Below are 57,671 nucleotides of genomic sequence, written 5' to 3' on the forward strand. Positions count from 1 at the left end.
CGTGGCCGCCGATCCGGGTGCGCACGGTGCGGTCGTCCAGGATCTCGACCTCGCTGCCGCCCGGTTTGTGCAGCGACTGGGCCGCGTTGAGCAGGACGTTGGCCTTGGTGGTGGCCGGGAAGGTGTAGCGCTGGACGCCGGTGCGGGCGGTCGCGGTCAGCTCGGCGCGGATGCCGGAGTCGAGGGCGACGCGGTAGTAGCCGGGGCCGGCCTCCTCGTCGGCATGGCTGAACCCGGCGGCGTAGCGGGCGTGGTCGGTGGAGGTCACGTCGCCGGTGGTGGGCAGGACGGGCAGGTCGCCGCCGATCGGGCAGCCGACGCCGGAGAGATGGACCAGCGAGAAGCCCCGGATGCGGCTCTGCCCGTAGTCGTAGCCGGTGCGGTGGCCGGTGTCCGGGGAGAGCTGGACCATGCCGAAGGGCACGGTGGCGCCGGGGAAGGTGTTGCCCTCGTTCCGGCTTCCGATGAAGGGGTTGACCAGGTCGGCGAGGTGGCCGTCGGCCCGCGCCGCGGCCCCGGCGGTGGCGCCTGCGGTGGCCCCTGCGGGAGCGCCCGCGGCGGAACTCGCGGCGGGGCTCTCGGTGGGGTTCGCGACCAGCGCGGACGCTGCCAGCACTCCGGCCAGGCACAGCCGGGTACGCCGGGTCCGTCTCATGGATGGCCTCTCGGGGTTCGACGTCGTTGCCTGCATCGTGCGGGTCGGACGACGTGAACCCGGGCATCCCGGGCGGAATGTGTCGGCGCGTCGCGGAACTGGCCGTGCGTGGAGCGGGGGTCAGGACACCAGTTGCCCCTTCCCCAACGCGATGACCCCGCCCTTCGAGACGGTGTACAGCTCGGCGTCCCGCTCCGGGTTGACCCCGATGGTCGCGCCCGGCGGAACCTCCACGTTCTTGTCCAGTACGGCGCCCCGCACCACCGCGCCCCGGCCCACGCGCACGTTGTCGTGCAGCACCGAGCCCTGGACGACCGCGCCCGGGTCGATCCGCACCCCCGGCGAGAGCACCGAGCGGGTGACCTGGCCCCGGATCAGGCAGCCCGCGCTGATGATGGACTCGCTCGCGATGCCGCCCGCGTTGAAGCGGGCCGGGGAGAGCTGGCCCGAGTGGGTGTAGATGGGCCACTGGCGGTTGTAGAGGTTGAACGCCGGACGCTCGGCGATCAGGTCCATATGGGCGTCGTAGTAGGCGTCGAGCGTGCCCACGTCGCGCCAGTAGCCCTGGTCGCGGCTGGTCTCGCCGGGCACGTGGTTGTCGCCGAAGTCGTAGAGCTGGGCCTCGCCCCGGCCGGTGAGCTGGGGCAGGATCGAGCCGCCCATGTCGTGCACGGACTCCTCGTCCTCCGCGTCCCGTTGGAGCGCCTCGATCAGGACCTTGGTGGTGAAGATGTAGTTGCCCATCGAGGCGAACACCGAGGCCGGGTCGTCGGCGAGGCCGGGCGGGTCGGCGGGCTTCTCCAGGAAGCGCTGGACCGTACGGCCGTCCGAGCCCGGGGTAATCACGCCGAACGACGAGGACTCCGCCCGGGGCACCCGCATACCGGCCACCGTGACACCCGCGCCGCCCTCGATGTGCTGCCGGAGCATCTGCCGGGGGTCCATGCGGTAGACGTGGTCGGCGCCGAACACCGCGACGTACTCGGGCTGTTCGTCGTGGACCAGGTTGAGCGACTGCAGGAGCGCGTCGGCACTGCCGAGAAACCAGCGCGGGCCGAGCCGCTGTTGCGCCGGGACCGGGGTGACGTAGTTGCCGAGCAGGCTGGACATCCGCCAGGTGGTGGTGACGTGCCGGTCCAGCGAGTGCGACTTGTACTGGGTGAGCACGCAGATGCGTAGCACGTCGGCGTTGACCAGGTTGGACAGCACGAAGTCGACCAGCCGGTAGGTGCCGCCGAAGGTGACCGCGGGTTTGGCGCGGTCCGTGGTGAGCGGCATCAGCCGCTTGCCCTCCCCGCCCGCCAGGACGATCCCGAGTACCGAAGGTCCCCCTCGCCGCATGGCCACTCCCCTCACCGTGGATGAACCCATGGATGCCCCCGCACCGGGGGGACTAAGCCTGCGCGAGGATCTCCCCGTACAGCGCCACCGTGCGCCGGGCCACCGCGTCCCAGCCGAACTCCGTCGTCGCGCGCACCCGTCCGGCCTCGCCCATACGGGCGCCCGCCGCCGGATCGGCGAGCACGGTGTCCAGGGCGCGGGCGAGGTTCGTCTCGAACTCCCCGTCCACGTCGACCAGTAGGCCCGTGCGCCCGTCGTCGACGACCTCCGGGATGCCGCCGGTCCGGGAGGCCACCACGGGCGTCCCGCAGGCCATGGCCTCCAGATTGACGATGCCCAGCGGCTCGTAGACCGATGGGCACACGAACACGGCGGCGTGGGTGAGGAGTTGGATGACGTCCGTGCGCGGCAGCATCTGCGGGATCCACAGCACGCCCGCCCGCTCCGCGCTCACCTCCTGGTACAGCTCGCGGAACTCCCGGTCGATCTCCGGGGTGTCGGGCGCGCCCGCGCACAGCACCACCTGCGCATCGGGGTCGATCCGCCGTACGGCACGCAGGAGTTGGGGTACGCCCTTCTGCCGGGTGATCCGGCCGACGAAGAGGACGTAGGGCCGCTCGGGGTCAACTCCGTTGCGGACCAGGGCTTCCGTACCCGGATCGGGGCGGTACAGACCGGTGTCGATGCCGTTGTGGATCACGTGGACGCGGGCCGGGTCGAGTGCCGGGTAGCAGGCCAGGATGTCGTCGCGCATCGCGCCGGAGACGGCGATCACGGCGTCCGCCGCCTCGATCGCGGTGCGCTCGGCCCAGCTCGACAGGGCGTATCCGCCGCCGAGTTGCTCGGCCTTCCAGGGGCGCAGCGGCTCCAGCGAGTGGGCGGTCACGACGTGCGGGACGCCGTGGAGCAGCTTGGCGAGGTGGCCTGCGAGGTTGGCGTACCAGGTGTGCGAGTGGACCAGGTCGCGGCCCTCCAGCGCGGCGGTCATGGAGAGGTCCACGGAGAAGGTGCGCAGCGCGTCGTTGGCGTCGTCCAGGGCGGGCCAGGGGCGGTGACGTACGACGCCGGTGCTGCGGCCCTCGCCCCAGCAGTGCACCTCCAGGTCGACCAGCTGGGACAACTCCCGCGCCAGGAACTCGACATGGACGCCCGCACCGCCGTACACGTCCGGGGGGAACTCCCGGGTCAGCAGTCCCACTCGCACCGGACAACCCCCTGGACTCGGCGGCAGGTTCCCTCATGGTCACCCAGAAGCGGCGCGCGGGGAAGAGCCCGGGGCGCGGGTGAAGCAGCAGTCTCCGCAGACCCCGCCACCGGGGACGCGGTAGTAGAGGCAGCAGCTGCGGCGGCGGAACGCGGTCCCGGCACGCACTCCGGTGCCGCGCAGCGGGGGCCGGGCGAACAGGGCGTCGGTGAGGGCGGCGGCTCGCTCGGCCACGTCGGTACGGCCGTTCGCCCGTGCCCAGTGGTCCAGTTGGCGCGCGGCTCCCACGAGCGCCGAGGCCGCGTTGCCCCACAGGAGCCCGGCCGCGATCCCGTGGCGGACTCTCAGGGTGTCCCCCAGGGGTTCGAGGTGGGCGCGCAGGACGGTGTCCGCGAGGGTGTCCGCGTCCCCCGGCAGCGGGCGTACGCCGGTGAGCCACAGGTCGTCGGGGGCGCTCGCCGCGGGGTCCCAGTGGAGCGGTCCCAGGTCGGGGACCTCGCCGTACAGCGCGGCGCAGGCCAGCGCGGGCGACCACAGCCGGGCGGCGAGGCCCTGTTGCGCGATGGAGGCGCGGACGCGGGGCTCGGTCGTACGGAGGCGGTCGCCGATCAGGGCGACGCGGGCGTCCAGGGCGTCGAGTTGAACGCCGGGACCGGCCGTCCCGTACACCTCCGTGAGGAGCTGCCCAGGCGCGCGGGCACCGTCCGGGAGCGTGCGCAGGGCGAAGAAGCCGCCGAGCGGGCGCAGTGCGGTGAGGTCGGGATCGAGGGCCACGTCCGCACTTGTATCAGGCGTATCAGGGTCGGCTCGGGGTCGGACGTCAGGGCGGAGTCAGGGCAGGGCGGGCGAAGTCACCCGCCTCGGGGATGATCGGGAGGCTTTCGTACTCCATCGGCAGTAGGACGCATCGCGTGCTCAGGGACGACGACTTGGGGCGCGCGGTGGGGCAGAGTTGCGCCCATGGAAGCCAGCCGCGCGCCGCGCAGGGTCCAGCGAACCCATGTCCGAGGGAGCCGTTCATGAGCGCCCTCGCACTGTCCGTCCTGTTGTCGTTCGTGTCCGCCGTGGCGTACGCGGGCGGCGCCCTCGCGCAGGAGCGGGTCGCGGTGTCCTGCCCCGACGCCCGGTTCCTGCCGCTGCGCCGGGCCGGCTGGTGGGCGGCGCTCGGACTGAACGGGCTCGGCGCCGTACTGCACGTCGTCGCGCTCGCCTACGGCCCGCTGAGTCTGGTCCAGCCGCTGGGCGCGCTGACCATCGTCTTCGCGCTGCCGATGGCGGTGCTGTTCGTGGGCCGTCCGACGGGGGCGGCCGCCTGGCGGGGTGCGGTCATGGCGACGGCGGGGCTCGCGGGGCTGCTCGCCCTGGTCGGCTCGGCCGAGGCGCACAACCTGGACCCGGCCCGGCGGATGGCCGTCGCGCTGGTGACCGGCGGGGTGGTCGTGGCGCTGATCGTGGCGGGCCGCGCCGCGCACCGCAGTCCGGCGGTGCGCGGGGTGTTCCTCGCGGCCGGAGCCGGTACGGCCTTCGGCATGGGATCGGTGTTCACGAAGACGGTCGCCGCCGACTGGAGCGACGGGCCCGGCCTCGGCGATCTGACCTCGCTGGCACTCATCGGCGTGTTCTCGGCGGCGGGCGTGCTGCTCTCGCAGGCGGCCTACCGGGGCGGTGGCCTGGCCGCCCCCCTGGCCACGCTGACCGTGGTCAACCCGGTGCTGGCGGCGGTGGTCGGCATTCTGATGTTCGGCGAGACGTTCCGCCACGGCACGACGGGCACGATGCTCGCGCTGGCGTGCGGGGTGGTGACGGCGGGCGGCCTGATCCTGCTGACGACGGAGCGGCCGGAGGCGGAGGCGGAGGCGGGCGCGGAGGTGCCCGCGGCGCGGGCGGAGCTGTCCGAGGCGTGCGCCGAGGGCCTGCTGCCGGTGGATTTTCCGGTGGACGCCGTCAAGCTGCTGCCCGCACCCCGGCGCGCCGAGGCGCTCGTACCGGACGTGGACGCCGTACGCGGACCTGAGGGACGCGCCGCCTGAACGGTTCGCGGGAGCGGTTGAACGTAGTACGGCCCGTCGGGCCCGGCCGCAACGGCCGGGCCGCGCTCAGAGCCTGACGCCGTGTGACCTCAGGAACCCGAGCGGGTCGACGTCCGTGCCGAAGCCGGGGCCCGTCCGCACCTCGAAGTGCAGGTGCGGGCCCGTCACGTTGCCGGTCGCGCCGGACCGGCCGACGCGCTGCCCCATGGCCACGTTCTGCCCGGCCCGTACGGCGATCGCGGAGAGGTGGGCGTACTGCGTGTACCGGCCGTCGGCGTGCCGGATGACCACCTGGTAGCCGTACGACCCGCCCCAGCCCGCCGCCACCACGTGCCCGGCGGCGGCCGCCCTGACCGAGGTGCCGGTGGGCACCAGGAAGTCGACGCCCGTGTGGTAGCCCTTCGACCAGTGGGAGCCGCCCGCGCGGTAGCCGGTGCCGACGGCGGCGCTGACCGGGGCCATGAACCCGCTCGTGGGGGCGGGTTGCGCGGCGGTCTTGTGGGTGGGGGCCTTGGGCGTGGGCGCCTTGTGCGCGGGCGCCCTGGGCGCGGGGGTCCTGTGTTCCGGGGCGGCCTGCTTGCGCGCGGGCTTGCTCTCCGGGGTCGTCGTACGGGCGGTCGTCCCGGAGCCGGGCCGCAGGCTGAGCCGCTGCCCCGGCAGGATCAGGTCGGGATCGGAGCCGATGGCCGCCCGGTTGCCCGCGTACAGCCCGCGCCAGCCGCCGCGCACGTCGTGCTCGTCGGCGATGCCGGAAAGGGTGTCGCCGTGCACGACCGTGTACATCTCGGCGCGGCCCGCGCGGGACTGGGGGATGGTCTGCGGGCTCACGTCGTGCGCCTTCTCGCTCCGCGCGGGGCGGACGGGGGCGCTTTCGGTGTGTGGCGTGGCGGTGCCCGTGCGGGCCGGGGTGGCGGCGGTGTGGGCCGGGGAATAGGCCGGGGCTCCGCCCCTGGTGAGCCCCGCCCGTACCGAGCAGACGGGCCACGCGCCCGGACCCTGTCCGTCGAGGACCTTCTCGGCGACGGCGATCTGCTGCTCGCGGGTGGCCAGGTCGGCGCGGGGTGCGTAACGGGTGCCGCCGTACGCCTCCCAGGTGGAGCGGGTGAACTGGAGCCCGCCGTAGAAGCCGTTGCCCGTGTTGATGCTCCAGTCGCCGCTGGACTCGCAGGCGGCGACCTTGTTCCAGGTGGAGGAGGCGGCCGCGTCGGCGGTGCCGGCGGCGACCAGCGGGATCGCGAGTCCGGCGCCTCCCGCCGTGACGGTGAGTGAGGCCCGGTTGATCCTGCTGGGCTGGTACCGGCGATGCCGGCCGCGTACGGCCATCTCCGCAATCCCCTCGACATGTGCCAGGAGGGGCAAAAGTAAGCGTGGGGAACAGGCCGTGACAAGAGGGGAATCCGGCCGAAGTCGGCGGACGATTCGCCCCTTGTGGGCGTTTTCTGATGGGGTGAAAGCAGCCGCCTCCCCGGGCACGGCGGTGCCCTCCGCAGCGGATTTCGCCCTACGCTCCCGTGAACTGAGCCGAGGGGCGCCTCCCGTCCGTAAACATGCGTGGCGGGCCGGATGTGCGCCCGCCGGGGCGGCGCGACAGGATGGGCCGCGAGGCCCGCACCGACGGAGCCGCACACCACGATTGCAGCTAGGGAGCACGGTATGAGCAGTTCAGCGCAGATCGGCGTCACCGGCCTCGCGGTCATGGGCCGCAATCTGGCCCGGAACTTCGCGCGCAACGGCTACACGGTCGCCGTGCACAACCGCACGGCGTCGAAGACGCGTGAGCTGGTCGAGGAGTTCGGCGGCGAGGGCGAGTTCGTCCCGGCCGAGACCGCGAAGGAGTTCGTGGAGGCCCTGGAGCGCCCGCGCCGCCTGGTCATCATGGTGAAGGCCGGTGAGCCGACGGACGCGGTGATCGAGGAGTTCGCGCCGCTCCTGGAGCCCGGCGACATGATCATCGACGGCGGCAACGCGCACTTCGCGGACACCCGGCGCCGGGAACGGGAACTGCGCGAACAGGGCATCCACTTCGTCGGCACGGGCATCTCCGGCGGCGAGGAGGGCGCGCTCCACGGGCCGAGCATCATGCCGGGCGGCTCGGTGGAGTCGTACGACTCGCTGGGCCCGATGCTGGAGAAGATCTCCGCGAAGGCGGCCGACGGCGCCCCCTGTGTGACGCACGTGGGCCCCGACGGCGCCGGGCACTTCGTGAAGATGGTGCACAACGGCATCGAGTACGCCGACATGCAGCTGATCGGTGAGGCGTACCAGCTGCTGCGCGACGTCGCCGGCTACTCCCCCGCCGAGATCGCGGACATCTTCCGCACCTGGAACCGGGGCCGTCTCGACTCCTACCTGATCGAGATCACCGCCGAGGTGCTGTCCCACGTGGACGCGGAGACCGGCAAGCCCTTCGTGGACGTGGTGGTCGACCAGGCCGAGCAGAAGGGCACCGGCCGCTGGACGGTCCAGATCGCCCTCGACCTCGGCGTCCCGGTCTCGGGCATCGCCGAGGCGGTCTTCGCCCGCTCGCTCTCCGGCCACGCGGCGCTGCGCGAGGCCTCGCGCGACCTGGCGGGCCCCACGCCGACGCCGCTGAGCAAGGAGGAGGCCGCCGCCTTCGCGGACAAGGTCGAGCAGGCGCTGTACGCCTCCAAGATCGTCTCGTACACCCAGGGCTTCCACGAGATCGCGGCGGGCAGCGCGGAGTACGACTGGGACATCGACCTCGGCGAGGTCGCCTCGATCTGGCGCGGCGGCTGCATCATCCGCGCGGCCTTCCTCGACCGCATCCGCGCCGCGTACGACGCCCGCCCCGACCTGCCGAGCCTCCTCTCCGACGAGACCTTCGCCCGCGAGATCGCCGAGGCCCAGGACGACTGGCGCGAGGTCCTCGTCGCCGCCACCCGCCAGGGCGTCCCCGCCCCCGGCTTCGCGGCGGCCCTCGCGTACTACGACGCGCTGCGCGCGGACCGCCTCCCGGCGGCACTGACGCAGGGGCAGCGGGACTACTTCGGCGCCCACACCTACCGGCGCGTGGACAAGGACGGCTCGTTCCACACGCTGTGGGGCGGGGACCGGGCGGAGGTCCAGGCGTAGGTGACGCGCGGAGGGGTGGGGTGGCGGAGGCGACCGGAGTCGCCGAGGCTGCCTCGCCCCTCCGGGGTGAGCGGGAGCCGGGTCGGACCAGGCCCTTCACTCCTCCGGCGTGAGCGGCGGCCCCGGCTCCGGGTTCGGCACGGGCTCCGGGCCCGGCGGAATGGGAGACGGTGACGGCCCCGGCGGCACGGGTGACGGCGGCGGGACCGGCTCGGGACTCGGAGGCACGGGCGGCACCGGAGACGGTGGCGTCGGCGACGGGCCGGGCGGCACCGGGGACGGCGGGGTCGGCTCAGGACCTGGCGGTACCGGAGGCGGCGTCGGCCCCGGTCCCGGCGGCGTCGGCCCGGGGCCCGGTTCCGGAGGCGGTACGGGGCTCGGCTCCGGAGGCGGTACGGGGCTCGGGTACGGATCCGGCGGCGTGGGACCCGGACCGGGCGGCGGGGCCGGGGGTACGGGGTCGGGGTTCGGCTGGGTCATGACTGTCCTCCGGGCGGTCCCGGAACTGGTGGCCACGGGACCACCACCCGACTACCCGCAGCCCGCCGCCTCACTCGGCCCCGACCCACAACCGGTCAGGCGGACACGGCCTGCGGGCTCCGCTCCTGGTCCGACCCCGGCACCGGCTCGGAGGGGTCGGCCCCGAGGGCGACGATCCGGTTCTCCCCGTCGACATGCACGACCTTCGGCTTCAGCGCCCGCGCCACGGCGTCGTCGACCTGCGCATAGCTGATCAGAATCACCAGGTCCCCGGGGTGCACCAGATGCGCGGCCGCCCCGTTGATCCCGATCACCCCGGACCCACGCTCACCCTCGATGACGTACGTCTCCAGCCGGGCCCCATTGGTGATGTCCACGATGTGCACGAGCTCGCCGGGCAGCAGATCGGCGGCGTCCAACAGGTCCGCGTCGATGGTCACGGATCCCACATAGTGCAGGTCGGCCTGGGTGACGGTGGCGCGGTGAATCTTGGACTTGAACATCGTGCGCAGCATTCTTGACTCCCGAAAGACGGCTCCCTGCCTGCTTTCTGCAGGTCAAGGGCACTATCCATTCTACACTGGCGCGCACCGGGCTCGAAGATCGTGAGGAACATCGGTTCGATCAGGCGAGCCGCTTACCGGTAGCACCAGATCTGAGCGGAATCACCTACCCGTACCTCCTTAGACGCCATTTCACTGGTGAGTCTGCGGTTACATATGAGGGTCGCGATGAAGGCGGGGAAGTGTTCCGGCTTGCTCGTAGCGACGACGGAGACGACGGCAGCCGGACAACCAAGGACAGGGTCCGCTCCACGGCCCAGCGGTGCCGGCCCAGGTATCGGGACGACTCGACGCCCTTGCGGGCGAGACGGTGCTGGATGCCACAGGAAGCAAGCCATCGTCGCAGGCGGCGATAGTCGTAGCCTGTGTCGCCATGCGGCTTGCCGGCCGCCGACGCCGGAGGCCGCGACGGGAACGGATGGGCGGAATTCCGCGGACCAGCGGGATAAGAGCCTGGCTGTCGTGGAGGTTGGCAGCGGAGATGCCGATCGACAGGGGCAGGCCCCGGCGGTCCACGAGCAGGTGGATTTTCGATCCCTTCTTGCCGCGGTCGGTCGGATTCGGTCCTGCCAGCTGCCCCCTTTGAGGGCCCGGACGCTGACGGATCCGATCGCGTACCGCGACCAGTCCAGCTCACCCCGGGCGCCAAGTCCGTCCAGGACCAGGCGGTGGAGCTTGGCCCACACCCTGGCCGCGGTCCACTCGGTGAACCGCCGGAAGGCGTTGACCCCGACAGCCCGAAGCCCGGCGGGAGTTGATTCCAGGTGCAGCCCGAAGTGCCCACGAAGACGATCGCGGCCAGCACCTCGCGATCCCCTCTCCGACGACGCCCTCCGCCCTGCAGACGAGCCGGCGCCGGGGGGCGCCACCCGCTGGAACAACGTCCACAGCTCTTCTGGCGCCATCCGCTCTACAAGTCGTCTAAATCATCATCACAACAAAGAAAGAGCCCACCAGCAAAAACCCGGCAATACCTGAAATGATGCCATTTCGGCGGAGTGCCGACACATCCTCCAGATCACCTTTTCGCCTCAGGTCACGAATGGTGAAAAAAGATGCGGCGGCGAGAACCAGAGCAATTCCCCCGATTCCACACAGGATGAAACCTGTCAATCTGAGCCACAACAGGGCGCCACTCGCCTCGGAAGCAGCCTCGTACATCGGACCCCCTTGATCACCCGGACGGAGAACCAATCCAACGTACGGCACATCCGGCAGCTCCCTGTCTGCTTTCTGCAGGGCAAGGGCGCCGTTCACCCTCCACCGCCACGCCTCGGAGTCGACGGTTCAGAGCGGCAGTCGCCCGATCTCCTGCCGCGCCCCCTCGAACAGCATGCGAGCGCGCTTACGCCGGAACTCCATCCCGACGCGGTCAAGGTGTCGGCGTCCACGCTCGGAGGTCCCCACGACGAGGGACGCGGCGAGGTTCTTCGTGATCACGGCCGGTACCGCCCACGGCAGCGTGACGGGAAGGCCCAGGTCCTGCAGGCTCCGCTTGCCGAGGAAGTACCGCAGCATGCCCAGGAGACGTGCCTGGGCGTAGCGGGCGCGGAGTGAGGTCAGCCGGCCGTGGTCCAGGTGTCGTTCTCCGTCGACGATCGCGGCCGACAGGGCCGCACCCGCAGGGGTCTGGCCGTCCTGGGCGAGCAGGACGTGGTAGTTGAAGGTGTTCTGCTCGCGTTCCGTGTCGAAGAGCCAGTCCTCGTTCACGCCGAGGAGCAGGCCGACGTACTTCCAGAGGTGCATCACCGCGAGGGAGTCCTCCGCGCTCACGTGCCTGCCGAGGAAGCGGGCGCCCAGGAGGAGGGTGCTGTTGAAGAGGCCGAGGGTGCCGGCCTGGTCGGACTGATTGACGGGGAGGCCCCAACGGTCCACGTCCCAGCGGCCGTTGGTCTCGAAGCGGTCGTTGATCAGCGCGTGCATCGCGCGTACGTGGACCGTGAGCCGGAACCCCTCTCCGTCGCGTCGCATCCCGCCCGGCTCGACCACCGCACGCGTCCACGTCTCGGTCTCGCCGAGCCGTCTCATGGCGTTCGAACCCGACAGACCGCCCGTGGCGACCAGCAGGTCGGCGGGTCCGCCGTACCGGTAGCCGCCGATCAGGGAGAGCTGCAGCAGGACATCGGTCGCGGTCCGTCCCATCCGCCGGACCACGGCGGCGCCCCGCTCCAGGAGGTCGAAGTCGACCCAGTCCGGCACCTCGTCGACGACCGCGAAGAAGCTCAGCAGGGCGGCCGGGGCATCGGGGACGGACTGAACGCCCTCGTCGAGTGCCGTCCTGAACTGGGCCATGGTGACGCGTTCCGTCTTCGCGGTGCCGTCCTTGCGCATGGCGCGGACCAGGGCCGCTCCCGGTTCGTCGCGGGCGTACATACGTCGGCCGATGAGGTCGAGCAGCTCCTCGTCCACGTGATCGACGCCGGCCACGCGCCGCAGGACTCTGCCCATGCGGAGGCTGCGCTCCGGTGCGCCGCGGAAGCGTCGCGGATACGGCGAGGTCTCCCGCCCGTCTTGTGCGTCGAGTGGAGTCACGTTTGGATGCTGACACGAGCGATTACTCGCGTTCAATTCGCGTTCTCGGAGTGAACATGACCCTTGGCTCACCGCGGCGTGCAGCCCGACGGATCCCCCGGCAGGACCGGTCCCGCGCCATGGTCGAGCGGATCCTCACGGCCGGTCGCGAGGTGCTCCTGGAGCGGGGGTACGAGCGCGCCAGTACCAGCCGGATCGCCGCCGCTGCCGGGATCAGCCCGGGGTCCCTGTACCAGTACTTCCCGGACAAGGAGGCGATCCTTGGCCGGGTGCTCGATCAGTACGTCGAGCGGCTGCACCTTCGCATCACCGACGCGTTCGTGTCCCACCTCGACGCCACCGACAGCGTCCGCAGCACGATCGGGGCCCTGCTGGACGCCCTGGAGGGCGACGCCGGTCTGCTGCGCGTGGTCTACGAGCAGCTGCCGCGCAGCGCCAACCCGCAGCGGGCCGAGTTCGTACGGCGCGTCGACGACCTCGTGACCACCGCGCTCCTGTTCCGGCGCCGTCCGGCCGTGGGGCCGGTGCGTTCGGGGGCCTGGATTCTCGTGCGCACCATCGAGTCCGTGACGGTCGGCTACGTCCTCGATCCCCCGCCGATCGACCGCGAGGCGATCATCGACGAACTCACTCGGCTCATCGAGGGGTATCTGGCCGCCCCTTCCTCCCCTGGGGCCGCGCCCTGACCCCATGAGGCGGCTTACGCCAACTCGACGGTGACCCCGCGTCGTTCGAAGCAACTGACGATCTGGTCCAGCACGGAGGCGTTCGGGAGGTAGGTGGGCAGGCTCCCGAGCGCGCCCACCGCCACCTCGGAGTTCTCCCAGACGAGACGGAAAGGAGCGGCCGGGCCGAATCCGCCGAAGAGGCAGTCGTCGAGCGCGGCGATGTTGCTGCCGTAGTGCCCGCCGGGCCCGTTCATGGCCTCGCCAATGGCGCAGTAGAAACTCGTGAGATCACTGATGTTCGCACCATCGAGGGTGTACCGCTCACGACGCGGGTCCACCTTCTCGCCACCGCGCCGGTACTTCCCGGCGACCTCGATCCACCCTTTCCTCCGGCCTGCCGAAAGGCGCACCCACTCGTTCACGGAGGCAGGCGGTCCACTGCTCCAGGCTCTCCAGACTTCACCGGCCCCGGCTTCGGGCAGCGAGCCCACCCAGCAGGCCACCGTGGCCACGGCCGTCCCGTCGCCCCCCTCCTCCCAGTGCTCCAGCGTCACGGCTCCCACGAAATACGAGCCGATGGTCCGACCGGTCGTGTCGTGGACGTCGATCCACGCGTTCCCGAGTTCGCCCCCGAGATCCCCTCGGGCCTGCCACGCCCTCCGCAACACCCCCGACGGCTCCACTCCGATCAGCCGGGGGCGCACCCAGAATCCGTCCCCCTCACCATCGAAATCCACCTCGGAACTGAATTCGGACAGGGCGTCCGCATGTCCAACGAAGAAATCCTGGACGTCGGAGAAGAATCCGAGATTCCTGCCGTCTTCGTCGTCCGCGCGGAGGGAGAACATGAGACTTCCATTCTTGGATGGAACCCTGGGAACTCACACAGGCGAACTCCCAGGGTTCCAGAGCAACCAACCGGCCGACGAACGGGATCGTGCGAATCATCCCTCGACCGTTTGCCCCGGCTACGGAACGGCACTAATCAGGCGATCCGGGGACGGTAAATCCGGATGTCTCGTCCCATGGAACTCCGTGCCACTCCGTCAGGGCGTAGGCCATGATCCGGTCATTGACCACAGGATCGGTTACCCCACTGAGAACAGTTGTCATCATGAGATCCCGCCCCTGAAGATCGTCGTTGCTCAACGCCTCACGAGCGCTCTCGAGGTAAATGTCCACGATCTCTCCGCCGACGCTCACCTGAATATACTGCTCCATGATCGCACCTCCGGGGCGGGCGACCTGGATTCTACTGGCAGCCCAGCCCTCGCCTTCCCTGATCGCACCAGGGGAGACGTCGGAATCATCAGCCAGCAGGTACGCCAGAAGGTGATGCAAGCACTCCAGAGCGGCCTTGCCGCCTGAACGCCCGAGGGCGCCACACTCAAATGCCATGATCGCTTACCCTTGAAACTCAGTCGCCGTCGAAAACATAGTTGGCGCGGACCCCGTACTTCTGCTCAATGTAAGCATCCTTCTTTACCTGCAATGGATCTTTACCCGCATTCCCCGACTTCGTCTCCACGTAATGCGCGACACCGCCATTCGAATCGAGAATTCCAATGTCGTAGACGCGATCACCCCATGGAGTGGGAAAGGTCAGCGGACCTGGATTTGTTGCGTCCGTGATGACCTTCATTCCCCGCTGCCGGTAGGAATCGGCAATGTGATCGCGATAGGCATCGCCAACCAGCTTATTGAGCTGCGGCTGACTGATCCCAAGCAGCTTGCAGAGGTTCTTGTCATCATTGTGGACCAGGACCGACGTGGCCCCCGCCAGCACATAGTACGTGTGCAGCTCACTGACAGTCAGGTTGTACATGTCCGCCGCACCAGGCCGGACCTTGACCGCAATGACCCGCACGTGCTTGTCGGCGGAAGTGTTCAGGGCGTGGCCGGGCTCAAGCTTTCCGGCCGGTATCCAGGCGTGGGTGGTGTCGTCCCAGAAGGGGTGGCGGGACGTGGTGTGGAGGGTCTGGGTCTTGCCGTCGGAGTCCTTGAACTGCACGTCGACCAGGTCGTTGTCATGGTTGACCAGCCATGAGGTGACCTCGCGGGAGCCCTGGTGCTTGCCGTTGCCGGGGTCGGCGCTCTCGACGTGGTCGCCGGGTTCGATCTTTCCGATGGGCTTGGTCGTGCCGTCGGCCATGAGGACCGGGGTGTCCGGGTCGAAACTGCACCCGCGACCGGCCGTCGGGGCTTCTCCTGAGCCGCTTCGGCCTCCTCCCCGCTGGCCCAGGCGGCCGAGCACGCGCCCGTTGCCGGCGATCAGGCCGCTTTCCGCACCGGCCGTGACGAGGTCGATGGGGTTGAACCAGTTGGCGCCGCAGTCCCAGTCGGACTCGCAGGCCAGCATCTTGCCCTTGACGCGCTGGTAGACCTCGGGATCGGAGCCGTCCTCCCGGGGAGCCATGCAGTCGTGGCTGTTCCCGTGGTTGAACGGGTCACAGACGTAGGCGGCCCACTTGCTGAAGTTGGCGGCTACCTCGTTGACATGCGGGTTGTCCGCCTCCATGTAGACGGCCGGGTAGATCCTGACGTACCACTTCCCGTCCTTCTCGCTCTTCACCATGTTGTTGGAGTCGCCGTGCGCGGCGGCCGGCAGCTTGCCCGTGTATCCGGCCCCGCTGTAGCCGTGAACTCCCACTCCGCCGGCACCACGAGGTGCCTTCTTCACGTACTCCTTGGGGTGGCCGTTGGAGCCCGTGCCGCCGATGGGGTAGCCGATACCGCACTGGTCGGCCATGCACAGCCCGGACGGGTCGCTGCTCGTGACGGGACTGTTGTTGGCGTAGGCGTAGGCGTTCAGGGTCTGGGGATCGGCCGTGGTCATCAGCGGATCGACGCTGAGGAACCGGCCGTTCGCCGCGTCGTACTCGCGGGCGCCGAGGTGGGTGAGGCCGGTGGACGTGTCGTCGGTGCCGCCGACGAAGCCCTTGGTCCCGGTCCACGTGGCCGGCTTGGTACCGCGTAGGCCGCCGAACGGCATGGTGCGCCGCTGGGTCTCGGCCTGGGTGGTGGCGTTGACGGACAGCTGGGCGGTGCCGTGGTGGTCGGCCAGGGTGAAGGAGATGCTGCCGTCGTTGGCCTGGACGGCCTGGTGGCCGCCGCCGACGTCGATGTAGCGGGTGCCCTTGGCGGTGGTGGCGTTCTTCGCCAGGGTGATCTCGGTGGCGCCGAGGTAGAGCGTGGTCTCCGTCGGGGTACGGCCGATCAGGCGGTTGCCGTCGGCATCGTACAGATACTCGGTGACCTTGTCGCTGCCGCCCGCCACCGGCTCGGTGACCTTGGCGAGATGCCCCTCGGCGTCCCAGTCCAGGGTCTGGGAGGTGCCGTTGGCCAGCAGCCGCGTGCGGGTGTTGCCCGCGTCGTCATAGGTGAAGGTGTCGGCGGACTTCCCCGATGCCGAGGTGGTGTCCACCGTGCCCAGGGCGTGCGGCCGGACCGCGCTCGGACCGGGGTCGGGGTAGTGGTAGTCCCGCCGGGTGTCCGGGGCCCCGGCCGTGGTGCCGTGCTGGGTCTCGGTGAGCCGGTTGCCGGTCTTGTCGTAGGTGTAGGAGTTCCAGTACGGGGCCGGTCCGCCCAGCACCCCGGTCGCGGGGTCCGTCGCGCAGCCGGTGTTCGGCTGGCTCCAGGCCTCGGTCATGCGGGCGAGGTAGTCGTAGGCGAAGCACTGGTTGTCGGTGCCGGAGCGGGACGTGTCCGAGACCGACAGGACGTTGCCCGCCTCGTCGTAGGAGTAGGTGTTGTACTGGTCGACGCCCGCGACGTCCTGGCGGTCCACCCGCGAGGTGGCCAGCCGCTGGGTGCCGTACTGATAGGTGTTGGTCTCGAACGTGCTCTTTCCGCCGTTGGCGGTGAGCGAGTACTGCAGCGGCTGGCCGGTGAGGCTGTACGCGGTGGTGGCGGTGAGGTTGAGCGGGCCGCTGACCTTGACGGGCCGCAGGGTGCCGTCCTCGTAGGTGTAGGTGACGGTGTCGGCGGCCAGGTCACCGGCCTTGGGGTAACCGACGCCCGCCACCGTGCCGGACTCGTTGTACGTGGTCGCCGACAGGTAGGTGCCCTGGAGCGCGGTGCCCTCGGCCGCGGGAATCACCACCGAGGTACGCAGCGGCCGGTACAGCCGGTCGTAGGCGACGACGCTCGACTTGTACTCCTGGCCGCCGCTGAAGCGCGAGCTGGACGCGAGCTGCCCCTTGGCTCCACTGATGGTGTCGTAGACCCACTTGGCGCGCAGGGTGCCGGTCGACGAGCCGTCGTGCAGCTCGGTCATTCGGCCGAGGCCGTCGTAGACGTGGGCGAGAACGGAGTTGCGGCCGTCCTTGCTGGTGGTGAGCTGGGAGCGGTCGTCGTACTCGAGGTGGCCGGCGCCCTTGTCGGGGTCGGTGGTGTCGGTGAGCCGCCCCAGCAGGTCGTATGTCCAGGTCCAGACGTTGCCCGCCGGGTCGGTCACCTTGGTGAGTTCACCATGGGGGCTGTAGCCGTAGGTGGTGGAGTCGTAGGCGGCGTCGGCGGCACGGGCGCGCAGCTGGCGCAGTTCGGTGGTGTGGCCGCGGGCGTCGACGAGGGACGTGGTGGCGGTGCCGCCGACCGGTGGGATCACCGTGGTGCGGTCGCCGCCGTAGATGGTCCTGGTGGTGCTCAGGACGGCGCCGCCGTCGCCGTTGCCGGCGGTCTTCCGCGACTCGGTCATCCGGCCCAGGCCGTCATAGGTGTAACGGCTCTGGGTCTCCACGCTCAGCGCGTCCTTGGGCTTGAGGAGCGTGGCCGACGGCGCGTCCGTGATGTAGTAGGGAGCGAACTCCTTGGCGGTCAGGCCGCGTTCGTCGTAGAAGGTGTCCGCCAGCAGCGTCCCGCCGTTCGGGCCGGGGGTCTGGGTCTGCCGGGGCCGCAGAAAGCCGTCGTAGAAGGTGTACGCGGTGTCCTGCGCACCGTTGTTGCCGATGGTCTTGGTGGTCACCACGACCGGCTGGTTCTCGGCGACGTTGTAGCCGAACTGGTAGCTGGGCGTCTGGCCGGTGGTGCGGTCCGCCTGCCACACCTTCGTGGTGCGGCCCAGCGCGTCGTAGGCGTAGGTGGTGACCTTGCTGTTGGTGTCGGACACGGTGAGCGGCAGGCCGCGCAGCGCCTCGTAGGCGGTGGTCGTCGTCTGTGCGGTCGTGCTGTCCCCGGCCGTGGCGGGCGGGGTGGTGGCCGTGCTGCTGGTGGGGAAACCCGAGGTGGGGGTGTAGGCGGTGGTGCTGGTCCGTCCGTCGGTGCGGGCGGTGCGGGTGAGAGTGCCGGCGGAGGTGACGGTGACGTCGGCGGTGAGGTCGGTGGTGGTCAGCGCCCGGCCGTAGCCGTCATAGGTGGTGCCGGACTCCAGGTAGGCCGCGGTCGTGCCGTTGTAGGTCTTGAGCTTGGCCATCCTGGTGAGGTCGCCCTTGACCGCGGCGGCGCCGTAGGCCAGGCCGTCGTAGGCGGTGCGGACGTCGGAGACGACGTCGGCCGGACGGCTGGTGGTGACGTCGCACGCCTTCGCGACCGTCTCGACCCGTGCCGGTGCGCCGAGGACGGCGCCGTCGGGGGCGTAGGTGGTCCGGGTGCACTGGTCGTCGGCCGCGGTGGCCGTGTCACCGAGGTCCTCGGTCTGGGTGACCAGGCCGGTGGCGTCGTCGAAGGTGTTGGTCTGTGCCGTGGTCCGCCACTTGGCGCCCGCGCCGTCGTCCAGCGAGGTCCACGCCTTGGTGGACGCGGTGCCGGAGAAGTTGGCGGTGACGGTGCCCCAGTCACGGACCTTCTGCGCGGTCTGGTGGTACCAGGGCCGGCTCACGGTCTTGGACAGCACATTGCCGCCGGGAGCGGAGTAGGTGACGGTCTTGTACGCGTATCCGGCCTGCGACTTGAGGTCGGTGATCGGGTCGCCCTCACCGGGGTCGAGGGTGACCGACACGGACTTGGTACCGCCGTCGGTGTTCTTCCGGTCGCCGTCCATGCCGCGCAGGAAGTACGTGTCGGCCTGTGTCCTCATCGCCGGGGCGCCGCTCTGACCGCCGGTGCGCACCCGCACATGGCCGTAACCGCGCCACTGCGACCAGGTCTTGGACTTCTCCTTGGTCAGACCGTCGTCATCGTCGTAGTGCCAGGCCGCGCCGTCCAGGTATTCGTACGTGGCGACCTGGTCGGGCGCGCCACCGGTGCGGTCGGTCGAAGTGACCGAGTCGGCCACGTACTTGTTGAACCACTGCAGGTCCGGGGCCTCGGTCGTGCTGCCGCCGATGTACTGCGGGAAACAGCGGGTGGTGTTGGTCTGCGGCGTGGGCAGCGAGGCGGCGTCGCACACCGGCGCCGAGTAGCCGACGTCGACCTGGCCGCCCGACTCGTCCGATACGGTCGACAGGCGGGACTTGATGTACGGCGCGTAGCCGTCACCGATCTTGTCGAGCCGGTTGGGGAGCTGGGTGTAGGCGAAGGTGACCTTCGGCAGCTGAATCGAGGCCGCGGTGTCGTAGCCGGTGTGCTGGATGGAGTCCAGCAGCAGTTGGTAGTCGGTGTCGGCCATGCCCCAGCGGTGGGTGAGCTTCCAGCTGTCGACGTTGCTGTAGGAGCCGGACACCAGCACCTGGGAGGTGACGTCGGTCAGCCGCTTGCGGGTGAAGAAGGCCGGGGAGACCCTGCCCTTGTCGCAGTCGGTGCCCGCGTCGCAGTTCAGGTCCCAGGGGGTGTCGTACCAGTACTGGGAGCCCGTGGTGATGGACGAGCAGGTGGTCTGGCTGTCGGGGATGCACCGCTCGCCGCTGGTGAAGTTGACCTTGGCGAGCGCCTTGGCCGAGTACATGGCCGTCGACTTCAGCCCGTACTCGACCCGGTCCAGGGTGCCGCCGCGGACGTAGGGGGTGTCGTCGGCGGCGGTGAGGTTGCGGCCGTAGGAGTTGGTCTCCTTGTCGTAGTAGTAGGCGATGGCGTTGCCGTGCGGGTCCACGACGTAGTCCAGGTTCCAGCGCCAGCCCTGCTGGCACCAGGACGCCGCGAAGGTCGAGGCGTTGCAGGGTTCGCCCGCGTTGTTGCCGAAGACCGGCACCGTCCACGTCGAATCGGTGGCCTCGTTGCCGCTGGCCCAGCCGGGCAACCGGTTGTAGCCGAAGAAGTACTGCGTGCCGTCGGGGGTCGTCACCCGCCAGTACTCGTCGTTGCGGGCGCCGTTGGAGCGGACGTCGGACGCCGAGCCGTAGATCCGGTCGACCTTCGTGCCGTCGTCGTTCTTCAGCTTGAAGGAGTTGGTGCCGTTGGGCACCAGCTCTCCGCCGGAGCCGTTCAGCGACAGGGAGGCGTTGTCGTACGCCCAGCACAGGTCGCCGGGCTTGTTCCCGTCGGCGTTGGTCACCCCGTCGTCGGAGCATCCCTTGTAGCTGCGCTCGATGAAGCCGGGCGACAGGTCGAATCCGTCACCGGCCCAGGACGCCTGGTTGTTGCTGTTGCCGGTCCGGCCGTCGACGCCGCCGGAGGAGTACGAGAGCGCGACCTGCGGGCCCAGTCCGCCGGGCACCTGCGGCACCGGCATGTCGTAGGACCAGCCGAACGAGCCGCTGTTGGAATCGATGCTCCAGGTCGACGACGACGAGAGCGAGGTGGCCTTGTAGTCGCCGCGGTCACCGGCGGCCGAGGTGGTGGCCGCCAGTACGGTCGCCCCGCTCGCGCCGAGCGCGACCGACGACGCGGTCAGGGTCCGCTTCTCGGTGTCGTTGACCGTCTTCACCGGCTCGGTGGTACGGCACTTCTTCACCTCCGGCGTCGTGAGCGCGCACGCCGGAAGCCGGACGAGGGTCAGCCGGGACGCGTAGTCGCCGCCGTAGAGCCCGGCGAACGACGAGTAGTCCAGCCCGGCACGCACCTTGCCGTCGTGACGTAAGGCGCCCTGCCGGGGAGTCAGGGTGAAGAGCGGCCCGTCGACCCCCGCCTTCCTGGCCGCCGCGCGGGACAGCATGCCGACGGTGTAGGTGCCGTCGGCCGCGTCCTTGGCCTTGCCGACCCGTGTGTCCAGGGTGAGCGGCAGTCCCTTGACACGGGTGGCCCCCTGGCGCAGCGTCACCGCCGCCGTACCCGCCTTCGGCCATGCGGTGGCCGGTGCCTTCGCGGGGGTGCGGGGCCCCTTCGTCACCGTGCGGGGCAGCGGCTTGCCCAGCGGGACGACGGCGACCGGCGACTGTGCCTTGGGCAGCGCGGGCTTGTGCCAGCCCTGGGCGACGGCGGGCAGTTCCGACGCCTGCAACAGCGCCGCCGTCAGCACGGTGGCCGTGATCACGGCCACCCGGCGCCACGGCCGGCCTGTTCCTGCGCGTGCTCTGACTGTCATGCGAGTCTGTTTTCCTTCTGTTGACGAGTGCTCCGCCGGGCGGCGGTCGTCGCCGCCCGGCGGAATACGGCAGTCGGAACGGGCCGGTCAGTCGCCGCTGGGGACGGCGGTCGCCACCCCCGGCATACCGACGGCGAGGTGGTCGATCTGGGTCTCGGTCAGCGCGCCCTGGAACACCCAGATGTCGGAGAGCGAACCGGGGAAGTACTGGCCGGAGGTGGTCCCGGTGGTGTCCCGGCCGAGCTGCAGGGTCTTCGCGGCCTTGTAGGTGAGCGCGTCGTCGGCCCACGAGATGCTCTCGGTGCAGCCCGGATCGTCCTGCACGCCGTCGTCGTCGGTGTCGGCGCAGGCGGTCTCCTGCAGCTCACCGTTGACGTAGAGGCTGACCTCCTTGGAGAACCCGTCGTAGACGAGCGCCACGTGGTTCCAGTCGGTGGGGCTGTAGAACATGCCGTTGCCGACGTCGGAGACGGCCGCGGAGTCGCTGTCGGAGTCGGCTGTGGCGATCCGCCAGCGGCCCGGATCGGTGGCCGGGGTGGCGCTGGGTTCGTAGCGCACGGAGAACGCGCTCTTCTTCGCACCCGGAGCGCTCATGACAGTGACCGGACCCGTGGGAGTCGCGGCCGTCTGGACGAAGGCGCTGACGGTGAAACTGGCGCTCGTGTCGACCGGGACCACGGGGGCCGCCGCGTAGTCGTCCGTGCCGTCGAGGACGACGGCGCCGTCGACCCAGCCCGAGCCCGTCTGGGCCCCGTTGTAGAGGGTCATGGCGTTGCCGGAGGCCGAGTCGTCGGGCGAGATCAACGGGGAACCCGCGGCCGTCTCGAACTTCCAGCGGCCCTTGACCAGGGCACGCTGCTTGAACAACTGCTGCACCTCACCGGCCGACACCGGACGGTCGAAGAGCCGCACGTCGTCGATCTGGCCCGGGAAGAACGAGGTGGGCACCCCTTGGAACGCGCTGGCGCCGATCTGCAGCGCTCCTCCGGCGTACCAGGTCGGCTGAAGGGCTGTGGTACCGGCCAGGCTTCCGTTGACGTACAGCGAGAGGGTGTCGGCCACGGTGTCCTGGACTCCGACCAGATGCGTCCACTCGCCGCCGTTGGCGGTGGTGCCCGTGGGCTGGAGGGCCCGCACCACCGTGGAATCGCCGGTGTCGGCACTGTGCTGGTTGAACACCCAGCGGTCGTAGGAGTTGGAGTAGTACAGCTCCGGCCCCGTCACCGTGGTGCCGATCTGGGAGACGACGGTCGCCGCGTGGGCCGGTTTCGTCTTCGGCAGCTTCACCCAGGCCGAGACGGCGAAGCTGTACGAGGTGTTGACGTGCGGCGTGCCCGCGGTGGCGTAGTCGTCGGTGCCGTCCAGGGTCAGCGCGTTGCCGTCCGCCCCGGCCGCTCCCGTCGTGGCACCTCCCTTGAGGACGGCGGGGTTCACGTCGGCCGCGCCGCTCAGGGCGGTCGCGTCGGCGGGGTCGTCCAGGTGGAAGACCATCCGGGCCGGACGTCCGCCGCTCGTGTTGGAGGTGTAGAGGGACGACACCTCGTTGGCCGACAGCGGCTTCTCGAAGGTCTTCACCTCGTCGATGGCCCCGGGGAAGAACGACGCGGGCGTGCCGCCCGGGGTGCTGGCGCCGATCAGCATGCCGCTGCGGGAGTTCCACGCCGTGCTGTAGGCCGTGGTTCCGGCCAGCGCACCGTTGACGTAGAGCTTCAGCAACTGCTCACTGGCGGAATAGATGCCGACCAGATGGGTCCATTCCCCCGCCTTCACTCCGCCCGCGGCGGCCTGCATGGCTCGTACCGGAGTGCCGGAGGCGGTGTCGGAGCTGTACTGGTTGAACACCCAGCGGTCGTACGCCTTGGAGTAGTACAGCTCGAAGCCCGGCTGGTTGTTGCCCCGCTGGGAGGCCACGATCGCCGCTTCGGAGGGCATGGCGGACAGCTTCACCCACGCGGACACCGAGAAACTGACATCGGTGTTGACGGCGGCGAGGTCGGTCGAGGCGTAGTCGTCGACGCCGTCGAACTGCACCGCCGTGCCGAACTTCCCTTCCACGTTCGGCGTCGGACCGCCGTGCAGGGTCGCGTTCACCGCGGGCGCGCTGCCCGCCGCCGCGGTGGCTCCGGCGGCCTCGTTCATCGACCAGGCGGCACGCTCGGGCTGCCCCGCCTTCACCCGGAACTGGTAGGTGCGGATCTCGGAACCGTTGCCGGCGGAGTCGAAGGACCGCGCCGTGAAGGTGTTGAGGCCCGGCTTGAGCGGCAGCACGGGTACGGTCCTGGCCGCTCCGGCCGAGGTGGTGACCGCGTTGGCGGAGACGGGGTCGCCGTTGATCCCGTACCAGTACTTCGTCACGTCGGAGACGGCGCCGGTGATCACGAAGCTGCCGTACTGGCCCACTCCGTCGTGCCAGGGGTCGTCCGGGTTCTCCGGGTCGGACGCCGGATAGAGGACGGAGGAGACCGTCGGCGCCTTGGGGACGCTCGTGTCGTACACGAAGTAGCAGGCGGTCGGGTCGCCGGTGTACGACCACGGCGAGTACTGGGCACCGTCGTAGGAATGGACGTACCAGTTGACCGTCTTGTTGGCCGGAACGGAGGGCAGCGTGATCGCGAAGTCCGAACCGGACTTCTTCGCCGTCGTCAGACCGGACTTCCAGCGGGTCACCACGCCCTTGCCGTCACCGGTGTCCCAGCTCGCCTGGAACTCCACCCGGACGGAGTCGCCGTCGGGGTCGGTGACGTCGTTGGCGTAGATCTTGCCCAGCGAGCGCACGCGGGCGGCGCTGTCGGGCTTCTTGCACGAGCCGCCGTATTCCATGGTCAGTTGGGACATCTTGATCTGCGGCGGCGGGCGGTTGTACTGCACGCGCAGATAGGCGTCGTCGGAGAACCGCTTCCAGCCGTATCCGTCGGTCTCGCTCCCGGCCCTCAGGCCGAAGGTCATCGTCGACCACTTCTTGTCGGCCGCCTGCTGCACCGCGGACTTCACGTCGAACTCCGCGTCCTTCGCGGCGCAGTCGGTGTACCCGTAGGCGAAGGACGCCGTCCTGAGCTGATCGATCCAGAAGCCGGCCGCGTTCTGCGAGTTCCACGTGGTCGACGAGGAGATGTCCTTGGTGCGCCACAGCTCCACGCTGCGCGCGGAGCACGAGGCCGACCAGGTGTTGCGGACCACGAACTCCGCCTGCAGCACGGTCCGGCCGGCGAACTTCGAGGTCGGGATGCGGTAGAAGAGCCGCTTGGTGTCGTTCGGCGAGCAGTAGGACCAGTTGCAGTATCCGAGGCCCGCGTCCGGATCGCCGTTGAACTTCCACTGCGGCGACGACGCCCAGTACTTGGAGGCCATCGTCCAGGCGGAGGCCTTCGGGGAGTACCACTGGGGGTCGATGAACACGGGGTAGACCGTGTCCTTGCCCTTGAGGACGGCCTGGTCCGGCGTCAGCACCAGCGCGTTCTGCGCGGCGGGAATGTCCACACCGACCTGCGCGACGTTGGCCGAGTCGGCGGCGACGGCTTCGGGGGCGGACGGTTCGCGACCGGTGGCGGCCAGGTGCTTCGAGGTGCTCGGCGATGCCTTGGCGGAGGGGGACGGCGACGTGGTGGCGGAGGTTGCCGCCTTGGCTGCCTCGGTGCCGGAAGCCTGGTTGCCGGACGCCTCGGTGGCGGGCGCCTCGGTGCTGGAGTCCCACATCACGGGGCGGGGGGCCTCAAAGACCGCGCTGCCGGCGCCTTGGTCGACCGCCGCCAGGCCGCCGTCACCGGTCTCCTTGACCCGCATGCCGTCGGCGTCCAGCTTCAGGCGTAGCGGGCTCAGTTCCGTACTCGCGGCGGCCTCGGCCGACTTGACGACCAGGAGCTGGGTGAAGCCGTCCTGCTGTGCCGTCATCCGCAGATCGACGCCGGGGAGCACGTCCGGGTAGGTGACGGTGTTGCCGTTCAGCTGCGGGGAGGGCAGGTCCGTGGGCCAGGAGAGGGCCAGTTCACGGCCGTTCTTCGTCATCCGCACCAGCGGGGCCGACCCGCCGCCGGAGAAGGTCAGTCCGACCGTCGTGGCCCTGGGCACCACCGTCCCGTTCGCGCCACGGGTCAGGGTGGTGTCGATGTCCCGCCATGCTCCGTCCACCCGGGTCCGCACCGGACGCAGGTGCTCCCTGGCCTCCAGGTGACCCTGCGGGGTGGCGTAGACCTCGCTGCTCTCACCGCGTTGCGAGGTGATCTCCACGGGCTTGCCCGTGCGCGCGGCCTCGGCCAGCGCCTTGGCGTCCTCGCCGCCGTCCTCGCTGCCACTGTCGCCCCCGGCGTCCGTGGCCGCCCCGCCCGTCGCGGCGGTCCCGGTGGCTTCGGCGGCATCGCCGACCGCCGGGCCGGATCTCGCACCGACCGCTGCCATGGCTTCGTTGGACGCACTCGCCGCCAGCACTAACGCGGCGGAGAGCACTACGCCGACTGTGCGCAGCCGGCGTCCCCCTCCGTACATGTTCAAGTGAAACCGCTCCCCACCAAGCCCAGTTGGGCTACAGATGCGACTCGATCAGATGATCGGCTCGCAACATAGGGGCAGGTCCGGACCGTTCACCAGACACGCGGAAGCGGGCAAAGCCAACAAGATCCACTAATCAAGCGAAGCCGATCCGTGAAGAACTTCACGTTTACTTTGCAAGATCTTCTTGAATCGTCCTTGGCGTCGTTTTTGCCACTCACGCCGCGCGGGCGTCGCGCCTCCGCTCAGCCGACGGTGACGGTGTAGGTGATGTGCTCGGGGGCCCCGTCGGGGCCGGTCGTCGCGGGGGGCTTGGCGGCGGTGTTCCCCCGGCAGGTGGTGAACGTGCAGTGCAGCAGCGTGAACCGGGTCGTCCCCCTGCCTTTGGCCTCGAAGGTGAAGGTGAGTTGGCGGCCACCACCGGGCGCCGTCTCGTCGCCGGAGTTCCGCGCGTAGGACCGCCCACGGCTGACCAGTACCGAACTGTCGGGCTCGGGACCGGCCAGGTACCAGTACTCGCGGGTGGAGGCGTTCTGGACGACGGTGAGCGTGAAGCGCTCGCCCGGCTCGGCACTGATGCTGGTGTCCTTCACCGGGTGGCTCGTGGGGCGGCTCGGCGGTCGGCTCGCGGTGTTCGTGGAGCCGCCCGCCGGGGCGCCGGTGCTCGAGCCGCAGCCGGTGGCAAGGGCGAGGAGGACGGCCGCCGCTGTCGCCGCACGGACCGTGCCACCGCGGAAGAGAGACGCTGTGCGCGTTGGGGAGATCACTGGGGACAGCCTAGGACCGCCCTGCCGCGTCCATGACCGGGCCGGGAGACGCCTCAGCGCGCACACACGAAACTCGACGCGCTGTCCGGATCACCGGCGCGATATCTGGGCCAGCCCGGGTACTCGCACAGCGGACGCGTGCGGTGGTGGAGGGCGTCGGACACGACCTGGTCGACGGGCGGTTCGTCCGCTTCGACCCAGCGCTCGAGCGCGGAGAGCGAGTCCGTGGCGGCGGCGAACGCGGGGGTGCCGAAGTTGGCGTGGTTCGCCCCGGCCACGACGTAGTACCGCAGGAACGAGTGGGTCGGCCCGGCGCCCAGTGTGGCGCGGACCCGCTGGTAGTAGTCGGTCGTCGAACGCGGGGCGACGAGCTCGTCCGCGGCGCCGTGGAGCAGGATCAGCCTGCCGCCCGCGCGGGCGAACGCGCCGAGGTCCGTGTCGTTGCGGTCCTGGATCGTGGACAGACTGCTGATCCGGGCGAGCCACCTGCCGGGATCGCGGGGATCGACGGCGAGGGCGTTGTGGTGGGGGTCGCGGGTCAGGAAGTACTTGACCCATTGATCCCAGAACTGCATCCCATAGCCGCTCGTCACCGGCATGGGATCGGCCGGCGCGGTGGTGCCGAACCCGAGGAACGGCGTCCGCATGTCCGCCCCCGAGAGGAACGGGAAGCCGGGATACTCCGTCTCGCCGCCGGCGATCCGGTACGGCCATCTGAACGACGAGGACATGGCGGTCACGGCCCCGATCTGGGCGTCCGACAGACAGGCCGGTCCGGCATCGGTGCCGTTCGGGCAGCGCAGCGTGCGGGGGTCGAAGTGACAACCGTCCGGGTTCGAGACGACGTTGTCCTTGACGCCGTCCAGCCCGTCACACGCCTGGACGACCCTGTCGTGGACGAGTGTCTGCTTGTCGGCTCCGGGGAAGGCGCCGGGGCGGGACAGGACTTGGGCCAGGTACCCCACGTACAGCATTTCGCTGAGGTTGTTCCAGGCGGGGAAGGCGGAGATCACGCCGTCGAACGCGGTCGGCCACCGCTGGGCGACAACGAGGGCTTCCCGGCCGCCTGTTGAGCCTCCCGCGAAGTAGACCTCGGCGGGATTCGCACCGTAGGCGTGCCGGACGAGAAACAGGCTCGCGTCACGTGTCTTCTTGAGCGCGTCGCCTGCGGCGAAGTTGTTCAGGGCCTCGTCGTTCATGCCGAACGACCCGTCCAGTGACGGAGGGGCCGTCGGGCTCTGCTGGTGCCCGGAGTCGCTCGCGAAGGTCGCGTACCGCCGGGCCAGGGGGGCCGGTTGACCGGTGGGGCCGAACGGCACATTGCCCGTCAGGTCGGGGATGGTACCGCTGTAGCCGCCTCCGCCGAACATCAGCGCCTTGCCGTTCCAGCCGTAGGGCAGGTCCACGCGCATCTTGATGGCGGGGGCGGACGGGTCGACGGGAAGGATGTCGGCGTCGACCTGGCAGTACGTGATCGTCTCGCCGCCGACCGGGCTGGTCCTGACCGAGGCCGACTCGACGCGGCCTCCGCGGGTCGGCAGGCTCATGGCCGATGCCGGGATCTCCCTGCCGCCCAGCCCGCCGCACGCGGGCGCCGAGCGACCGGGCGGGGCCGGGCTCGTCGCGGTGGTCGCCCCGGCCCCGAGGACCTGGGTCGCGCCCACCAGCAGAACCACGGACGCCAGCACACCGAGCCGGCGAACCGTCGTGCCTCTTGCGGATGTTCTCCTCACGATGACCTCTTCCTCGAAGCCGAGCGCGCGCAGAGGTGACGACGGGGAGATTAGGGCGCTGTCACGTCGCGGTTGAGGTGTACGTCACCCACACCTCGCACCGTTCCGGTGGGGCTTTCTCCTACCGGAAGTTTGACGCGAACGCCGTTCGCATGTAGAACATCGTTCGCATGTAGAACACTGTTCGTATCGTGACTGCGTGAAGGACGTGAACCAGCACATGGAAACAAGCGTGGACGTGACCGTGGTCGGAGCCGGGCCCGTGGGCCTCGCCCTGGCCGCCGAACTGGCGCTCGCCGGGGCCACGGTGCAGGTGCTCGAACGGCGGGAGAAGCCCGACGACGCACTGAAGGCACAGTCGATCAACGTGCCGACGGCCGAGGCGCTCGACCGGCGTGGGCTGTTGCCCGCCGCCCGGCGCATACACCGCGAGGTCCTCGACCGGATGGGTTCGTACGCCGGCGTGGCCGGGGAACGGCGGCCCGAGACCCGCTTCACCGGCCACTTCGCGGGCATGGCCCTCGACCCCGGCCTCGTGGACTGGTCCGACCCCGACCTCGCCGCCCACACCGCGGCCGACGTACGGATGGTGCCGCAACGTGAGTTGGAGGCGCTGCTGACCGAGCACATCACACGGCTGGGCGTACCGGTGCGTCGCGGAGTGGAGGTCACCGCGCTCGAAGACACCGGGGACGGCGTGCTCGTCGGCACCAACGCCGGTACATGGCACACCGGTTGGCTGGTCGGGTGCGACGGCGGGCACAGCACCGTTCGCCGCCTCGCGGGGATCGGATTCCCCGGCACCGATCCCGAACTCACCGGATACCAGGCGGTCGTCGACATCGCCGACCCGGAGAAGCTCGCGAGCGGATGGACGTGGTCCTCCCGTGGGGCGTACCGCTACGGCCCACAGCCCGGGCGGGTGGCCACCGTGGAGTTCGGCACCCCTCCGGCGGACCGCTCAACACCCGTCACTCTGGCGGACGTTCAGACCAGCTTGCGTCAAGTCTCGGGCACCGACGTCACCCTGACCGCGCTGCGCGCCGTACCGACCCGCTGGACGGACAACACCCGCCAGGCCGCGGCCTATCGCTCGGGGCGCGTCCTGCTGGCCGGCGACGCCGCCCATGTGCACCCGCCCTTCGGCGGACAGGGCCTCAACCTCGGGGTCGGCGACGCGATGAACCTCGGCTGGAAACTCGGTGCGGTGATCGCCGGCTGGGCTCCCGCCGGGCTGCTCGACACCTACGACGCCGAGCGCCGCCCCCTCGGCGCCTGGGTGCTCGACTGGACGCGGGCCCAGATCGGGGTCCTGCGCGGCGACCCCAAGTCCGCCGCCCTCCGCTCGGTCGTCGCCGACCTGCTCGGCACCCGCGACGGCACGACCTACGCCGTCAAGCAGATCTCCGGCGTCACCCAGTGCACCGACCTCCCCGGCACCCACCCCCTGACCGGCCGCTACGCCCCCGACCTCGACCTGACCAACGGCTCCCGCCTGTCCGACCACGCCCATGACGGCGGTTTCCTCCTGCTCGACCGCTCCCCCGACGGCACCTTCGCCGCCCTCGCCACGGCGTGGGCGGATCGGGTCCGCCTCGTGACGGACGCCCACGCGACACCGGCCGGGGTACTGGTGCGCCCCGACGGTGTGATCGCCTGGGCCTCCGACACGACGGACACCTCCGAACTCAAGGAACTGGAGGCCGCGTTGCTCCGGTGGGCGGGCGAACCGTCGCCCGAAGGTGTGCTCCGCGGGCGGTAACTCGGTTGCGAAAGACCAGGTCACCTGGGCCAGGATGCCCGCATGAGCGAAGAGACGGATGCGATACGGGAAGCGATAGCGGGCGAGTTGCGGCTCATGGACCCCGGCGTCCGCGCATCGCCCTCCCTTTCCCGGCAGTTGCTGGATCCGGAGTTCGTGGAGGTCGGCTCCTCGGGGCGGCGGTGGACGTACGAGGAGATGGTCGCCGAGATGCCCGGGATGGACGGCGCGGCGGACAGCGGACCGCGCTACGAGCCCTCGGACTTCACCGGCGTCCTGCTGGCCCCCGGGCTGGTGCACCTCACGTACGAGACCACTTTGAACGGCGGTCGGGCACGGCGGAGTTCACTCTGGCGCAGGCAGGGCGCGGACGGCGCGTGGCGGATGTACTACCACCAGGCCACGCCTGTCCCGCCCGGCCGCACGTGACCGGGCGCCCCGGACGGTGATCGTTCGGCGTGCGGGTCCGCGCGCGGGTGCGGCAGGCGTTCCCGCACCGACCGATCATGCAATGGGATTTCCAGCGCCGGGTAAGGGCTCCGAACCCACGGGCAGGGAGCGGTCAGCGGTCGCGCAATGCGGCCAGCATCGTGGCGAGGTCCGCCGGGCGGGGGCGGTTGTGGGGCAGCTTGGACAGCAGGGCGGCCATGCCGCAGGTGTCGGTGAGCGCGGAGAAGACGAGGCCGGCCGCGACGCCTGCGGAGAGGAGCTGGAAGGCGGGGTGCACGAGGAGGCCGAGGAGGAGGCCCAGCAGGACCAGCGCCCCCGCTGTGCAGCGGACCTGCCTCTCCATGGTCCAGCCGGTGCGGGTGTCGCGCGCCGTGGGGCGGTGCAGGTCGTGTCCGGCGGTTGCCCAGGCGTGGGTGCCGCCGGTGAGGGTGGCCGCCGGGATGCCCTGCTCGGCGAGGGTCCGGCAGGCGTTCGTGGAGCGGTTGCCGGAGGCGCACACCATGAGGAGGTCACCCCGGTCGGCGGCGTGCCGGAGGTCGGGCAGTGCGTGCCGGAGCCGGTCCAGGGGGATGTTGAGGGCGCCGGGGAGGTGGCCGGAGGCGTACTCGGCCGGGGTGCGGACGTCGATGACGGTGAGGTCCTGGAGGCGGGCGCGGGCCTGGTCGGTGCTGAAAGTGCGGGGCGTGGTCATGGCGGATGTGATCCTTGTCGGCGTGCGGGTCGTCACCGTCCCGAACCGGGACGTAGAGTACCCCTAGGGGTATTTTTCGAGGAGTGAGCGTGGAACTGGAGCTTGAGGGCGCGAACTTGAAGTCCGTGCTGAACCGGCTGCGGCGGGCGCAGGGCCAGATCTCCGGCGTGATCCGGATGATCGAGGAGGGACGCGACTGCGAGGAGGTCGTCACTCAACTGGCCGCCGCTTCACGGGCGTTGGACCGTGCCGGTTTCGCGATCATCGCGACGGGGCTGCAGCAGTGCCTGACCGACGTCGAGACGGGGCGCAAGAACGGGGAGGACACGGACGCGATGCGGGCGCGGCTGGAGAAGCTGTTCCTGTCGCTGGCGTAGTGGGGGCGCGGCGGGGCGGCGAGGTCGTGGCCACCGGGTCGCACGGGCCGCTCATCGCACCACCGCGTCCACCAGCATGAAGCAGGCCACGCCGAGCAGGGCGACGGCGAAGAGCCGCTGAAGAGCGCGCCCCGACAGCTTCGCGGCGAGCCGCTTGCCGTCCCACGCGCCGAGCACCGCCGCCGCGGTGAACGGTCCCACGACGGCCCAGTCCAGCCCGTCGGCCGTACCCGCGCGCAGGGCGAGGGCCGCCAGCGAGTTGACGGTGATGACGAGCAGGCTGGTGCCCACCGCCGCGCGCATCCGCATCCCGAGGACGCCGACCAGCGCGGGCACCGCGAGGAAACCGCCGCCCACCCCGAGTACACCGGTGACCAGGCCAAGGCCCGCTCCGGCGGCCGCGGCCCCGCCCGGCCGCACCCGCCTCGCACCGTCGGGCACGGCGCGCGGCCTGAGCATCCGTAGCGCGGCGACCGCCGCGACGAGCGCGAAGGCCGTGGTCAGCACGGCCCCCGGCAGGCGTCCGGCGAGCGCCCCGCCCAGCATGGCGGGCCCGATCCCGGCCGCCGCGAACAGCAATCCGGTGCGCCAACGCACGTAGCCGTCCCTGGCGTGGGCGGACAGCCCGGCCGCCGAGGTGAAGGCGACGATGATCAGGCTCGCGGTGGTCGCCGCGACGGGCGTGAAGCCGAGCAGGTAGATCAGCGCGGGCACGGCCAGCACGCTGCCCCCGCCCCCGAGACCCCCGAGCGCCAGTCCGACGACGGCTCCGGCGACCAGGGCGAGTATCAGCGCGCTCATCCGTGGGTGCGACAGGCCGGTCCGGCCTGCTCGGCGGCGGAATCGTCGCTGTGCGCGCGAGTGCGTACGACCGGTCCGGCCGGGTCGGAATCGCCGTCGTCCACGTGCGTGCGTACGACCAGTCCGGCGCGCCCGGCCGCGTCGAAGGCGTCGTCGATCGCGACGACCTCGCGGCCCGCGGCGTCCAGCAGGGACGCGGCGATGGCGGCGCGCATGCCTCCGGCGCAGTGGACCCAGACCTGCCCGTCGGGGACCTCGTGGAGGCGGCGGGGCAGGGTGTGGAGGGGGATGTGGACGGAGCCGTCGACGAAGCCCGCGGTGCGCTCGGAGCGGCGGCGGACGTCGAGGACGACGGGGCGCGGCGCCGGAGGGTGGCGGAGGCCGGCGTCGGAGTGGGCCTCCGGCTGTGCGGTCGGGGCACCCGGCTGTGCGGCGGGGGCAGCCGGGCGTGCGGCGGCGGCAGCCGTAGATATCGCCGCGAGGTCCGCGAAGGTGGCGCGCGGGAACGAGGCGAGCCTCTCCCCCGTCCAGTTCTCCGGCTCCCCGGTGGCCGCGGCGGCGGGCCGGTCGATCCCGACCCGGACCAGCTCACGCTGGGCGGCGGCGAGCTGGTCCGGGGACGCGGCGAGCAGGGTCACCGGCCTGCCCCACGGGATCAGCCAGGCGAGGTACGTCGCGAGCTGCCCCTCGGCCTCGAAGTTGAGCGAACCGGCGACATGGCCTTCGGCGAAGGCGACCCGGTTGCGCAGGTCGATCACCCACTCCCCGGCGGCGAGCCGGGCGGCTATCTCCTCGGCATCGGCCACGGCGGGCGGCGTCAGGTCGACGGGCGCGGGCCCGGCGGCGTTGGCCGGGCCCATGTGGGTGTAGTACGCGGGGATGTCGTCCAGCCCGGCGAGCAGGTCGGCGACAAAGGTGTCGACGTCGCGGAGCAGTACCTCGTTGGATGCCTTCTCCTCGCCGATCGTGCTGCCCGCGCCCTCCGCGCGCCGCGACGAGCAGAAGCTGCCGAACCCGTGCGTGGGCAGCACCACGGTCTCGTCCGGCAGTTCCTCGGCCAGCCGGTGGGCCGACGCGTACTGCGCCCTGGCGAGCCCTTCCGTCAGCCTCGGCTCGACCAGGTCGGGCCGGCCGACGGTGCCGGTCAGCAGCGAGCCCCCGGTGAACACGGCGACGGCCGCGCCGTTCTCCTCCAGGGCATAGGCGGTGTGGTGCGGGGTGTGCCCGGGTGTGGCCAGCGCACGCAGCCCGATCCCGGCGTCCACCTCGAACCGGTCACCGTCCCCCACGGCCACATGCGGGTACGCGACCCCGGCCCCGGCAGGCACCAGATAGGCGGCGCCGGTGACGCGCGCCAGCTCCAGCCCGCCGGTGACGTAGTCGTTGTGCACATGCGTCTCGACGACGTACGCGATCCGCACACCGCGCCGCGCCGCCGCCGCGATCACCTGGTCGATGTCACGCGGCGGATCGACGACGACGGCCGCGCGCTCGCCGCCCGCCAGGTAGCTGCGGTTGCCGAGGCCGGTGACGTCGAGGGTGTCGATGAAGAACACGAGGTACTCCCTTCCAGCAAAATTACCCCCGGGGGTATATCTGGACGGTACCACGAGTACCCCCGGGGGTATTTTGGCGAGCGCGGCGAGGCCGGTACGCGACGGAGGCGAGGCGGTGGAGTTGCCGCACGCCACCCTGGTCACGGCGGTGATCAACGGCCCCGGCGTGGAACAGATTTGACTGGTAGTCAGGCAAGCCCCTCTGGCAACATCCGATCGATAGATATTTGTTCGATCCATGTCAGGAGGGTCTGGTGCGCTCAGCATCACGCCACGTCTCAAGCCGTCTCGCCGCGGCCGCCTTCTCGCTCTCGCTCGTCGCGGGCCTTCAGCTCGGCCTGGCGGACAACGCGTCCGCGGCCATGGTGGCGGGCCCGGTCTTCAACAACCCGAAGGGCGACGAGGCCGCGCAGAAGGCGATACGCACACGGCTGCTCGACTACATCGGCCAGGCGCAGCCGGGCTCCTCGATCAGGGCCTCGGTCTACCACTTCTGGGACGCGGATTTCGCCCAGGCCCTCGTGGACGCCCGCGGACGCGGCGTCGACATCCAGTTGATGATGGACGAGAGCGACGTCAGCGACAATGCCAAGGACACGTCGTACTCGATCCTGAAGGCCGGGCTCGGCACCGACCTCACGAAGAGTTCGTTCGTCGGACTGTGCCCGGTCAACAAGTCCTGTCTGGGTGAGCCTTCACAGGGCTCGTCCATCAACCACAACAAGTTCTGGCTGTTCTCGCAGCTCGACGGCGCGAACAACGTCGTGGTGCAGACCTCGGCGAACCTGACGCCGTCCAGCTACAGCCGGTTCTGGAACGACGCCTACGTCCTGCCGGACAACGCGGCGATCTACACGGCGTACAGCGACTACTTCCACAAGCTCGTGGGCCAGGACTGGGCCGACTGGCAGTACAGCTCCACCGCCGGCAGCCCGTACAAGGCCTACTTCTTCCCGCGCCCGGCGGACGACCCGACGCCGGGCGACACCATCACCGCCGTCCTCGACAACGTGACCTGCAACTACACCGAGGACGGCATCACCAAGCACACCAACATACGGGTCGGGATGTTCCGGCTCACCCGGCTCGCGGTGGCGCAGAAGCTGGTCGCACTCAAGACCGCCGGCTGCTCGGTCGACATCGTCTATTCGGAGGCCGACAGCGGTTCCTCCAGCGGCACTTGGGAAACCCTGCACGCCTCGGGCGGCCCCACGCTGCGCTGCTACAACGATGACGACGACAACGATCCTTCCACCGCCTCACGGATCATCCACTCCAAGTACCTGCTGATCGAGGGCAAGTACGACGGCACGACGAAGCAGAAAATCCTGTGGACCGGCAGCCACAACTACAGCGGCCCGGCTCTCACCAAGAACGACGAAGCTCTCCTCAAGGTCGACAACGACGCCGACCATGACGCCTACGTCGCCAACTTCAACGCGGTGAAGGCCGCCGCCAAGCCCGGGGTCCTCGACAACACGAACGCCTGCAAGGGGATCACCAGCACGCCGGAGACCTGATCACGGCGGGGCACGTTGATGTTTGAGGCCGTCGGGATGCGGCAGTTGTGCGGCGTCCCGACGGCTAGGTTCGTTCAGCCGTCAGTCGGGGTCGCGGAGGCGCCCCCGTCCGGCAGGTAACTCGCCAGCCCTCGGAGGATGATCTCCAGGCCGATGTCGAAGCGTTCTTCGGAGGAGTCGGTCACCATCAGGCCGGAGAGGGCGCGGAGGTGGGGGAACTCGCCCTCGGGGAGGGCCGCGAAGTAGTTCTGCATCTCGTCGGCCATCTCGCGCCAGTCCGGGCGGGCCAGGGATTCGCCGCCCTTCTCGCTGCGGGCGGCCCGGTCCTGCCACATGTCCTCTTCCAGGACGAAGCCGTCGATGTAGGTGGAGATGAGGTCTCCGGCCTCGGCGGCGATGCGGTCGGGGAGCCCTGCCGTGCGGAATATGGCGAGCAACCCCTCGACGTGCGGCAGCAGTTCGGCCGTGAAGGGCACGTGGGCCATGGAGATGCGGGCCACGTCGCGGTGGGACAGCAGACGGCGCCGTCCGGCGCGGGCGTAGTCGCGCACCTGCTCCTGCCAGTGCTCGGGGTCGGGTTCCGGGATCCGGAAGCCGTCGAAGAGCCGGGTATACATCAGCTCCAGGAGGTCGTCCTTGGAGCTGACGTAGGCGTAGAGGGCGGAGACCGTGACGCCCAGTTCGGCCGCCACCTGGCGCATCGACAGCCCGTCGAGCCCCTGGCGGTCCAGCACGACGAAGGCGGCCTCGACGATCCGGTCCCGCGAGAGCGGCGCCCGCGCGGGGGCGGCCTGCGCCCGGCCGGAGCGTCGACGCTCCCAGGGGGATGGCGGAGGGGTGGCGGGGGTACCGGCGGCCACATCGGTCATGGGGACAGTCTAGGCACGCGCGAGAACAGTGTTCTCGTCGGTGAACAGGCAACTTCCACAAGCAGACGCGATATATCTTGTCTCGGCTCGGTGATTGCGCTATATCTTAATGAACAGCGTTCTCCGGGTGAGCGGTGTTCTGCTACCGTGAACAGTGTTCACCCGTGCGTCCGGCCGCATCGGCTCACCGGGCCTACCGGCGAGCCGGGCAGTCGTATCCATCCACCCGCCGTACCCGTGGGCGTCATCGCGGGCGCGGCCCTTCCGCCAGGAGTCCCGATGTCCACCACCGGTGTCGCGTCCAGCGAGACGCCCACCGACTCTCCAGCGCCCTACCGGTGGCGCTGGGCAGCACTCTTCGTGATCCTCGCGGCCGAGGTGATGGACCTCCTCGACGCCGTCGTCACGAACATCGCCGGGCCCTCCATGCGGGCCGACCTCGGAGGCGGCGCGTCCACGCTCCAGTGGCTCGCCGCCGCCTACACCCTCTCCATGGCCGTGGGCCTCGTCACCGGCGGACGGCTCGGCGACATCCACGGCCGCCGCCGGATGTTCATGGTCGGCGCCGCGGGCTTCACCGTCGGCTCGCTGCTGTGCGCCATAGCGGGCTCGCCCGAGATACTCATCGCCGCGCGGGTCGTACAGGGCCTGTTCGGCGCGGTGATGCTGCCGCAGGGCCTCGGCATGATCAAGGAGATGTTCCCGCCGAAGGAGTCGCAGAAGGCGTTCGGCATGTTCGGGCCGGTCATGGGTCTGTCCGCGGTGTGCGGACCGATCCTGGCGGGCTGGCTCGTGGACGCCGACTACTTCGGCACGGGCTGGCGCATGATCTTCCTGATCAACCTGCCGCTGGGCATCGCCGCGCTCCTGGGTGCCGCGCGCTATCTGCCGAAGGGCCGCTCCGAGACCAAGCCGCGCCTCGACATCCCCGGCATGCTGCTGGTCTCGCTGGGCGCGATGCTCATCATCTTCCCGCTGGTCCAGGGCCGTGAGTACGACTGGCCGGTGTGGACCTTCGCGATGATGGCCGCCTCGGTCGTCGTGTTCGCCGTCTTCGCCCGCTACGAGTCGAGCCGCAGCCGGGCCGGCCAGGACCCGCTGGTCGTCCCCAGCCTCTTCCGCAAGCGCGGCTTCAGCGGCGGCATGATCCTCGGCCTGGTCTTCTTCTCGACCATGCAGGGCTTCATGCTGGTCTTCAACCTCTACACCCAGATCGGCCTCGGCTACTCCCCGCTCAAGGCGGGCCTGGTCATGGTGCCCTGGTCCGGCGGCATGATCGTCGGCTTCGGCATCGCCCAGGGCGTCGCCCGGTTCGGCCGCGCCGTGCTCCAGGCGGGCACCGTGGTCATGGCGCTCGGCGTGTTCGGTGTGTGGCTGACCCTGGACATGGTGGGCGCGGGCGTCGGCCCCTGGCAGCTCCTGCCCGCGCTGCTCGTCACCGGCATCGGCATGGGCCTGCTCATGGCGCCGTTCTTCGACATCGTGCTGGCCAGCGTCGAGCAGCACGAGACGGGTTCGGCGTCGGGCACCATGACCGCGATGCAGCAGCTCGGCGGCGCCTTCGGCGTGGCCCTCCTGGGCACCGTCTTCTTCGGCCTCCTGGGCGGCGGCATCGCCACCGCCGTCGACCACCGCGCGGACGGTCTGCGTGGACAGCTGGCCGCCGCGCACGTCGCCCCGGCCGCGCAGGACCGTGTGGTCGCGGACCTGCGTCACTGCGCCTCCGACCGCGCCGTGGCCAAGGACCCGGAGGCCACCCCGGCGTCCTGCGCCCGCCTGGAGAAGGACACCCGCGCGGCCGTCACCTCGCCGCAGGCCGCCCAGCGGATACCCGGCGCGCTGAAGGCCACCGCGTCGTCCGCCTTCGAGAGCGGTTTCGGCTCCGTGATGAAGACAGTGCTGTGGATCGTCGACGGGATGCTCGTCCTGACGTTCCTGCTCTCGTTCCTCCTGCCGCGCCACGCGCGTCCCGAGGAGTCCGCCGGGCACTGATCCCTGGCGGCGGGACGGGACGGCCGGGCGGCTCCTTCGGCGGGGCTGCCCGGCCGTTCCGTTCGGCCGTTCTGTTCGGCCGTTCCGTTCGGAGCGGGCCGCCGTTCCGTGTCCGTACGAGGCGCTGGGCGTGCGACGGGAGTCGCGTACCGTAACGCCACGCGGGCGGGACGGTGGAGGTCACCACGTTCCGCGGCCCGTGCCGCACCACCCTCGACACCGTTACCGGTCCGGAAGGACGGCCCCGTGCTCACGTCGTACGCAGCCCACTTCGACACCCCCGCCGGGTATCTCGACTTCGCACGGTTCGGGCCGCCGTCGCGGGACGCCGTGGCCGCCACCGCGCGGGCCATGGAGGAGTCCGCGCGTGCCGACCACACCACCGTGGACGGCCTGATGCGCGCGGAGGACACCGCGCGGAACACGGCAGCGCGCCTGACGGGGAGCGACGCCACGCACACGGTGCTGCTGCCGAACGCGTCGACCGGCGTGTTCCACGCCGCGCTCGGCGTCCGGGCGGGCGTGGTCCTCGTGCCGCGCGGCGACTTCCCCGCCAACCACTATCCGTGGCGCCGCAGCGCGCACCTGGGCCGTGCCACACCGCGCTGGCTCGACCCGGAGCCGGGTGGCGGGGTCACCCCCGAACTGGTCCGCGCCGCGCTCACCGATGACGTGGTGGCGCTGTCCGTCAGCGCGGTCGACTTCCGTACGGGGTTCCGGGCCGATCTCGCGGCGCTGCGCGAGGCGATCGGACCGGACCGGCTGCTGGTCGTGGACGCCATCCAGGCGTTCGGCGCGGCCGAACTGCCCTGGGGCGCGGCGGACGTGGTGATCGCGGGCGGTCAGAAGTGGCTGCGCGCGGGCTGGTCCACGGGTTTCGCCACGCTGTCCGACCGAGCGCTGGAGCAGTTGGAGCCCGTCCTCACCGGGTGGACAGGAGTCGAGGACGTGGGCCTCTTCGACGGTACCGAACACCCGCCCGCCCCCGACGCGCGACGCTGGTCGATCACCAACCTGAGCCCGGTGACCGCCGCCGCGTTCGCGGCCGCGCTGGAGCTGGTCCAACGGCACGGGGTCACTGCGATCGAGGCGGCGATCGAGACACGGATCAGCGAGCTCACCGAGGTCGTCACGGCCCACGGCGCCCGCGTCCTCTCCCCCACCGACCCGGCGCGCCGCGCGGGCATCCTGTCCTTCACACTGCCGGACCACGATCCCGCACTCGTCGCCAAGGCACTCCACGCCGAGGGCGTCACACCGACGGTACGCACCGACTCGCTCCGCCTCTCCCCACACGCGTCGACTCCACCGGAGGCGACGGAGCGGGTGGCGGCGGCGCTGTCGTCGCTGCGCGGACGCTGAGCTGACGGGGGGCCGGCGAGCGGCCCACTCGTCTCGCGGTCGCCCTGACCGTGGCTACGACCACGAGAAGTGCCCCCGCCTGCTCCGGGAACTCGGCGCTGGTTCCGCCGGGGCCGCCGGGCAGCGGTTCAGCGCCGCCACTCATAGACACCCGGCGAGGACTTCAGGACCTCGCTCGGCCACTCCTTCCGTACGCGCCCAAGCAGCCTCCGCTGCTCGTCGATCCAACCCTCTTCGAGGTTCAGGGGAAGGAACACGGAGACGCACGAACTGCCCAGATCCTCTACATGGACAGCGGGAGTCTCATGCTCTTCGTTGTACGGCTGGATCCTGATCTCAGGACTGTGGTCGTCGTCCCTCCAGCAGATGTCCTGTCCTGCGGCGAGGAGATCCAGCGCATGGGACCAGCCCTCCAGGTCGGACGGGGACAGGGACATGGCCAGTCGACCACTGACGAAGCCGCTCGTGACCAGGACCTCGGCGTCGAGCTGGTCGTGAAGATGCAGCACACCGGGCGCCCGACGCCCGAGCACACGTACCCGGAAGCTGTTGTCACCGTCCGAGAGGCTGATCAGTTCCACCGTGCGCCCTCTGTGTTGTAGAGAATTTGCGTGACTGCCGACAGGAAGCATTCTCAGCGACCCAAGCGGCCCGACACCGCACGAAACCTCTCGCGCCCCGCCGTGACGCTCGCGTCCCACAGACCTGCGGCGTCGCCACTCAGGGAGAGGGACTGCAGTCGTTGTTCCTCGGCGAGGAAACCCGCACCCGCCAGGTTCCGGTCCAGCATCCCCATCGCGGTCAGCGCCGCATGGCCACAGGCCACCGCGTCATCGGCGCTTCCCGAGCCGTGGGCCGGCAGGGCGTACCGCAGGCTGAGGACAGCGAAGAAGGCGTAGGTGTCGGCGACGTCGGTGATCCCTTCCTCGTTGGGCTGAAGCTCCGGGAACCGCTCCAGCAGGCGTACGCGCTCGGCGGCGTCGGCGAGGGGTCGGTCGGCGTACCAAAGGTCGTGTACGGACTCCGCGTAGAAGTCCAGGTCGGCCTCCCGCCCCGGCGCGGCCGTCCGCAGGCCCACGAACAGCGGCGCCATGCGTTCGACGCAGGCGGCGACATACAGGCGGATCGACTCGCCGTTCCCGTCACGAAGTGCCGCCGCGACGGCCCCCTTCACCAGCGTCTCCACGTCCCACCCTCATCCGTTTCGATCAGAACGACAGGCTAACCAGGCCGACTGGTTGCAGGCCGGTGCCGGACGGCGCGCTTCGAGGCGGTGGTTCAGCGCGGCTCCTCAGCACCCTCCGGCGCTTCCTCCGGCACCTCCACCTCAACCGCCGAACAAGGCCGCCCCACGCAGGTCAGCACGTACCCCTCCGCCCGCTGCCGTTCCGTGAGGCAGTTCGGCGTGCTCATCACGACCTCGCCGGTGCGGAGACGAACGACACACTCGCCGCAGTTGCCCACTGTGCAGGAGTACGGGAGGGGGAGCCCGGCGGTGAGGGCGCCGTCGAGGAGGGTCTGGCCGGGGGTGACGACGGTGGTGCCGAGAGGGGTGCCGTCGCGGGTGACGGTCAGGGGGTGGGATGCGGACGGGCCAGGCGGGAGAGGGGCGTCGGAGGCCGCCGTGTAGCTCTCCTGGTGGATGCGCTCTGGCGGGATGCCTCGGACATGAAGGGCTTCGCGGGCCGTGGACATCACCGCTTCGGGGCCGCACAGGTAGTAGTGGGCGGAATCGGAGGGCTTCAGGGTCGACAGCCATTCGCCCACCGTCTCGGGGGTGAGTCGGCCTCGGGCTTCGGGCCACGAGGGGGACGGACGGCTCAACCGGTGTGTCACCGTGAGGCGTTCGGGGTGGCTTCGCTGGAGGTGGGTCAGGGCATCCGCGAACAGGACATGAGACTCGTCGCGGTTGGCGTAGAGCAACGACAGCCGGGGGCCGGTCCGTTCGGCGAGCTTCGTGCGGATCATGCTCATCATCGGAGTGACGCCGCTTCCGGCGGCGATCATCACCAGGTGGTCCGTGGCGGTCGCGCGGAAAGCGCCGGACGGGCCGAGGACGTTCAGGCAATCCCCCGCACGTAGGCGGTCGTTGGCGTACGCGGAGAAGAGGCCGTCCTCAACCCTCTTGACCGTGACTTCGAGTGGGGACGAGCCGGGCACCGAACACACCGAGTAGGCGCGTCGGACCGCACGTCCGTCGATCTCGGCGGCCAAGGTGAAGAACTGGCCGGGCTCAAAGCGCACCGGCCTGCGGCGAGTTCGCGCGTCCTCCAGTACGAGGGTGACCGCGTGCGGTGTCTCCCGGCGCACCTCGGCCACGCGCATGCGGCGGCCCGTCGCAGGAACTCCGCTACGGCGAGGCGACCGCCGACGCCCCGAACTCCCGTAGCCCTCCCTGCCCAGTTGGACGCGATAGCCCAGGTCCATCAACACCCGGGTCAGACGAGGGAAGGACGCCAGGGCGGCGACCAGCTTCATGACGAGGGCCGGTGGCGCCCCGGCGGTGTCGGCGGGGTTGGCTGCGGCATGCCGGGACGCGAGCGCGATCAGGTTCGGGACGGCGGTGGGGTCGACGTGTGCCGCCGGGCTCCACGGACTCGACCGCGCCACCGCGTCGCTGTGGGCCACCTCCGCGTCGAGCACGTGGATGAGCAGTGCCGCCTGTGGTGCCTGGCCACGCAGCGACATCGTCTCCAGCAGCGCGGGATCGTCGGTGATCGAGGCGTGGCCCGTCAGATGCAGCACCTCGGTGCGGCCGGGAACGAGGGCCGCGAGGGCGATGTGGTCGTCCTCGAGAAGGTTGTGGAAGGTGTCGGCCCGCTGGTTGCCCTTGCGGTCGGGAAGGGCGAGCGTGTGACCGTCCAGCACCCGGGCGAATCCCGCGTGATCACCGCGCGGGCTCGTGTCGCTCGCCCCGGAAGCGTCACCCGTCGACAGGACGAGAAACGGCGACGCGGCCAGGAACGCGCCGACATCGGGGCGCCGCAGCGGACCTTCGCTCAACTCGCCCACCGCGGAGGCGATACGAGGCACCGTCGACAGCTCCCACAACCGCGACCGCAGCACGCTCCGCCCGCAATGCACGTACCCCTCCCGCACGTTCACCTCCAACCCGGCCTCCCCGCACCCCGTCACCACACCATTGACCCGCAGCGTCTCCCCCACCCCGGGCAGCAGGAACACGAACGACACACCACTGCCCCGCGACGGCGGCCGACCCGAGACATCCGCGGGGAGAGCGAACGAGATCCGCTCCGGCGAGTGCACGCGCAGGAATCCCGGGCGGCCCCCGACGAAGGTCGCCCTGCGGCTTCCCCCGGCGTCCACGTAGCCGAATCCCGCGATCGGAGAGTGCGCCAGCACGGCCACGCAGCCCTCGTCGAGGCGGTCGACCTGCTTCATCATGACCAACGGAGGCGGGCGCCCGATGGATGCCTCGACCTGCTCCACCGTCGTCATACGGCGGAATTCCGCGAGGCAAGCAGGGGTGGGTGTGACGGTCGAACGGGGCGTGTCGCGCATGAGTGAGCCTCTTCGTTCTTCGGGCCTCCGGGCCTTCGGGCCTTCGGGCCTTCGGGCACCGTTCCGAGTGATCCCCCGAGCAATGAGAGAGCGCGTTCGCGCAGCTCATGGCACTATTGTGAGCAACAGCTCATGTTTTCCGCTACTCGCTTTTCCAGCCCGGACGGGAGGCCCCCGTGTCGCACGACCAGCGCCGACTCGAACCACGTCGCAAGCCCCGGCAGGTCCGCGCCGAGCTGACGCGCGGACGCATCCTCGCGGCGGCTGCTCACGTTTTCGCGGAGTACGGGTACGCGGCCGGCACCACCAATCGCATCGCCGAGCAGGCCCGCGTCTCCATCGGCTCGCTGTACCAGTACTTCCCGAACAAGGACGCGATCCTCACGGAACTGCTGCTCCAGCACATCGACAGCGCGGGCGCGGCGCAGGAGCAGGACGCCCCGCTGCCGCCCCTGGAGCAGTGCCTGCGCCGTATCGTCCGCCGGGCCATCGACAACCATCGCGCCGATCCCCAGCTTCTCCGCATCATGTTCGAAGAGGCGCCGCGTTCCCAGGAGTTGATGGGCAAGGTGGCGCGCTACGAGGAGTCTCGGATCGCGGAGATCCGCGCGCTGTTCGGCCGCCACCCCGAGGTGGCCGTCGCGGATCTGGACACCGCCGCCGCGCTCGTCGTCTCCACGATCGAGCTGGTGACCCACAAGCTGATGGCCGCGCCCCAGGGTGTTGAGGCCGAGCGACTGGAGAACGAACTTGTCGACATGACGACCCGCTATCTCACCGGCCCCGCCTGACCCGCCACCCTCTCCACCCCCGTTACGCTCACGCCCGTACCGCAACAACCGCACGCAGAACGGAACAAACGCGCATATGGCGGAACAATTCTCGGTCGGCGACCACGTCCGGTGGAACTCGGAGGCCGGTTACGTCGAGGGCGTCATCATCAAGAAGCACACCCACGACGTGGAGTTCAAGGGCTACACCCACCACTGCTCGGAGAAGGACCCGCAGTACGAGATCAAGAGCGACAAGACCGACCACATCGCCCTGCACAAGGGCTCGGCGCTCACCAAGATCTGACCGGCCGGAGGGCCCGGTTTCCGCGCGTTGCCGGTTCCCGGCAATCCTCACTACGCTCCGGTTGATCAATACCGGCAGGGGCACGTCAACGGCGTGCGGAGCGAGGGGGACACGGTGTCGGAGCCGGACGTGGCCGGATTCCTGGGCGAGTACGCCCGTACGCTGACCGAGGTGTCCGTCACCGGGCGCAGGCTCACCCGGGAGGAGCTGGAGGAGCGGCGCGCGCTCGGCGAGCGGGCCGCCGACGCCGGGCACAGTCTGCGCGCTCTGGTGCGCGGGCATCTGGCCGCGACCCGCGCGTCCTGGCCGGCCGGTACGCCGGGGAGCGCGGTCGGCGGTGTGCTGGCCGCCGTGGAGCAGGCGGTGGACGCCTTCGCGGAGGGGTACGAGCGGGCGCAGCGCCTGGCGGTACGTCAAGAAGAGGCGGCACGGCGGGAGTTCATCGACGACCTGTTGTACGGCCGCAGCGATCTCGGGCGACTCGCCGAGCGGGCCGAGCGGTTCGGGCTCGTCCTCTCCCACGGTCACGCGGTCGCGGTGGCCGAGGGGACGGAGGCGTACGACGACGCCTCCCCCGCCATCCGCCGGGTGGAGGCCGCCCTGATCGCACGCTTTGACCAGCGGCGCATCCTGCTCGCGACGAAGGACGGCAGGCTGATCTGCATCGCGCCCGGCGACGACGGCGAGATCCTGGACCGCTTCGCGGAGCAGGCGCGGACCGCCACCGACTGCGTACGGGTGGCCATCGGGCGGCCCCGGCCCGGTCCCGGCGGTGTCGTGCAGTCGTACGAGGAGGCGCTGAACACACTCGATCTCGCCGAGCGGCTGGGTCTGGACGCCCCGGTGGTGCGCGCCGCCGAGCTGCTGGTGTACCCCGTGCTGGCGCGGGACCGGCAGGCGATGGCGGATCTGGTGCTCAGCACGCTGGGGCCGCTGCGGGAGGCCCGGGGCGGCGCGGGGCCGTTGCTGCGCACGCTGGAGGCGTACTTCGAGTCGGGGTGTACGGCAGCCGCGGCGGCCCGGAGCCTCGCGCTGAGCGTGCGCGCGCTGACCTACCGGCTGGACCGCATACACCAGTTGACCGGCGCCAACCCGGCCGATCCCGTGCACCGGTACACCCTGCAGACCGCCGTCATCGGGGCGCGACTGCTGGGGTGGCCGGAGAAGGAGCTGTGAAGCGGAGTCGCGGCACGGAAGCGGGGCCCACCGCGCACGGCAGGCCCCGCTCCTCCGACTCCCCCGGCTCCTCCAATTCCCCCGGTTCTACGGCCTCTTGAGTCGTCAGCCGGTGATCTCCACCTTGCCGTTCGACCGCTCCGTGGGCTCGGCCGGGGCCGCGGCGCGCTCGGTGATGCCCTTCAGGAGCTGGGCGAGGTCGACTCCCGTGGTGGAACCGAGCAGTTCGAGGCCCTGGGCCACGTTGTCCGCGACCGCGCGCGGGATGCGGCCCGCGCCCTCGGTGGAGATGACCGTCATCTTGTCCACGTTGCTCAGCGGCTCGGACGCCTTGGCGACGACCTCGGGCAGCACCTCGACGAGCATCTGGAGGATGGCCGCGTCGCCGTACTCGCGGTAGGCGTCGGCCTTCTTGAGCATCGCCTCGGCCTCGGCGGCGCCCTTGGCAGTGATCGCCGCGGCCTCGGCCTCGCCCTCGAGGCGGACCGCCTCGGCGATGGCCGCGCGGCGGGAGCGCTCGGCCTCGCCCTGCTTCAGGCCCTCGATGGCCTCCGCCTCGGCCAGCGCGCTGCGGCGCTGCTTCTCGCCCTCACCGGTGAGCCGGGCCCGCTCGGCCTCGGCCTGGGCCGCCGCGATCGCGGCCAGCCGCTCGGCCTCGGCCTGCTTGACGCGGGCGACCCGGCGGGCCTCCGCCTCCTGCTCGGCGGCGTAGCGCTGGGCGTCGGCGGGCTTGCGGACCTGGGTGTCGAGCTGACGATCCGTCAGGGCGGCCTGGCGTTCGGCGACCTTCTCCTGCTGGCTGAGGATCTCCTGCTGGCGGGCGGCCTCGGCGAGCGGTCCGGCGGCGTTGGCGCGGGCGGCGGCCTCGTCGGTCTCCGCCTTGATCTCGGCCTGCTTCAGCGCGAACGTCCGCTGGGCGACGGCGATTTCCTCGGCGGCCTTGAGGCGGGCCTGCTCGGCGGCACGCTGGGCGACGGCCTCCGCGATGTCGGCCTCCTGCTTGGCGCGGGCGGCCTCGGGGCGGCCGAGGTCCTCCAGGTAGGAGCCCTCGGTGGTGATGTCCTGGATCTGGAAGGCGTCGAGGACCAGGCCCTGGCCGGACAGGCTCGCCTCGGCCTCCTCCGCCACCTGCCCGGCGAACGCGGCGCGGTCCCGGATGACGTCCTCGACCGACATCCGGCCGACGATGGCGCGCAGCGCGCCGGAGAGCACTTCCTGGGTGAAGCCGACGATGCCGTCCTGCTGCATCAGGAACCGCTGGGCGGCGGCGCGGATCGAGTCCTCGGTGCCGCCGACCTTGACGATGGCGACGCCGTCCAGGTTGGCCTTCACACCGCGCAGGGTCACCGCGCCGCGCACCGCGACCGGGATGTGCCGCGAGGACAGATCGAGGGTGAACCGCTGCTGCACGAACGGCACGACGAACACGCCGCCGCCGACCACGACCTTCTGGCCGCTGTTGTCGGTGAAGACCCGCCCGGTCTCCGGATCGGTGGCCTTCTTGCCCCGGCGCCCGGTGACGATGAACGCCTCGCTCGGACCCGCCACCTTGTAGCGGCTGACGACGACGAGAGCCGTGAGGACGATCAGGACGACGATTCCGACCACGGCGACGACGACTGGACTCATACAGTGCCCCCAGACACATGACACCCCGCAAAGGGGGTTGGCAACTCCGGCCCGCGCGGGGCCGGTCGAACGACTACGGGCCGGACCTGTGACCGGACCTGTGAGCAGAACGGGCTTGTCCAGCGCGGGAGTTCAGCGCTCGACGGGCCGCACGAGGACGGAGGTCGGCGACGGCGTCGCCTCCACCCACACCTCGGCGCCGCGCGCCACCGGTACGGCGCTGCGCGCGGCGAACTTCACGCGGTGGCCGCCCAGTTGGAGCAGCACCTCGCCGTAGCCGCCGGCCGGGATGGCCGTGACCACGCTGCCGGAGGTGCCGATGACGTCGTCCCGGGTCGGGGCCGCCGCCGTGCGGTCGCGCATGAGCGCGCGGCTGAACCGGTACGTCGGCCAGGCGAGACCCGCCCCCGCCACCACGCCGACCGCGGTGGCCCCGGCCGGGCCGACGCCGGTGACCGACTGGGCGAGGACCGCGCCGAAACCGGCCATCGCGAGGAAGCCCGCGACGACCGGCAGGGACAGCCATCCGTCGAGCAGGCCGTCCAGCGCGCCGTCGAGCACGCCTTCCAGCAGCCCGTCGAAGATCAGCGACAGGACGAGCAGCACGACCCCCGTGATGCCGATTCCGAGAAACCAGGCCATCCGTGCCGTCCCCCTCCCGCCCCGTCGCCGATCTCCGGCTTGACGAAATCTTGACACAAGGGCGGAGGGCTTTTCATTGCCTGGTTCCGGCAGTTTTTACGCTTCTTTTATGCCGCCTTTCGACCAAGGTCGACGGTCACCCGCCAGGGGGTGCTCAGCCTTCGTCGCCGCCGAGGCTGCGGATGATCGCGGCCGTGAAGGCTTCCAGGTCGCCGGGGTCGCGGGAGGTGATCAGCGTGTTGCCGCCCGCCGTGTCGACGACGACCTCCTTGTCGTGCCAGGTCGCGCCCGCGTTCGTGAGGTCGGGGCGCAGCGAGGGGTACGAGGTCAGCTCGCGCCCCTCGGCCAGTTCGCTGTCCACCAGCAGCCAGGGGCCGTGACAGATCGCGGCCACGGGTTTGCCGTCGCGCGCGAACTCGGCGACGAGCCGGCGCGCGGTCTCGTCGGTGCGCAGCTGATCGGCGTTGAGGGTGCCGCCGGGGACCATCACCGCGTCGTAGTCCGCCGCCGTCACCTCGTCCAGGACGGCGTCGGGGGTGATCCGCTGTCCGGGGTCCTGATCGGAGACCAGGGTCTGCACCGGTTCCGCGCGCTGCGCCGCGACGACGACGTGCGCGCCCGCGTCCAGCAGCGCGGACACCGGCTTGACCAGCTCGTCCTGCTCGGTGCCGTAGTTCGTGGTGAGTACGAGGACGTTCGCGTCTTCGATCGCCATGGTCCGGCCTCCTCCGGGGTGGGGGGTTGTCGACCCTCCGACTGCCCATGCGGGGGAGGCTTATTCAGCCGGGGAATTCCGCCGGCGGCGGGAATGGCGGCGCTCTCTTTGTTCGTCGCCTTCCGTTTTCCACCGGGTGCGGAAATGCCAGCGCGGATCCTCGGCCGCTCTTCCGAGGATCCGCGCTGGAGAAAGGGGGCCCTGGAAGGGTGAGTCAGGGCCGGTATGCGTGTCGGATCAGTTGTTCTCGCCTCCCGCGGCGCAGCAGGAGGCGCCGTTGCCGGAGATGGAACCGCGGAAATCCTGCCGGATCCTGTTTCCGTTTTCCGTGGCCGAGATCCACCTTCCACCCGTGTGAGGGGAAAGTCAAAGAGGGGTTTCCGAAGACGCGATAGGGCGTGCTTATCGGTCTCGTGGAATGCGCGGGACGCTAGATCGGCTGGGGTTCGAAGTCCCAGTAGGGCCGGGCCCCGGAGCGCATGTAGCGGGTCTGGTCGTGGTCGGGGCCGTGGCTGGCGGAGAGGGTTTCGAGGGCGACGCGTTCCAGTGCGGCCGCCTCCTCCGTGCGGCCGAGGGTGCGCAGGTCGAGGGCGAGGCCGGCGCGGAGGTTGGCGGAGAGGACGTGGTGCGCGCCCATCGCGGGGATGGCACGGCCGAGGGCGTCGCGGCCGAGGCGTTCGGCGCCCTCCACGTCGCCGAGGGCGGCCAGCGCGGCCGTGCTGTTCATGGCGCAGCCCAGGGACCAGACGTGGCCGCGTCCGATGGCCGCCTCCAGTTGCCGTGTCGACTCGTCGGCGAGGCGGGCGGCGGCCTCGGTCTCCCCGTCGTCGAGCATGAGCAGGGCGAGGTTGTTGCGCGCGCCGATGGCATACGGGTGCAGGGTGCCGAGGCGGGCGGCGTAGGCGCGGGCGGTGGACTCGGCCAGTCCGCGGGCCTTGGTCCGCTCGCCGAGGACGCGGAGCAGCATCGCGTAGTCGAGGTTGACCATGAGGACGTCCGGGTGGTCGGCGCCGCTGAGCACGATGAGCCGTTTGCGGGACTCGCGCATGATGGCGCGGGCCTCCTCGAACTCGGCGTCGCGCCTCAGGCACAGGGCGAGGTTGTGCTCGGCCAGCAGGGTCTGGCGGTGGGCCTCGTCGAGGGTCCTGCGCAGCTGGCGCACGTTGTAGTCCTGAAGGCTTCTGGCCTCGGGGAGTCTGCCGAGCAGGCGCAGCATCCGGGCGGTGTAGTAGCCGGACTGGAGGGTGCGCCGGGCCCGGCCGCCGAGGAGGCCGACGCGGCGGTCGTAGACCTCGCGGTGGAGGGTGCAGGACTCCTGGTAGTGGCCCTGGAGGCCGAGGGCGAGGGCGAGGTTGGTGCGGAACTGGAGGGTCTGCGGCACGTAGCGGTCGCCGAGCCAGTCGGTGGCGTTCTGCGCGGCCTCCTCGTACAGGGCGCGGGCCTCGTCGTAACGGCCCCGGGCCATGAGGGTGGCGCCGAGGCCGTCCTTGGCTCGCAGCAGTTCGAGGCCGCTGTCGATCCCGGCCTCGCCGAGGAGGCCGAGCATGCCCCGGTCGGCCTTCTCGGCCTCCTCGTAGCGGCCGAGGCCACGCAGCATGCGGGCCTCCTGGTGGGCGGCCGCGAGGACCCGGCTGTCGGTGGGGGCGAAGGTGCCGCGCCAGCGGTCGAGGACGCGGTGGGCCAGGTCCCAGCCGTCCTGGTACTCACCGCGTACGCGGAGGTAGTCGAGGCAGTTCAGCAGGAGTTGGCGTACGTCGCCGTCGTCGGAGTCGAGGGCGCCGGAGGGTTCGAGGTGGGGCAGGATCTCGGCGTAGCGGTGCCAGTTGCGCGGTGCGCCGGGCTCGCCGGGGTCGGAGGCGACCAGGACGCGGGCAGCGGTGGCGGCGTACTCGCGTTCCGTCCCGGGGGTGAGGCTCGCGCGGATGAAGCGGCGGAAGCTGCGGTGCATCCGCAGGGAGACGATGCTGGTGGTGTCCTGCCGGGCCTCGGTGGCGAACTCCACGCGCATGGAGGCGAGTTCGGAGATGGTGAGCAGGGCCGCGTCCCAGTTGCCGGGTTCGCTGACCGACCCGGCCAGATGGGCGGGCAGATCGCTGGGGCGGGCGGCGCGCAGCAGCGGGACGGGCAGCATGTCGGGCGAGAAGAAGGTGAGCAGGAGCAGCAGTTCGTGCACCGCCGGGGAGCGCGCGGCCAGGGAGGCGAGGGTGCGCGCCCAGACCTGGCGGTGGGCCGGGGGCACCGCCACCGGGGTCTCGGGGTCCGGGTCCGCGGGTTCGTCCGCCCTGATGGAGGTCAGATAGCGGGGGATGTCGGCGGCGGGGTGGGCATCGATCCACGCCGCGCTCTGGTCGATGACGAGCGGGAGGTCGCCGAGGGCGGCGGCGAGTTCACCGGCCTGGGCCTCGGTCATACGGGGTGCCCGGCGGCAGGCGAAGGCGACGCTCTCGTCCCGGTCGAAGGGCGGGAGTTCGCGCGGCCGGGCGCCGTGCCGGGACCACGCGGTGTTCTGCGCGGTGAGCAGGATCTGGCCCCGGCCCTCGGGGAGCAGCGGGGCGATGCCGTCGATGTCCTCGGCGCCGTCGAAGATGACGAGCCAGCGGCCCTTCTCGTCCTTCTTCAGCGCGTCCTGCACCGCCTCGATCTGCCCGGTGAGCTGGTCGCCCTCGCTCAGGCCGACCTCGCGGGCGAGCGCCGCGAAGCCTTCCCGGGCGGCGGCCTTGGTCGCGGAGGGCACCCACCAGATGAGGTCGTACTCGCTGGCGAACCGGCGGGCGTACTCCCCCGCGGCCTGGCTCTTGCCGACGCCGGGCGGTCCGTGCAGCAGGACGCGGCGGCCGTACCCGGCGTTGAGGGTGTCGTGCACGTCGTTGAGCAGGACCTCGCGGCCGGTGAAACGGGGGTTGCGGCGGGGGCTGTTGGTGACGTCGGGCGGGTCCTCGGGGTAGCGGGGGCCCTCGTCCCGGCGGGTGTACGGGGTGCCGGGGCTGAGGCCCACCTCCGCGAGGACGCGGCGCCGGGCCTCCTCGGGGCCGATGCCGCGCAGGGTGACGGCGCCGAGGCTGACGGCCTCGTCGGGCAGGGCACGGGTGGTCACGGTGACCGCGCCGACCCGGTCGTGCAGGCGGGGCATCACCTGGCGCAGCACATGGGCCCACTGCTGGTTGCGTCCGGTGTCGAAGCGCAGGTACCAGTCGTCCAGGACGAGCAGGACGCGTCCGGGGCGGCCGAAGAAGTCCTCCAGGGCCGCCATGTCGGGCAGCGGGCTCAGCGGGGACCAGCGCACATGGGTGACCGGGCAGTCCTCCTGGCCGAGCACCCAGGCGATCCACTGCGCCCAGCCGTTGCTCACCCCGGCGTAGACGAGCGAGACGGGCGGCGGGGTGGTCGAGTGTCCCGCGTTCATGGGCAGGCTCCCGGGAGGCGGTGGTGGAAGGCGGCGGCTCGCTTCCGATCGAGCAACAAATACCCTGGTTTGTCAATGAGTTGGCATACGAGTCGACTTCGCGACGGCGGAGTTCCCGCGAACGCGCACGCGCTCACAGCGGCTGCGGTTCGAAGTCCCAGTACGGGCGCAGTCGGCGCTGGGCGTCGCGGGTGTGCGGGTGCCGGGGTCCGAGGGTGTCGCCGAGGGTGCGGACGGCCTCCCGTTCGTGGGGCGCGGCCTCCTGCGCGCGGCCGAGGGCGCGCAGGTCGTCGGCGAGCGCGGTGCGCGCCGACAGGGTGAGCGGGTGGGCGGCCCCGAGGCGGCGGGCGGCGCCGCGCACGGTTTCCCGGCTCAACTCCCAGGCGCCGTCGACCTCGTAGGCGAGACTGCGCGCCCCGCTGAGGTTGAGCGCGCAGCCGAGGGTCCAGGGGTGGTCGCGGCCGACGGCCTCGGCCATGTCGTGGTGGACCCGTTCGGTGAGGTGCAGGGCGAGCCGGTGGTCGCCGGTGTGGATGACGGCGAGCGCGAGGTTGCCGAGGGCGCCGATGGTGTACGGGTGGTGGGGCCCGAGCAGTTCCTCGTACCGCCGGGCGACGGACTCGGCGGCACGCAGGGCGGTGCTCAACTCGCCGTGTTCCCTGAGGAAGGTGGACTGGTCGGCCTCCACCACGAGGGTGTCGGGGTGCAGCGGGCCGAGCACCTGGGCGGCGCGGCGGACGGCACTGTCCAGCCGCTCCCCGGCCTCGGTGATGTCCCCGGCCCGGCGCCGGGAGACGCCCAGTTGGTGGTCGGCCATGATGGACTGCGGATGGCGTTCGTCGGAGGTCTGGCGCAGGGTGCGGACGATCTGTTCGAGGCGGGAGACGGACTCGGGGTAGTCGCCGAGCAGGCGGATGAGCCGCGCGTAGACGGTGCCGGAGTGCAGGGTGAGGTGGTGGCGGGAGCGCAGGCGGCGCTGCCGTGTCTGGAGGACGTCGCGGTGGATGGCGCGGGCCTCGCCGTAGCGGCCGAGCAGGAGCAGGGCGAGGCCCTGGTTGTGGCGGGCGGCGAGGGTCTGCGGGGCCTCGGTGCCGAACTGGTCGGCGAAGCGGGCGGCGGCCTCCGTGAACAGCTCGCGGGCCTGCGGGAAGCGGCCGAGGGCGAGCAGGGTGCTGCCGAGTCCGTCCTTGGCGCGCAGCAGCTCGGGGTGGTCGTCGGGGCGTACGGCGGTGAGCTGGGCCACGACCGAGCGGCCGAGCCGTTCGGCCTCGGTGTAGCGGCCGGCCAGGCGGAGCAGTCCGCCGAGTCTGTTGCGCAGGGCGAGCAGGGCGCCGTGCGCGGGGTCCAGGGCGCGTTCCCAGTGGGCGAGGACCTCGTCGCAGAGCCGCAGCGCGGTGCGGTACTCACCGCGCAGGCGCAGGTATTCGACGCAGTTGAGGACGAGTTCCTGCACGGCCTGGCGCGGGGAGTCGAAGGCCCCGGCGAAGCCGAGGTGCGGGATGAGCAGGGCGTAGCGCTCCCAGTCGCGGGTGTCGGACGGGCGCCGGGGGTCGGCGCCGACCAGCACCTGGCAGGCGGTGTCGGAGTACGACCTGCGCTCGTCCTCGGTCAGTGACTCGCGCAGGAAGCGCTGGTAGAGGCGGTGCATCCGGACCTGCTCGACGGCCGGGTTCTCGGCCAGCTCCTGTTCGTAGTCGAGGCGTACGGCGGTGTACTCGGAGAGTCCGCGCAGTGCGAGGTGCCAGGAGCGGGGGTCGCGGACCAGGGCGTCGAGGGAGGCGGGCAGGTCGCCGTAGCGGACCTCGGTGAGCAGGCGGACGGGGATCTCGCCGGGGGCGAAGAAGGCGAGGAGGTTGAGGAGTTCGGCGCCTTCGGGGTTGCGGGCGCGCAGGGTGCCGAGGGTGGTGGACCAGGCGGTGCGGAAGCCGGGTGGGTATTCCGTGCCGTCGGAGGTGTCGGGTTCGCGGGTGGCGCGCAGGGTGCCGAGGTAGTCGGCGGCCGGCACGTCGTTCGCGGCGAGCCAGGCGGCGGTCTGGGCGAGCAGCAGCGGCAGGTCGAGGACGGCGTCGGCGAGTTCGTCGGCCTCCTCCACGGTGAGCCGGGGTACGCGGCGGCGCACATAGGCGACGCTCTCGGTCCGGGTGAAGGCGCTGATGTCGATGACGCGGGTGCCGGGTACGTCCGTCCAGTCCCGGGTCCCGGCGGTGAGCAGGACGTGGGCGCGGTGGTCCGGGAGCAGGTCGGCGAGCTGGGCGGGGTCCTCGGCGCCGTCGAAGACCAGCAGCCAGCGGCCCGGGGCGGCGGCGCGGGCGGCCTCGTGGACGGCCCTGATCCGCTCCCCGATGCGTTCACCCACCGGCAGACCGAGGCGGGGCGCGAGCGCGGCCACCCGTTCCCGGGCCTTGGCGCGGTGGGTGGCGTCGATCCACCACACGACGTCGTACTCGCTGCCGAAGCGGTGGGTGTACTCGACGGCGATCTGGGTCTTGCCGGTGCCGCTGACGCCGTGCAGCACGATCCGGGTGTCGGCGCCTTCGGTACTTCCGGCGCCTTTGGTGCTCCCGGCGGTGAACGAGGCGCGCAGGCGCTCCAGTTCGGGGTCACGGCCGGTGAAACGGGCGTTGCGGCGGGGGGTGTCGAAGACCTCGGGGGGTTCGTTGGGGAAGCGGGGTGCGGTGGGGGCGCGGGACAACGGGGCGGTGTCGATGGACAGTTCGCGCAGCACCCGGCGGGCCGCCTCCTGTTCGTCCAGGTCGTGCAGGTCGGCGGGCCCCAGCAGGGCGACGGCGCGGGGCACCGGCCGGGTGGCGACGGTGACGGCGGCGAGCCGGTCGGCGTGGCGGGGCACGGTGCGGCGCAGGACGCGGTCCCAGTCGTGGGCGGCGATGGGTCCGAGGCCGAAGTACCAGTTGTCCAGGACGAGAAGGAGCCGTCCGGGGGTGTCGAGCAGGGCGGCGAACTCGTCCTCGAAGGGCACGTCCACGCGGGGGTCGAAGCGGGTCAGGGTGACGTCGTGGCCGCGTGCGGTCAGCTGGTGGGCGATCCAGGCGGCCCAGGGCCGGTTGTATCCGGCGTAGCTGATCGTGATGTGCCGGCGGTCGTGCTCGCTCCGGCTGTCCATGCGCCTGCTCCCCTCGTGGGCGCTTCATGTGATGGTGCGTCAGATGGGTTGGGGTTCGAAGTCCCAGTGGGGGCGGCGTAGTTCCTCGGCGGACTTGGTGTGGGGGTGCTGGGGGCCGAGGGTCTCGCGCAGCCGGGTCACGGTGTCCCGGCGGATCTCCTCGGCCTCCTCGGCGCGGCCGAGGGCGCGCAGGTCGCAGGCGTGGGCGGTGGCGGCGGCCAGGGTGAGGGGGTGGCTCTCCCCCAGGCGGTCCGCGGCGGCGGCGCGCAGGCCGGTGTCGTGGGCCAGGGCGGCCGGGGCCTGGTCGGAGTGGGCGAGCCGGGCGGCGAGGTTGAGCCGGGTGCCGAGGGTCCAGGGGTGGTCGTCGCCGACGGCGCGGGCCATGAGCTGCCAGGCGGTGTGGGCGGAGCCCTCGGCCTCGCCGTGTTCGTCGCCGTCGGCCCACTGGGCGAGGGCGAGGTTGCCGAGCGCTCCGGCGGTGTAGGGGTGGTCGGTGCCGAGGAGGCGCAGATAGCGGTCGTAGACGGTGCGGGCGAGGTCGTGGGCCTCGCGGGGGGAGTTGTCGCGCAGGAGGGTGGCGCGGTCGGAGGCCATCATGAGGGTGTCGGGGTGGAGTTCGCCCTGGATCTGCCGGCAGCGGGCGACGACGCTGGTGAACAGGGCGGTGGCTTCCTCCAGTCGGCCGTCGCGGCGCAGGCACTGGGCGAGGTTGTGCTCGGCGCGCAGGGTCTGGGGGTGGTCGGGGCCGAGGACGCGGCTGTGCAGGGTGGCGTTGCGCCGCTGGAGGGCGAGGGCCTGGCGGTAGCCGCCGAGGAGCCGGGTCATCCAGGCGAGGCAGAGGCCGGAGTAGAGGGTCTCGTAGTGGTCGGGGCCGAGTTCGCGGTCGCGCTGCCCGTACAACTCCTGGTGTATCTCCAGGGATCGGTCGTAGTGGCCGAGGAGTCCGAGGGTGAGGGCCATGTTGCTCCTGGCCATGAGGGCGCGTGGTCCCTCGCCGCCGGGGCGGCTGATGTGGCCGCGCCAGACCTCCTCGAAGAGTTCGCGGGAGCGCTCGAACCGGCCGAGGGCCATCAGGGTGCCGCCGAGGCCGTCCTTGGCGCGCAGCAGCTCGGGGTCGTCGGGGGGGCGGGTGCCGGTCAGGGCGTCGAGGACGTCGCGGCCCACGGCTTCCGCGTCGCGATAACGGCCCACCCGGCGCAGGAGGTTGGCGTACTGGTGGATCAGGACGAGCATGTCGGCGTCGTCCTGGTCGTGGCGGGGCCGCCAGCGGGTGACCGCCTGCTGGCACAGTCGCAGCCCCGTGTCGTACTCGCCGCGCAGCCGCAGGGTGTCGACGCAGTCGAGGACCAGGCGGCGGACGCCGGGTTCGTCGCGGTCGAGGGTGCCCGCGTAGTCGAGATGCGGGACGAGCGCGGAGTACGTGCTCCACTCGCGCCGGTCGGCGGGGCGGCCGGGGTTGGCGGCGGCGAGCACTCTGCTGGCGGCGGCGGAGAGTTCGCCGCGGCGGTCGCGGCTGAGGCCCGCGTGCACGAAGCGGTGGTAGAGGCGGTGCATCTGGGCGGATTCGACGCCGTACTCCAGGGACGGGTCCTGGGTGTAGCTGAGGTGGATGGCGGTGAGGTCGGCGAGGGCGGCCAGCGCGCTCTGCCAGCGGGTGGCGTCGGTGACGGTGCGGGCGAGGCTGCCGGGCGGGAAGACATGGGCCGGGGCGGCGGCGATGAGGCGCAGCGGGATCGCGTCCGGGGAGAACATCACCATGAGCTCGATGAGCTCGGCCGCCTCGGGATTGCGCCGGCGCAGCAGATTGAGCAGCAGGCCCCAGGAGCGGACGAACCCGACCGGGTAGTCGTCCTCGGTCCGCACCTCCAGTTCCTGCGGGGACTGGCCCTGGAGGGCGTCCAGATAGGCGTCGACGGGTTCGGCGGGGTTGGCGATGAGCCAGGCGGTGGTCTGGGCGAGGACGAGGGGCAGGTCCTGGGCCGCCTCGGCGAGGGCGCGGGCCTGGGCCTCGGTGGCCCGGGGAACGCGGCGGCGGATGAAGGCGGCGCTCTCGTTCCGGGTGAACGGGCGGACGGTGTACTCCTGGAAGCCGAGCAGCCCGGACCAGTCGCGGCTGAGGCTGGTGATCAGCACGTCGCCGGGCCCGTCGGGCAGGAGGTCGCGTATCGCGCCCACGTCGTCGGCGCCGTCGAAGATCAGCAGCCAGCGCCTGCGGGGTCCGGTGCGGGCGCGCAGGGCGGCGTGCAGGGCGCGGATGCGTTCGCCCGCGTCGCGGGCCACCGGCAGTTCCAGATGGGCGGCGAGGGCGGCGAACTCCTCGCGGGCGGTGGCGCGTTCACCGGCGGTGACCCACCACACCACGTCGTAGCCGTCGCCGTAGCGGTGCGCGTACTCGGTGGCCAGGTGGGTCTTGCCGACGCCGGAGATGCCGTGCAGGACGACACGGGCGCCGGTGCCTGCCGGTCCGGGTTCGGCGAGGAGTTCGGAGAGTTCCTCCAGGTCGTCCTTGCGGCCGGTGAAGTAGCCGTTGCGCCGGGGGGCCTCGCGGACCTGGGGCGGGTCGTTGGGGAAGCGGGGGCCGTCCGGGGCGGGGTCCTCGCCGGGGTCGATGCCGAGCCGCCGGAGGATCCTGTCGCGGGCCTCGCTCTCGTCGAGTCCGGCCACGTCGACCGGGCGCAGCACCTCCATGGCGTCGGGCAGCGGCTCGTAGGACAGGGCGAGGGCGGCGAAGCGTTCGCGGTGGGGGCGGACGACCTGGCGGAACGCCTCGGACCAGTCGGCCTCGTCGTGCAGGTCGGGGCGGAGCGCGCGTTCGTTGACCAGGAGCAGCACGCGGCCGGGGGCGTCCAGCAGGGAGCCGAGGGATTCGACGGGGGTGCGGGACGCGGTGTCCCAGTGCAGCCGGGTGGTGGCGCAGCCCGCGCGTTCGAGCTGGTGGGCGGTCCACAGGGCCCAGGGGCGGCTCTCCCCGGCGGAACAGATGCTGATGTGCCCGGTGCCGGCGCGCCGTCCGGTGCCGTCCTCGGCGGGGTCCGCGGCGGAGACGGGATCGAGGTCGGGCAGGGGGGTGGTGTCGGGCTGGAGGACGGCCGGGGCGGGCAGCCGGTAGGTGGCGCCGTCGGC

The 57,671-nt window shown here is 71.1% G+C and carries 39 protein-coding genes and 1 pseudogene (2 of these 40 running past the window's edge); 12 read left to right on the forward strand and 28 right to left on the reverse strand.

All coding sequences use genetic code 11. The features are described 5' to 3' along the window. The 4 genes from AB0E91_RS00285 to AB0E91_RS00300 all read right to left on the reverse strand — a co-directional run. A protein-coding gene (locus AB0E91_RS00285) for a GH92 family glycosyl hydrolase (protein WP_361772816.1) crosses the window boundary here: on the reverse strand, nucleotides 1–655 show its beginning. Its footprint begins 1,727 nt before the window's first position; only the first 655 of its 2,382 coding nucleotides appear in the window; the start codon lies at nucleotides 653–655; the stop codon falls past the left edge of the window. 120 nt (nucleotides 656–775) lie between these two features. Continuing rightward, entirely contained in the window at nucleotides 776–1,996 is a 1,221-nt protein-coding gene (glgC, locus tag AB0E91_RS00290) for a glucose-1-phosphate adenylyltransferase (RefSeq protein ID WP_161179973.1), read from the reverse strand. A gap of 52 nt (nucleotides 1,997–2,048) precedes the next feature. Beyond that, complete coding sequence (gene glgA, locus AB0E91_RS00295; protein WP_361772820.1) at nucleotides 2,049–3,200, reverse strand: glycogen synthase; 1,152 nt, start codon at nucleotides 3,198–3,200, stop codon at nucleotides 2,049–2,051. Between the two features lie 39 nt (nucleotides 3,201–3,239). After that, nucleotides 3,240–3,974, reverse strand: a complete 735-nt coding sequence (locus tag AB0E91_RS00300; RefSeq protein WP_361772823.1) for a (2Fe-2S)-binding protein — start codon at nucleotides 3,972–3,974, stop codon at nucleotides 3,240–3,242. 245 nt (nucleotides 3,975–4,219) lie between these two features. Here AB0E91_RS00300 and AB0E91_RS00305 point away from each other — a divergent pair, with 245 nt between their 5' ends. Continuing rightward, complete coding sequence (locus AB0E91_RS00305; protein ID WP_361772826.1) at nucleotides 4,220–5,230, forward strand: DMT family transporter; 1,011 nt, start codon at nucleotides 4,220–4,222, stop codon at nucleotides 5,228–5,230. 66 nt (nucleotides 5,231–5,296) lie between these two features. Here AB0E91_RS00305 and AB0E91_RS00310 read toward each other — a convergent pair whose 3' ends face one another. Next, the gene (locus AB0E91_RS00310; RefSeq protein ID WP_361772829.1) at nucleotides 5,297–6,553 is read right to left on the reverse strand and encodes a transglycosylase family protein; all 1,257 of its coding nucleotides are present in this window, start codon (nucleotides 6,551–6,553) and stop codon (nucleotides 5,297–5,299) included. 330 nt (nucleotides 6,554–6,883) lie between these two features. Between AB0E91_RS00310 and gndA the strand changes: the two genes are divergently transcribed. After that, nucleotides 6,884–8,323, forward strand: coding sequence for an NADP-dependent phosphogluconate dehydrogenase (gndA, locus tag AB0E91_RS00315; RefSeq protein WP_361772832.1), 1,440 nt, complete (start codon nucleotides 6,884–6,886; stop codon nucleotides 8,321–8,323). 575 nt (nucleotides 8,324–8,898) lie between these two features. On the opposite strand, the gene panD is transcribed toward gndA, so the two are convergent. The 4 genes and pseudogenes from panD to AB0E91_RS00335 form a co-directional block, all read right to left on the reverse strand. Then, the gene (gene panD / locus AB0E91_RS00320; RefSeq protein ID WP_361772835.1) at nucleotides 8,899–9,318 is read right to left on the reverse strand and encodes an aspartate 1-decarboxylase; all 420 of its coding nucleotides are present in this window, start codon (nucleotides 9,316–9,318) and stop codon (nucleotides 8,899–8,901) included. A gap of 122 nt (nucleotides 9,319–9,440) precedes the next feature. Then, nucleotides 9,441–10,271, reverse strand: a pseudogene (locus AB0E91_RS00325) (IS5 family transposase). 16 nt (nucleotides 10,272–10,287) lie between these two features. After that, complete coding sequence (locus AB0E91_RS00330; protein ID WP_361772838.1) at nucleotides 10,288–10,527, reverse strand: hypothetical protein; 240 nt, start codon at nucleotides 10,525–10,527, stop codon at nucleotides 10,288–10,290. Between the two features lie 126 nt (nucleotides 10,528–10,653). Then, nucleotides 10,654–11,898 (reverse strand): oxygenase MpaB family protein, encoded by a 1,245-nt coding sequence (locus AB0E91_RS00335; protein WP_361772841.1) that lies wholly within the window; start codon nucleotides 11,896–11,898, stop codon nucleotides 10,654–10,656. 119 nt (nucleotides 11,899–12,017) lie between these two features. Here AB0E91_RS00335 and AB0E91_RS00340 point away from each other — a divergent pair, with 119 nt between their 5' ends. Beyond that, nucleotides 12,018–12,584, forward strand: coding sequence for a TetR/AcrR family transcriptional regulator (locus tag AB0E91_RS00340; RefSeq protein ID WP_361772844.1), 567 nt, complete (start codon nucleotides 12,018–12,020; stop codon nucleotides 12,582–12,584). 14 nt (nucleotides 12,585–12,598) lie between these two features. Here the strand turns inward: AB0E91_RS00340 and AB0E91_RS00345 are convergent, their stop codons facing one another. From AB0E91_RS00345 to AB0E91_RS00370, 6 genes are all read right to left on the reverse strand, one after another. Beyond that, entirely contained in the window at nucleotides 12,599–13,414 is an 816-nt protein-coding gene (locus AB0E91_RS00345; protein WP_361772847.1) for a barstar family protein, read from the reverse strand. A 133-nt stretch (nucleotides 13,415–13,547) separates the two neighbouring features. After that, complete coding sequence (locus tag AB0E91_RS00350) at nucleotides 13,548–13,964, reverse strand: hypothetical protein (protein ID WP_361772850.1); 417 nt, start codon at nucleotides 13,962–13,964, stop codon at nucleotides 13,548–13,550. A gap of 19 nt (nucleotides 13,965–13,983) precedes the next feature. After that, nucleotides 13,984–20,901, reverse strand: a complete 6,918-nt coding sequence (locus AB0E91_RS00355; RefSeq protein ID WP_361772853.1) for a polymorphic toxin-type HINT domain-containing protein — start codon at nucleotides 20,899–20,901, stop codon at nucleotides 13,984–13,986. Between the two features lie 87 nt (nucleotides 20,902–20,988). After that, nucleotides 20,989–25,293: a LamG-like jellyroll fold domain-containing protein gene (locus AB0E91_RS00360; protein ID WP_361772856.1), complete on the reverse strand. Its 4,305-nt coding sequence runs from the start codon at nucleotides 25,291–25,293 to the stop codon at nucleotides 20,989–20,991. Between the two features lie 335 nt (nucleotides 25,294–25,628). Next, entirely contained in the window at nucleotides 25,629–26,150 is a 522-nt protein-coding gene (locus tag AB0E91_RS00365; protein ID WP_361772859.1) for a protease inhibitor I42 family protein, read from the reverse strand. 53 nt (nucleotides 26,151–26,203) lie between these two features. Beyond that, the gene (locus tag AB0E91_RS00370) at nucleotides 26,204–27,826 is read right to left on the reverse strand and encodes a tannase/feruloyl esterase family alpha/beta hydrolase (protein WP_361772862.1); all 1,623 of its coding nucleotides are present in this window, start codon (nucleotides 27,824–27,826) and stop codon (nucleotides 26,204–26,206) included. Nucleotides 27,827–28,103: 277 nt separating this feature from the next. Between AB0E91_RS00370 and AB0E91_RS00375 the strand changes: the two genes are divergently transcribed. Both AB0E91_RS00375 and AB0E91_RS00380 read left to right on the forward strand, forming a co-directional pair. Further along, complete coding sequence (locus tag AB0E91_RS00375; protein WP_361775047.1) at nucleotides 28,104–29,645, forward strand: FAD-dependent monooxygenase; 1,542 nt, start codon at nucleotides 28,104–28,106, stop codon at nucleotides 29,643–29,645. A gap of 42 nt (nucleotides 29,646–29,687) precedes the next feature. Continuing rightward, the gene (locus AB0E91_RS00380) at nucleotides 29,688–30,074 is read left to right on the forward strand and encodes a DUF4440 domain-containing protein (RefSeq protein ID WP_361772865.1); all 387 of its coding nucleotides are present in this window, start codon (nucleotides 29,688–29,690) and stop codon (nucleotides 30,072–30,074) included. A 133-nt stretch (nucleotides 30,075–30,207) separates the two neighbouring features. Here AB0E91_RS00380 and AB0E91_RS00385 read toward each other — a convergent pair whose 3' ends face one another. Then, nucleotides 30,208–30,786, reverse strand: a complete 579-nt coding sequence (locus AB0E91_RS00385; protein ID WP_361772868.1) for a rhodanese-like domain-containing protein — start codon at nucleotides 30,784–30,786, stop codon at nucleotides 30,208–30,210. An 89-nt stretch (nucleotides 30,787–30,875) separates the two neighbouring features. On the opposite strand from AB0E91_RS00385, the gene AB0E91_RS00390 reads away from it, so the two are divergent. Continuing rightward, the gene (locus AB0E91_RS00390) at nucleotides 30,876–31,163 is read left to right on the forward strand and encodes a metal-sensitive transcriptional regulator (RefSeq protein ID WP_161178510.1); all 288 of its coding nucleotides are present in this window, start codon (nucleotides 30,876–30,878) and stop codon (nucleotides 31,161–31,163) included. Between the two features lie 51 nt (nucleotides 31,164–31,214). Here the strand turns inward: AB0E91_RS00390 and AB0E91_RS00395 are convergent, their stop codons facing one another. Together AB0E91_RS00395 and AB0E91_RS00400 are read right to left on the reverse strand one after the other, a co-directional pair. Then, entirely contained in the window at nucleotides 31,215–31,964 is a 750-nt protein-coding gene (locus tag AB0E91_RS00395) for a sulfite exporter TauE/SafE family protein (RefSeq protein WP_361772872.1), read from the reverse strand. Then, a complete protein-coding gene (locus tag AB0E91_RS00400; RefSeq protein WP_361772875.1) occupies nucleotides 31,961–33,520 on the reverse strand; it encodes an MBL fold metallo-hydrolase in 1,560 nt (519 codons plus the stop codon). Before AB0E91_RS00400 ends, AB0E91_RS00395 begins: the two co-directional genes overlap by 4 nt. A gap of 254 nt (nucleotides 33,521–33,774) precedes the next feature. On the opposite strand from AB0E91_RS00400, the gene AB0E91_RS00405 reads away from it, so the two are divergent. Further along, complete coding sequence (locus AB0E91_RS00405) at nucleotides 33,775–35,040, forward strand: phospholipase D-like domain-containing protein (RefSeq protein ID WP_361772878.1); 1,266 nt, start codon at nucleotides 33,775–33,777, stop codon at nucleotides 35,038–35,040. A 74-nt stretch (nucleotides 35,041–35,114) separates the two neighbouring features. Here AB0E91_RS00405 and AB0E91_RS00410 read toward each other — a convergent pair whose 3' ends face one another. After that, nucleotides 35,115–35,909, reverse strand: a complete 795-nt coding sequence (locus tag AB0E91_RS00410; protein ID WP_361772881.1) for a TetR/AcrR family transcriptional regulator — start codon at nucleotides 35,907–35,909, stop codon at nucleotides 35,115–35,117. Between the two features lie 279 nt (nucleotides 35,910–36,188). Between AB0E91_RS00410 and AB0E91_RS00415 the strand changes: the two genes are divergently transcribed. Both AB0E91_RS00415 and AB0E91_RS00420 read left to right on the forward strand, forming a co-directional pair. Continuing rightward, entirely contained in the window at nucleotides 36,189–37,901 is a 1,713-nt protein-coding gene (locus tag AB0E91_RS00415; protein ID WP_361772884.1) for an MFS transporter, read from the forward strand. A gap of 246 nt (nucleotides 37,902–38,147) precedes the next feature. Beyond that, a complete protein-coding gene (locus AB0E91_RS00420; RefSeq protein ID WP_361772887.1) occupies nucleotides 38,148–39,263 on the forward strand; it encodes an aminotransferase class V-fold PLP-dependent enzyme in 1,116 nt (371 codons plus the stop codon). A 128-nt stretch (nucleotides 39,264–39,391) separates the two neighbouring features. Here AB0E91_RS00420 and AB0E91_RS00425 read toward each other — a convergent pair whose 3' ends face one another. The 3 genes from AB0E91_RS00425 to AB0E91_RS00435 all read right to left on the reverse strand — a co-directional run bounded on the left by AB0E91_RS00425 (nucleotide 39,392) and on the right by AB0E91_RS00435 (nucleotide 42,722). Further along, the gene (locus tag AB0E91_RS00425; RefSeq protein ID WP_361772890.1) at nucleotides 39,392–39,844 is read right to left on the reverse strand and encodes a DUF5959 family protein; all 453 of its coding nucleotides are present in this window, start codon (nucleotides 39,842–39,844) and stop codon (nucleotides 39,392–39,394) included. A gap of 53 nt (nucleotides 39,845–39,897) precedes the next feature. Further along, the gene (locus AB0E91_RS00430) at nucleotides 39,898–40,449 is read right to left on the reverse strand and encodes a hypothetical protein (RefSeq protein WP_361772893.1); all 552 of its coding nucleotides are present in this window, start codon (nucleotides 40,447–40,449) and stop codon (nucleotides 39,898–39,900) included. Between the two features lie 92 nt (nucleotides 40,450–40,541). Then, nucleotides 40,542–42,722, reverse strand: a complete 2,181-nt coding sequence (locus AB0E91_RS00435; RefSeq protein ID WP_361772896.1) for a 2Fe-2S iron-sulfur cluster-binding protein — start codon at nucleotides 42,720–42,722, stop codon at nucleotides 40,542–40,544. Nucleotides 42,723–42,961: 239 nt separating this feature from the next. Here AB0E91_RS00435 and AB0E91_RS00440 point away from each other — a divergent pair, with 239 nt between their 5' ends. The 3 genes from AB0E91_RS00440 to AB0E91_RS00450 all read left to right on the forward strand — a co-directional run bounded on the left by AB0E91_RS00440 (nucleotide 42,962) and on the right by AB0E91_RS00450 (nucleotide 45,038). Further along, nucleotides 42,962–43,576: a TetR/AcrR family transcriptional regulator gene (locus AB0E91_RS00440; RefSeq protein ID WP_361772899.1), complete on the forward strand. Its 615-nt coding sequence runs from the start codon at nucleotides 42,962–42,964 to the stop codon at nucleotides 43,574–43,576. A 76-nt stretch (nucleotides 43,577–43,652) separates the two neighbouring features. Next, nucleotides 43,653–43,862, forward strand: a complete 210-nt coding sequence (locus tag AB0E91_RS00445) for a DUF2945 domain-containing protein (RefSeq protein WP_361772902.1) — start codon at nucleotides 43,653–43,655, stop codon at nucleotides 43,860–43,862. A 114-nt stretch (nucleotides 43,863–43,976) separates the two neighbouring features. Further along, nucleotides 43,977–45,038 carry a helix-turn-helix domain-containing protein gene (locus AB0E91_RS00450; RefSeq protein WP_361772905.1) on the forward strand — a complete coding sequence of 354 codons (1,062 nt, stop codon included), beginning with the start codon at nucleotides 43,977–43,979 and terminating at the stop codon, nucleotides 45,036–45,038. Nucleotides 45,039–45,143: 105 nt separating this feature from the next. Here AB0E91_RS00450 and AB0E91_RS00455 read toward each other — a convergent pair whose 3' ends face one another. The 6 genes from AB0E91_RS00455 to fxsT (AB0E91_RS00480) all read right to left on the reverse strand — a co-directional run. Further along, the gene (locus AB0E91_RS00455; protein ID WP_361772908.1) at nucleotides 45,144–46,667 is read right to left on the reverse strand and encodes an SPFH domain-containing protein; all 1,524 of its coding nucleotides are present in this window, start codon (nucleotides 46,665–46,667) and stop codon (nucleotides 45,144–45,146) included. A gap of 132 nt (nucleotides 46,668–46,799) precedes the next feature. Next, the gene (locus tag AB0E91_RS00460) at nucleotides 46,800–47,309 is read right to left on the reverse strand and encodes a hypothetical protein (RefSeq protein WP_361772911.1); all 510 of its coding nucleotides are present in this window, start codon (nucleotides 47,307–47,309) and stop codon (nucleotides 46,800–46,802) included. Nucleotides 47,310–47,463: 154 nt separating this feature from the next. Further along, nucleotides 47,464–48,024 (reverse strand): type 1 glutamine amidotransferase domain-containing protein, encoded by a 561-nt coding sequence (locus AB0E91_RS00465; protein ID WP_361772914.1) that lies wholly within the window; start codon nucleotides 48,022–48,024, stop codon nucleotides 47,464–47,466. Between the two features lie 430 nt (nucleotides 48,025–48,454). Beyond that, nucleotides 48,455–51,427 (reverse strand): FxSxx-COOH system tetratricopeptide repeat protein, encoded by a 2,973-nt coding sequence (fxsT, locus tag AB0E91_RS00470; protein WP_361772917.1) that lies wholly within the window; start codon nucleotides 51,425–51,427, stop codon nucleotides 48,455–48,457. Between the two features lie 133 nt (nucleotides 51,428–51,560). Then, a complete protein-coding gene (fxsT, locus tag AB0E91_RS00475) occupies nucleotides 51,561–54,548 on the reverse strand; it encodes an FxSxx-COOH system tetratricopeptide repeat protein (RefSeq protein WP_361772920.1) in 2,988 nt (995 codons plus the stop codon). A 39-nt stretch (nucleotides 54,549–54,587) separates the two neighbouring features. Next, nucleotides 54,588–57,671 carry the 3' portion of an FxSxx-COOH system tetratricopeptide repeat protein gene (fxsT, locus tag AB0E91_RS00480; RefSeq protein WP_361772923.1) on the reverse strand. The gene runs 813 nt beyond the window's last position, so the window shows 3,084 of its 3,897 coding nt (coding positions 814–3,897); the start codon falls outside the window, past its right edge; its stop codon occupies nucleotides 54,588–54,590.

Source organism: Streptomyces sp. NPDC026659, from assembly GCF_040638245.1.
In the GTDB taxonomy this organism is placed as follows: Bacteria; Actinomycetota; Actinomycetes; order Streptomycetales; family Streptomycetaceae; genus Streptomyces.

Coding starts and splice junctions, on each gene's coding strand:
- glgC (WP_161179973.1), bottom strand. CDS start 1,996: ATGCGGCGAGGGGGACCTTCGGTACTCGGGATCGTCCTGGCGGGCGGG.
- AB0E91_RS00305 (WP_361772826.1), top strand. CDS start 4,220: ATGAGCGCCCTCGCACTGTCCGTCCTGTTGTCGTTCGTGTCCGCCGTG.
- AB0E91_RS00310 (WP_361772829.1), bottom strand. CDS start 6,553: ATGGCCGTACGCGGCCGGCATCGCCGGTACCAGCCCAGCAGGATCAAC.
- gndA (WP_361772832.1), top strand. CDS start 6,884: ATGAGCAGTTCAGCGCAGATCGGCGTCACCGGCCTCGCGGTCATGGGC.
- panD (WP_361772835.1), bottom strand. CDS start 9,318: ATGCTGCGCACGATGTTCAAGTCCAAGATTCACCGCGCCACCGTCACC.
- AB0E91_RS00330 (WP_361772838.1), bottom strand. CDS start 10,527: ATGTACGAGGCTGCTTCCGAGGCGAGTGGCGCCCTGTTGTGGCTCAGA.
- AB0E91_RS00340 (WP_361772844.1), top strand. CDS start 12,018: ATGGTCGAGCGGATCCTCACGGCCGGTCGCGAGGTGCTCCTGGAGCGG.
- AB0E91_RS00345 (WP_361772847.1), bottom strand. CDS start 13,414: ATGTTCTCCCTCCGCGCGGACGACGAAGACGGCAGGAATCTCGGATTC.
- AB0E91_RS00350 (WP_361772850.1), bottom strand. CDS start 13,964: ATGGCATTTGAGTGTGGCGCCCTCGGGCGTTCAGGCGGCAAGGCCGCT.
- AB0E91_RS00355 (WP_361772853.1), bottom strand. CDS start 20,901: ATGACAGTCAGAGCACGCGCAGGAACAGGCCGGCCGTGGCGCCGGGTG.
- AB0E91_RS00360 (WP_361772856.1), bottom strand. CDS start 25,293: ATGGCAGCGGTCGGTGCGAGATCCGGCCCGGCGGTCGGCGATGCCGCC.
- AB0E91_RS00375 (WP_361775047.1), top strand. CDS start 28,104: ATGGAAACAAGCGTGGACGTGACCGTGGTCGGAGCCGGGCCCGTGGGC.
- AB0E91_RS00380 (WP_361772865.1), top strand. CDS start 29,688: ATGAGCGAAGAGACGGATGCGATACGGGAAGCGATAGCGGGCGAGTTG.
- AB0E91_RS00385 (WP_361772868.1), bottom strand. CDS start 30,786: ATGACCACGCCCCGCACTTTCAGCACCGACCAGGCCCGCGCCCGCCTC.
- AB0E91_RS00395 (WP_361772872.1), bottom strand. CDS start 31,964: ATGAGCGCGCTGATACTCGCCCTGGTCGCCGGAGCCGTCGTCGGACTG.
- AB0E91_RS00410 (WP_361772881.1), bottom strand. CDS start 35,909: ATGACCGATGTGGCCGCCGGTACCCCCGCCACCCCTCCGCCATCCCCC.
- AB0E91_RS00415 (WP_361772884.1), top strand. CDS start 36,189: ATGTCCACCACCGGTGTCGCGTCCAGCGAGACGCCCACCGACTCTCCA.
- AB0E91_RS00435 (WP_361772896.1), bottom strand. CDS start 42,722: ATGACGACGGTGGAGCAGGTCGAGGCATCCATCGGGCGCCCGCCTCCG.
- AB0E91_RS00445 (WP_361772902.1), top strand. CDS start 43,653: ATGGCGGAACAATTCTCGGTCGGCGACCACGTCCGGTGGAACTCGGAG.
- AB0E91_RS00455 (WP_361772908.1), bottom strand. CDS start 46,667: ATGAGTCCAGTCGTCGTCGCCGTGGTCGGAATCGTCGTCCTGATCGTC.
- AB0E91_RS00460 (WP_361772911.1), bottom strand. CDS start 47,309: ATGGCCTGGTTTCTCGGAATCGGCATCACGGGGGTCGTGCTGCTCGTC.
- AB0E91_RS00465 (WP_361772914.1), bottom strand. CDS start 48,024: ATGGCGATCGAAGACGCGAACGTCCTCGTACTCACCACGAACTACGGC.
- fxsT (WP_361772917.1), bottom strand. CDS start 51,427: ATGAACGCGGGACACTCGACCACCCCGCCGCCCGTCTCGCTCGTCTAC.
- fxsT (WP_361772920.1), bottom strand. CDS start 54,548: ATGGACAGCCGGAGCGAGCACGACCGCCGGCACATCACGATCAGCTAC.